This window comes from Clostridium sp. AF36-4, assembly GCF_003435975.1.
Classification (GTDB): domain Bacteria; phylum Bacillota; class Clostridia; order Lachnospirales; family Lachnospiraceae; genus Eubacterium_F.
The window spans coordinates 1-57,671 of the sequence record NZ_QTVH01000016.1; the positions used below are offsets into that span (position 1 = coordinate 1).

Here is a 57,671-nt window from a genome sequence, read left to right on the forward strand (position 1 = left end):
AGCAGCCATCAAACTGCTACGCCTAAAAAGTCTAACATTTGGGGGTCACATCAGAAATAAGATTAGCGTTGTGTGTGTGCATTATTGCAGTTTCTATAACTGGTTCCAGCAATTTTTTATCTCATCGGACGTATAGAAATTTTCACGAAAAGATTTCTTTTTTTAATCTACAAAAATCAATTTATCAACTTTGTCTGGTGTATTACAATGAATAATGTCAATAGTAACAGTATAGTTTGGCATTTGAATAAAAAACAGTATGGTTTTGAAAATAAGATATGTAGTAACAAGGAATAAAAGAATTTATTCAATGATTGTTGTTTGGGAGGACGTGTGCTATAATATATTTGCCAAAAGTACCCATGACAGGGTGGTAGACTCCTAAGTTTATGTACACCGGCTTGCTGGAATACATAGCACGGACCGTAGCAGGGCGAAGACGGTGGCGCTTATGACAGCTTTTGAAATCATTTCAATTTTCATCGGTATACTAACATTGTTATGTGCCTTTGGTAGTCTTGTTATAGCGTTGCTTTGCCTTTCTCAACAAGAGAAAGACAAAGCGAAAATAAAAATGCCTATCCTGCCTGACCCACAGGATGGGTGGTGTCCGTAAGGGCATTTAACCTTTGTGGGAGCATCCACTTTGGAGTGGGTGCTTTCCAATATAGTTATAATATCACTGGTAAGGAAATATATCAAGTATTTTTTTGATAGAACATATAATTTCACATAAAAGAGAATTGTGATGTGTGACAATGGATAATTTTAGAAAGTGGTGTGCTATATGAAAAATGAAACAAGTAAACGGCTGCAAGACAATTTTGATAAAGACAATAAGCTGAAAAGCGAATTAAATTATGGTATTGCGGACATGGAGGCTGGGAGAGAACTTCCATTGGATGAAGCCATGGAAAAAATAACTGAGTTAAGAAATGTTTTTAGGGGGCTGGAGAAAATAGAGAAACTTGACGAAGCCACGTTAGAATTATATTCTTTACTTGGTCAGGGATATACGGCGATGCAAGAAGGTCGAGAAAGTTCCATCGATGAAGTGAAGGCACAAATTCGGAAAAGGAGAGAACAACGTGTCCATCGTTAAGTTTGCAAAACAACGCTTTTTACCAAATTGTCTAAAAGAGGTTGCAATTTTAGCTTGTTTTACAGCTTTTTTGTGGTAAATCAATGTGTCTAAACAACTCTTTTCGGTATGCTAGGGCTTTAACGTTGCATTTGGACGCGAAAGATTAAGAAGGAATGCAACGCTTTTGGCTTGGAAATATGATTAGCGTTGCATGGGTGCATTATTGCAGTTTCTATAACTGGTTCCAGAAATTTTTTGTCTCATCGGACGTATAGGGATTTTCGCAAAAACATTCATTTCCTAATCTGCAAAAATTGGTTTATCAATTTTGTCTGCTATATTACAACGAATACTGTCAATAGTAACAGTATAGCTTGGTATTTGAATTAAAAAACAGAATGGTTTTGGAAATAAGATATGTAGTAACAAGGAATAAAAGAAGTTATTTAATAGTTGTTATTCAACTTGACACGTGTTAAAATATATTTACGGAAAGTACCCATGACAGGGTGGTAGCCTCCCAAGTTTATGTACACCGGCTTGCCTTTCTCGATAAGAGAAATAGGAACAAGCAAAAATAAAAATGCCTATCCTGTCTGACCCACAGGATAGGCAGTGTCCATAAGGACAATATTGCTATAAACTTGGAGCATCCACTTTGGAATGGGTGCTTTCTTTGTATAATCATAATAACACTCTTGTAGAAAGAATGCAAGTGGGGTTTGATAAAAAATATTCTGCAAATTCAGTCTAAATTATTAACATTTTTCGAATTAGTCTTCTTACATTTTGGACATGCATATCTTCCCCGAACACGTTGATTTATCCCTGCCAACCATGAGCAATTGCAATGATTACATTTCCGTCCATGATTTCGTTTTGTTATAGATGCTTTATACAGATGTTCTTTTGGGCAAATCCAATTTGCCTTTTTTGAACTGTTTGGACTGATTTTACTAGGCTTAATGTCGTTAAGTTCAAAATCCCATTCAATCATTAAATCTGGTCGTTTAGTTGCTATAACCTTATTCGTGATTTTCTCACATGATAACTCATTATCTGTTGCATCCAGCATGGCTCCTGCACCTAAAAGAAATGTTAATAATTCTTTATTCACAGATGCGTTCATTTTTGCTTTCTACCTTCCGTCATCGCCTGACACATCTTCATAAGTTCAGCCACACACTCGCTCTCTGTCATTGTTTTCACATTAAACCCATATGCTTGCATGACAACTCTGTCATTATTCCAAAATCATACAAGGTAGCATTCGGCATAAGAAGATTTGAATCTCCACAAATCACATCTGGTGACATAAATCCTAAAGGTATGTATCTGCGATTCTGCGATGAATGTCTTGGAATAATGATATATGTATCCTCCGGTTGTCGAACTTCCCCAAATAGCATCGGATATTCAGCAAGTTTTTTAGTAGCTTCACGATTACTATTTTCACGAAGCAATTTCACTTTCAAGACCGCATCCATAACTGGTGGAACTTTTTTGACTTCGTTAGGTGAAATATCCTTTAACCAAAGACAATACCTTTCTTTATTATGTAAGAATTCTTTTGCTCCAATAAATGGTTTAAACATGCTTCTTGCAAGAGGATATTTCTTAACTATTTCTTCTTTGTTTTCAAAAGTAAAATTCCTCCATCATTCGGCATACTCCCAAAAACTACATTCGAAACACTACTAATGGTTTTTTTCTATTTTCGATAAAAATATCGGGTGCTTCTATCAAATATGCGTTAATATTGTCTACAAAGGTACTGAAAAGAGGTAACAGAAGAAGAAAAGGCGAAGGACGGAAGTTCTTCAACCACAGGAATGTTACCTGTGGATTTTTTTTGTTATAAAGGAAAACAGATACTAGAAAATTCAATTTAAGTACCAAATATATCATAGAATAATCTTACAGATAGGGCTATAATTAAAATATTATTTTAGTCAATTTACAATTTAGAAGGAGGTAATTATGCAAATAGCAAGTAGAAAAGTAATCGCAGGCCTTATGGTTTTGGCTCTTTGTATCACAACACTATCCAGCGCCGGAAGTGATGTAGAAGCAAAGGCTAAGGCTTCTCTTAAGACCAAGAAGATTTTTGTTAAGGTTGGAAAGAAAAAGAGTATATTGATCAAGAATAAAACTAAGAAATATTCTTATTCTTTTACCAGCAGTAACAAACAAGTGGCAAAAGTAACATCAAAAGGGAAGGTTACCGGAATAAAAGCTGGAAAAGCGACTATAACAGTAAAAGAAGTTTTGAAAAAAGGTAAAAAGAAAAAAGGTAAAAAGAAGAAAAGAACATTGGGAAAGGTTAAAGTTACGGTAACTGGCATGAAAAAGAAGAATGTAGCAACGCCAACACCGGAAACGGTAAACAAGGCAACACCTACAGCAACACCTACAGCGACACCGTCTGCAACAGCACCGGTTGAGCCGACAGCATCAGCAACGCCAGCCGCATCGGAGCCGGCAACACCAACACCGATCGTAACGAGATCTCCTGCACCACGTCCAACATTGGCGCCTGGTATGCCGGAATTAGATAAGAACAATCTTACTGTAGCGGACTATCCGGGTATTGCATCCGATGTGCCGGATCTGGATATAATTCGTGTTGGTCAGAGCTACTACATGGTAAGTACAACGATGAACCTTGTTCCTGGTGTCCCTGTTATGAAGTCGACAGATCTTGTTCATTGGGAAATTGTAAACTATGCATGTAACCGTTTCCCGAACAGGGATTTATTTAATCTTGAGAACGGACAGCAGACATATAAGAATGGTTCCTGGGCAGCATCATTAAAATACAATGAAAAAACAAAACTTTTCTATGTAATCTACAATGTTAACAATGATGGTTTTTATTGTTACACGACACCGGATATCGAGAATGGTACGTGGAAAGCATATTACATACAGACAAGTTTCCATGACCCGGCATTGATCTTTGACGGTGACGGAATGTATGTTATCTACAATGGAAATAACATTCAGAAGATTTCTTTAAAAGAATCATCGGCAGAAGGTGGAATTGGAAAAGTTGTAAAAGAAGGCGGTTCAAGAGCACTGTTTAATAAGACATTGGGCGGATTCAAGTGGTCTTTATGGGAAGGTGCTCATGCTTATAAGATTGGTGATTACTATTACCTTATGATCATTGGTTCTTATGGAAGCTGGTTCCGTAGAGAAGTATGCTATAGAAGTAAAAAATTGTATGATAGTAAGGCGTCAGACTGGGAAGCTCAATTGATCTTTGAAGGCTCTACATATGAGTATGGAACCGGTATCGCACAGGGTGGTATTGTGGACACGATCTATGGTGACTGGTATGGATTCCTTTTCCAGGATCATGATGGTCTTGGTCGTGTTCCGTCTATACTTGCTGTAAACTGGGATTATGTTGATACAAAGAATAACAAGTATTATCCAGACTGGCCGATGATGGGTTACTATGATGATAAAGGAAACTTTGTAAATTGTCTTGGAACAAGCCAGAAGGTTAAGAATCCACTTACTATCCAGTTGAATAAGAGTGATAAGGAAAATTACATTGTTGGTGATGATGATTTCTCCTATCCGGATTTTAAGGAAGGTGACAGCCTAAAGAAAGTATGGCAGTGGAACCATAATCCGGATGACGCCAACTGGTCAGTAACAGAAAATCCTGGTTATTATCGAATTAAAAACGGTAAGGTAGCAGGGAATATCTGGTTTGCAAGAAACTCTCTGACACAAAGAACGGTAGGGCCTAACTTTACATCAGAGACATGCGTTTTGACAGAAAATATGAAACCGGGTGATTATGCAGGTCTTGCTGCAATCAGTGCACACTATGGAATGGTTGGTGTAAAATGCGATGAAAATGGTAACCGTTACGTATTCCAGGGCTGCAATAGTGATACGAATAGTGGTGCAAAGGCGAAGAAAGAGGATAAGATAAAAGAAAATGCTGTTTCTAAAGAAAAGATCGAAGGAAACGCACCAGTATATCTTAAGATTGAGTATGCCTTTAATACAGGCAAGACAAGAGCAGATAGAGCAAACTTCTTCTATAGTTTAGATGGAGAGAATTGGAAGAGCATAGGCGAAACATTCTCACTTGGATTTGATACTGCGACAACATTTATGGGAACAAGAAGCTGGCTTGTAAATTATGCAACAAAAGAAGCTGGTGGATATGTTGATTTTGATTATTACAAAGTAAAATAAAATGATACCATTTCTGCCGGCAAGATTGTCTTGCCGGCAGTTTTTTTATTGTGCGCCTTGCGGCGCACGTTTCTAATGGGTGAAAGTCCCTAATCCGCCCTAGTAGTGGGAAGGATACAGCCAAAGACAAGGGTGTCCATCGTGAGGTGGAATCTGAAGGAAGTCGGATGGCAAATCTCTGGTCTGACGAACAGAAATCACATCAGGCTATAGTTAAGGATAAGGTTGCAATACAAACTAAAGTCCAATAGCTACTCGGAATTAACTATGGTAAATGTGGCAGATAGGTGGAGAGAAAGAAACGTGTGGTGCCAAGGCAGATTCATTTGAATTTCCACCTTTCCAGAAAGCAGAAATCAGATAGATTTATACGAGAATCGTAAAAAATGAAAATTTGTTAGAATTTTGGTTAGAACAAACGGAATTTTTGCAGTTTTTCAGAAAGAAAAAGGCTGAAAAACACTCATAAAATAGAATGTTTTCAGCCTTTGAAGCGAAGTGCATACAAGCGTTTCTCTGAAACGCTTGTCCCACGGCTATCGCCGTATATACGCGGATTGTGATGCGTCTGCCTGCGAGCAAGCTCGCGTCAGCCGCCCACACCCCGCTATGCACTTCTCTTAGCTATCGTGCGGATAACAGGACTTGAACCTGCACGGGATTCCCCACTAGAACCTAAATCTAGCGCGTCTGCCAATTCCGCCATATCCGCAAACAAGTGAAATTATAACAGACAGGAGGTAGACTTGTCAAATTTATTCGTGCAAAATGGGAAAGATAGTGTTATACTTATTACAAATGATGTTGGAAATAAAGAGAGAAAGGACGATGAGAGTATGGGAGCATTAGTAGCACTTGGTGTATTTACGGCGATTGCCATTGTAGCAGTGATTGTTGTGGTTGCTGCGGTAGCTGCGATTGTGGCAGGCGTTACGGATTCGACCAAAGAAGAAGAGGTATAAAGGATGGAACAGTCAAAGAAAACTTCATTTGATTTTTATATGCTGCCACTGGTTCTTGCCGTGGCAGTTGTTCCCTTATTGACAATGATGACTTCGTATTCATCGGGAATTGGGAAATATACATGGGCGTCCGGCGGTTCATTTGTTGATTTTTTTCTTGGCTTTAAGCGGGGGGCACTGATTCTTTTAGGAGCTGTGATTATTATTTTGTTTTGTGCTGCGCAGTGGATGCGGGTGCAGGCAAAAGCGGTGTGGACGACTAAAAATCAGAAAATTGTTTTGATTTTACTGGCAGTATTTTGGGGTGTTACCGCAATATCGGCATTGCTTGCGGATGAAAAAATAGATGCGTTATTCGGTGGATTTGAGCAAATGGAAGGGATACTTGTGGTGACTGCTTATGTTGCTCTTTTTTGTCTTGCTTATTTTCTTTTATCGAGTGAAAATAAAATTCAAGTGATTGTACATGCGCTATTAATTGGGTCGCTGATTCTTTCTGTTTTAGGGGCGTTACAGGCTTTTGGTGTGGATTATCTGGCAAATGATGTCACAACGCCTTTTTTTACCATGTTTATGCATGCGCTGCCTAAGAAGTTTAATGGAATTACGGCAAGTTTTGGAAAAGGGGTTTCTTATGCAACACTTTACAATCCTAATTATGTTGGGTCCTATGTGGCACTTGTGCTTCCGCTTACCATTTATGAGGCGGTACAGGATGAAAAAAACAGATATAAAATTGTGGCGGCGGCATCCGCTGTGTGCCAGCTTATTATGCTAAAGGGTTCCGGTTCGCTTGCCGGGATGGTTGGTGTAGGTGCGGCAGTATGCGTGGCGGTGTTGTTTTTGTTTTCGGATATCCATAAAAATAGGAAGATTCTTTGTGGCGTATTTGTTGTGGCAGTCGGACTTGTAGCTTTGTTTTTGTGGAAAAATCCGACATTCTTTCGCTCTGTCATAAAGGGAAATGGAGAGCCGTGCAGCAGCCATATTTCTTCTATGATTTCAGATGGCACGAGTGTGAAAATTACATTGCATTCAGGGAAAATGATTACGCTTCGGTGGGATGCCGATGCAACGGTTTACGAATTTGAGGCTTTGAATGAGAATGGAAAAAAGATTGAAATGACAGGCGATTCCTTCAGTGGTGTTAAGTTAAAAGGGGATGCGTATCAGGGACTTTTGTTTGAGGCGACTAAGCGTCAAATTACGTATCAGGAGCAGAAAACTTATTTTGATGTATTGCGTCTTACGGTGGATGATAAATATTCGTGGGATTTTGCTATGCTTGGTGTGGGGCTGCGTTACATTAACGGAGTTGGGAAGCCGGATATGCTTCACTATGTGGAATCTTTTGGTATGGAAGGACATTATGATTTTGCGTCAAACCGTGGCTATATCTGGTCGCGCACATTTCCGCTGTTGAAGCGTGCATTACTTCTTGGTGTAGGTCAGGATAATTTTGCGTATGCATTTCCGAATGATGATTATGTAGGAAAAGTGAATTGTGGTTTCAATGAACAGATTGTTACAAAGCCACATAATATGTACTTGCAGATTTGGGTTCAGGATGGACTGCCTGCGCTGCTTGCATTTTTAGCGTTGTATCTGCTGCTTTTTGGCAGAACCATCCGTAAATGTTTCAAAAAAGGAAAATGGAATCATAGTCACAAAATTTCTTTGGCATTTCTGTGTGGAGTTAGCGGATATTTTGTGGCGGGGCTTGCCAATGACTCATCCATCTGCGTGGCACCGGTATTTTGGGTTTTGTTTGGGGTGGCGTTTGCTGTTTTACGCAGCGAATAAAAATTTTTGAAAAAAATTAGCACTCATCTCTTGACAGTGCTAACAGCGAGTGCTATATTATAACTGTGTTATAGATATGATAGAACATACAAGAGATTGTATTTCACTGAAACTGAAGGGAGTGAACGACATGAACATTAGTAAATTTACACAGAAATCAATGGAGATTGTAAATAATCTTGAAAAGACGGCATACGATTTTGGAAATCAGGAGCTGGCGCAGGAGCATTTGTTATACAATATGCTGACGGTCGATGACAGCTTGATTGTCAGTCTGTTAAAGAAGATGGACATTGACCCGGTCGTTTTCCAGGCGCAGGTGGAAGGCTTGATTAATAAACGGCCAAAAGTAGAAGGCGGTCAGATTTACGTTGGCAATGATTTGAATAAAGTTCTGATTTATGCCGAAAACGAAGCAAAGGCAATGGGTGATGAATACATTTCCGTGGAGCATTTGTTCTTAAGCATGCTTCGTAAAGCATCACCGGAGATAAAGAAGTTATTTAAGGAATTTAACATTGACAGGGAAAGATTTTTGCAGGCTCTTTCTCAGGTGCGTGGCAATCAGAAAGTGACAACGGATAATCCGGAGGCAGTTTACGAGAGTTTGTCTAAGTATGGAACGGATTTGGTGGAGCAGGCAAAGGATCAGAAATTAGACCCGGTAATTGGACGAGATGAAGAAATCCGTAACATGATTCGTATTTTGTCGCGAAAGACGAAAAATAATCCCGTTCTGATTGGTGAACCGGGTGTTGGTAAAACTGCCGTAGTTGAGGGATTAGCACAGCGTATTGTGCGCGGCGATGTGCCGGAAGGTTTGAAAAATAAACAGGTATTTGCACTGGATATGGGTGCTTTGGTAGCCGGTGCGAAGTACCGCGGTGAGTTTGAGGAACGTCTGAAGGCAGTGCTTGAGGAAGTGAAGGAAAGCGATGGACAGATTATTTTGTTTATCGACGAACTTCATACAATTGTCGGTGCCGGAAAGACAGATGGTGCAATGGATGCCGGCAACTTGTTAAAGCCAATGCTGGCACGTGGTGAACTGCACTGTATCGGTGCGACAACATTGGATGAGTACCGTATGTATATTGAAAAAGATGCAGCTTTGGAACGTCGTTTCCAGCCGGTAATGGTGGAAGAACCGACGGTAGAAGATACGATTTCAATTTTGCGTGGATTGAAAGACCGCTATGAAATTTTCCATGGAGTAAAAATTACCGATGGCGCACTTGTGACAGCGGCAACACTGGCAGACCGTTACATCACGGACCGTTTCCTGCCGGATAAGGCGATTGATTTGGTGGATGAGGCGTGTGCACTGATTAAGACAGAACTTGACTCGCTGCCGACGGAACTCGATGAGACCCAGCGAAAGATTATGCAGTTGCAGATTGAGGAAGCGGCGCTGAAAAAAGAAACTGATAACTTGAGTAAGGGACGTCTTACTGAACTGCAGAAAGAGTTAAGTGAACTACAGGAAGACTTTTCGGTTAAAAAGGCACGCTGGGACAATGAGAAAGCAGCCGTTGATAAAATTCATCAATTGAAAACGGAGATAGAAAATACGAATAATCAGATTGAGATGGCGAAAAACAGCGGTGATTTGGAGCGTGCATCGGAACTTGAATATGGCGAGCTGCCACGTTTGCAGCAATTGATGGACGAAGCGGAAAATGCGGCTAAAACAAGTGACCAGCAAATGGTACACGAAAGCGTTTCGGACGAAGAAATTGCTCAGATTATTTCCCGCTGGACAGGAATCCCGGTTGCTAAATTAACAGAGTCGGAGAGAAATAAGACACTGCATCTGGATGATGAACTTCATAAGAGAGTGATTGGACAGGATGATGGTGTGACAAAAGTGGCAGATGCGATTATTCGTTCTAAAGCAGGCATTAAAGACCCGACTAAGCCGATTGGTTCATTTCTCTTTATGGGACCTACCGGTGTTGGTAAAACCGAGCTGGCAAAGAGCCTTGCCGAGTGTTTGTTTGACAATGAAGCCAATATGGTTCGTATCGACATGAGTGAATATATGGAGAAATATTCCGTGTCCCGTCTGATTGGAGCGCCTCCGGGATATGTTGGTTATGAAGAGGGCGGACAGTTGACCGAGGCCGTGCGCCGCAGACCATATTCGGTTGTCCTTTTTGATGAAATTGAAAAGGCACATCCGGATGTGTTTAATGTTTTGCTGCAAGTGCTGGATGATGGTCGAATCACGGATTCACAGGGCCGTACGGTGGATTTCAAAAATACCATTTTGATTATGACGTCAAACCTTGGTGCAGAATTTTTGCTGGATGGCATTGATGAGAATGGAAACATTTCTTCTGAGGCAGAGGAACTTGTGATGTCGCAGTTGAAAAATCATTTCCGACCGGAGTTTTTGAACCGTCTGGATGAGATTGTTATGTTTAAGCCACTTTCAAAAAGCGATATCCGAGGCATCATTGATTTGCTTGTCAAGGATATTAACCGCAGAATTGAGGATAAAGAAATCTCTCTTACCGTTACAGATAAGGCGCTTGGTTATATTGTGGAAAAAGCATACGATCCGGTTTATGGTGCGAGACCGTTGAAGCGGTATTTGCAGAAAAATGTCGAAACTCTGCTGGCGAAGAAGATGCTTGCGGATGAAGTGGCAGTAGGAGATGTGCTTTCTCTGGATGTGGAAAACGATGCTTTAGTAATTCGTAAGGCGGGTTAAAACAAAATAATACTTCTTTTGGAAAAACTATGAGGAGATAGGGATATAATAAGTTCTTATTGAATTATAGTTTTTTCTTGTGTATATTCTTATTCGTGGGGAAAAATTGAATATTTAAATTTTTTTTCAAAAATATAAAACTTTTTTCAAACTTCACTTGTCTTATAGGTAAAAGACACAGAAAGGAAGGATGAAAATGAAAACGAAAATGAGAGGTTTTGTGGCTTTACTAATGGCTGCGATGATTATGGTGGGGATGATTCCGACGCGCAGCGAGGCAAAGAAGGTTACCTATTATAGGACTAAAAAGGTTTTCCTTCAGACAAAGGAAACCAAAATAGTAAAGACGACAAAGAAAATCAAAAAGGTTGTAGGCGTGAATCAGACACTGAAAGGTGTGGCAAAAGGAAAGAAAATTTCCAGTAAAAAAATCAAGTTTACGCCCGGAAAGGCCAGTGGCAATACGGGACTTGATGAAGAGGATATTATGGTAACGTATACGAATGGCAAAAAGCAGAAATTTATTGTAAAAACCGTAAATCAATATTTGGAGAAGATTGCCAAAAAACTTCGTCCGCTTGTGAAGAACCCGGATGAAGGACTTCGGATTATTGCCCATGAATATGAACAGTGTTATCAAACAGGAAAAAAGGATTATTTTGAAAATTTAAAAAGCAATCCGCGCGCATATAAGAACATGCTGAAGCGTACGGCAAATAAGAAATATACTTATGAATGGACTGCGTCAGAAAACTTTGGTGGCGAGTGTACCGTGGATGACATTATTAAAAAGGCGACGAAGTCACAGAAAATTGCCCTTATTTTGGAAACGTACTGCGACATGAACATGAAGTATAATAAAGATTCAAAGGGCAGACCGGTTCATGGCGAAAGCGGTGTGAAAAACCGATATAAGGCAATTTATCAGGGAACTTATAAAGGGGTCTGCGGGGAATCGTCCGAACGCTTGTATGAAATTTGCGAAGTGATTGGCGTTAAAGCAGGATTGGCGAGCAATCCAAAGGAGAACCATGAATGGCTTTGCATCGCCGCTGTTGACAAAAACGGCAAAAAATACTGGCAGGGGGTTCCGGCAAGCTCTTACGCAAGATGTTTATTGTGGAAAACAAAAGTGGGAACCGATGGATTTGATTGGGAAGTAAGCCCAAAAAGTTATGGAAAAGATATCTTTAATGTAGTAATTCGAAGAACATATGCAGAAGAGTAAGGAGGAAATGAGAAAAATGGAACAGTATGCAGAAGCGGTGGCAAGTGCGCTGGCAGGAAATCAGGAAGGATATGACTTTTTATATCAGAGTACCTATCAGAAAAAGTTTTTCATTGCGAAAAAATATATGGGAAATGACATGGATGCGCAGGATGTTTTACAGGATGCCTATGTGCAGGCATTTACAAAATTAAATACCTTGCAGGACTATCAGAAATTTCCGAATTGGTTTGGAATGATTGTTGCAAATACGGCGAAAAATGCGCTTCAGAAAAAGAAAATGCTGTTCTTCTCCGACCTAGAAGGTGTAAATGAAGAAGGTGAAGCAATGGAATTAAATATTATGGATACCGATGCGAGCCGCCAGCCGGAAATTGCTTACACAGAAAAAGAAACGCAGGAAATGGTTCATGAAATGTTAGATACACTGCCGGATGACCAGAGAATGTGTATTTTGATGTTTCATTTTGAGGGTGCGAGTATTCGTGAAATTGCGGAGGCAATGGAATGTTCGGAAAATACCGTGAAATCCCGTTTGAATTATGGGCGCAAGGCAATTAAAAAGAAATCCGAGGAATTGCAGAAAAAAGGCTGCAAACTCTACAGTATGGCACCACTTCCGCTTCTTCTTTTCCTGCTTCGCAAAGAAGAGGAGGCATTTTTACAAAACGCTGGCTTTGTGATTCCATCGGCTGCGTCGGTAATGAATCAGGGAGCAAAGATTGCAAAACAAGCTTCCAAAGGTTTTTTAAAGACTGTTGCAGGAAAAGTTACGATGACAGTTGCCGGTTTGGCTGCAATTGGTAGTATAGGAACCGGTATTTTTCTTGGAGCCAATGCGCGGCAGGAAAAACGGACGGCACCGACGCCAGCTCCGGAGCAGCAAGTCCAAGCAACTGCCACAGAGACTCCGACAGCGACACCGGAACCGACACAGACGCCGGTTCCGATAGCGGATAGATGGCGGGATGCCTATCGGAAAATACTAAGTAAGAAATTGAAAGTGAAGGGCTATACCGAAAACGGAAAAACAGGATATGTATCCGATTACAGCTATTTTCTTTATGATGTAAATGGTGACAACATTCCGGAACTGATTGTAACGTGTTTAGGAATTGATTTTGGAACCGGAAAGTATGGCTATCTTGCCCGTTTTTATTCTTACTCCGAAGAAAAGGGTGCATATGTGGCGGGGGAGGTAGACGAGTTGACGGCACGGACTGAATTTTATTACCGGCCGGGAAAAAAAGGTTTGATTATCGAAAGCGGTATTGTGAATATGGGTGAAATACCGGCACAATATGAGGGCGATATGACTGCCTGTGCGATAAAAAACGGTAAGCTTGTCACAAAAGAAAAATCGTACACGTGTGATGCGGAGGAGACAAATAAAGATAAGTACCGTCCAAAAGGAATAAAGACGATTTCATCGGATTCGATAAAAAACAGAAACGATTTATCCGGACTTAAGGTGGCTTATGAAAAATATAAGGAGGCATAAAGATGAAAGAATAAAGGTGCTATTTATCAGTACCAATATGCAACCAGCAAAAAGTTCAAAAAGGCAAAATCCATCCGCAGTTCTTATTCGACTGCTACTACGATGAACAGGCTGGCGAAGAAAAAGAAATATTATGTAAGAGTTCGCGGGTATGTAACCAATAATGGTAAAAATTATTATGGTGCATGGAGCAAGGTAAAAACTATCCACACTGAAAACAAGAAGAGAAGGGCAGTTCACGAGTATGTGAGCTGCCCTTTTAGAAAAATGCAGGAATTTATTTGCAGAACTGTTTGTCGAAATCCGGGTTGTACGCATAGAAGTTTTTCTTGTTCAAATCATCCTGCAGCAGACGAAGGCTTTCACCAAAGCGCTGGTAGTGCACCAGTTCGCGTTCACGCAGGAAGCGAATCGGATCGCAGACATCCGGGTCTTTTACAAGACGCAGAATGTTGTCATAGGTCAGTCGAGCCTTCTGCTCTGCCGCCATATCTTCATGCATATCGGCAAGTGGGTCACCGGTTGACTGAATGCTGGTTGCGCTCCAAGGCTCACCGGATGCAGCCTGTGGCCAGATGCCGATGGTGTGGTCGATATAATAAGGGGCAAATCCCTGTTCTTCCAATTCTTTTGCGTTTAAGTTTTTCGTGAGCTGGTGAACAATGGCACAAATCATTTCCATGTGAGCGAGTTCTTCGGTGCCGATATCCGTAAGCACACCGGCTACTTTTCGGTTTGTGTTGGAATAGCGCTGGGAAAGGTAACGCATGGCAGCGCCTAATTCTCCATCGGGTCCACCGTATAGCTGAGAGTTATAAATGGTTAAATGTGGAATATAATATAAAGAATTAAATTGCACGATAATGCTTCATATGATATAATATCATACAGTTGTAAGACCGAGCTGTGATAGGTAGAATATATCAGGTGTTTGCAAGTATGGATAAAATGTCATATAGTTTTTGAACGATAGGAGATGCAAAATTGAAAAAGATGCTAAGTACAGATGAACTTATCTGTCATATGAAAGAAAAGGGAATACAGTTCAATATAGTAGATGAATCAGCTGCAAAAGACTTTCTGACATACAATAATTATTATATGAAACTGGCTGCGTTTAGAACAAATTATGAAAAAGTGGACAATAAATATTTAAACCTCGAATTTGCATATCTTCAGGAGTTATCGACAATTGATATGAGGTTAAGATATATAATTATAAATATGTGTTTGGATATAGAACATTATATTAAAGTTACGTTATTAAACAAAGTAAAAGATAAAGAGGATGGCTATCAATTGGTCAGGAAATTCGTTACGAAAAATGAAAGGGTTTTAAGAAATATATACAGACATAAGGCAAGTGAGTATTCTCACGGATTGATTGAGAATTATTATCCCTTTTTTCCTATATGGGTGTTTGTAGAATTGATATCGTTTGGGGACTTGACATATTTATGCGAATTTTATAAAAAAATGTATGGTGAAGAAATCATTGACAATAAATTTATGAATCAAGTGCGGGATTTGAGAAACGCATCGGCTCATAGTAATTGTTTAACAAATAAATTGCAGGAAAAAATTACTGGTGCGCCAGATAAGAGAATTTTAGACTTTGTTAAACAACTTGATTGCGTAGGAAGATCATCTCTTTTAAATAACATGTCAAGGAGTTTTATGTATAATTTTGTGGTCCTTTTGTATGTATATGATAGAGCTGTTACTAGCGATGGAGTAAAGAAAAATAGATATAGAGAGCTAAATGAGTTGGTGAATGTTAGGATGCTGAAAAACAAGACATACTTTGAAAAAAATAATGTAATTAAAACACAGTACAAATTCATAAAAAAAGTTGTTGACAAATTATAAAAAAATGCATATACTATTAGTATCATTGAAAAGCAGATGGCTTTTATAAGGAGTGTCCATAGCAATATGGCACTCCTTAATTTTCGTTTTTTTATTCTTCAAACTTATAATAAAAACTATATTCATCCTTCTCCTTATCATATTCCATATAGTCTAAAATGGCTGCAAGTGCGGTATGCTTTTCCAACGTACTGAGCGTATCGTCCTTTAGTTTCAAGATGATTTCCCTAATATCCACGTGGAACTCTTCGGTTGTCGTGATAACGGCAGCAGTTTCAAGTGTCGCAAGTTTTTCCTTGATGGACTTTACTTCGGCATCTATCAGTTCCCGGTTTTCCCGGTATTCCTCTTTGGTATCGATACCGTCAAGGTATGCTTCTTTTGCACGTTGTTTCCGGATGGCAAGTTTATCAAGCAACTGTTCATATTGTGCAGCATCGTTACCAGACGGTTCTTCGACCTTTTCCACTGTGTAGGTAATGTCGCTGTGGCCGTGGTCGACAAACTCCTGCAGGGAATTTAGCAAAGCCTCCTCTGTTTTTGGTGCGCTTGCATTTACGTTTTCGGGGTGGATGCCTTTGGCGTACTTCCAGCAGCAAAAGTAAGGATAGGCACGGGGTAATTTCTTGCTGACACCTCTTTGGTAGCACATGGACGCTCCGCAGATTGGGCACCGAAATAATCCACCGGATAAATAATGCGGTAAAAGGGTTTTGCTTCGTCTGCGTCCGGTAGAACCGGGTGTGTATTTTTTTATCCGTTTGCTTATGATGTCCCATTCTTCGTTGGTGCAGAGTGGTTCGTGCTGGCCATCTGATACAATGACATCCTCGGGTGAATTTTCGTAATATCCACCGTGGCTTGAACGGTTCCAGCGGATTTTCCCGATGTAAAATGGGTTCCTTAAAATATAAATGACAACTCGTGCTTCAAAACGATTCCCCTGACGGGTGCGGTAGCCTTGGTCGTTAAGCGTACGTGCTATCGTTGTAGGATTGTATTCGTCCTGGATAAAATACTTTTTGATAAGACGATATATCTTTGCTTCTGGTTCGTATATTACGGGAACGGTATCGCCCTTTTCGCGCCGGTACCCTAGAGGCGGAGCACTTTGGTAGCCTCCCTTTTTTGCTTTTTCCTTCATGCCACGCTTTACTTCCCCGGACAATCGAATCGAGTAGTATTCATCCATCCATTCGATGATGCGCTCAATTAAGGGCGCAAATGGTCCATCTGGCAAAGGCTCACTGATTGATACTACCTGCACATTATTTTTGCGGAGGAGCGATTTGTAAACAATGCTTTCTTCTTGATTCCTAGCAAATCGAGAGAACTTCCATGCAAGGATGTAGTCCGGATGATCCTTTTCTTTTGCGAGGGCAATCATATTCTGAAAGGCGGTTCGGTTTTCTGCTTTCTTTCCGGAAATGCCGTTATCCTGAAACCATTGTGTAATCAGAATATTGTGCTGCTTCGCCCATTTTTGGAGTTCGTGTTTTTGTGCTTCCGGGGAAATTTCCTCTTGCATGTGAGTAGAAACTCGTATGTATCCGAACGCTGTTTTCAAAGATTCATTTTGGTTCATAGAATCACCCTTTCTTAAAAAAGGGTATAAAAATACCCTGGTATTTGCAATTTACTACCAGAGCTGATATAATATGATTGCTTTTGTGGTTATATCAGCAATGGTATATCCATTTCCCTCCTGTTGGCGCAGGGGGGATTTTTTATATTTTTACAAAAAAAGCCCCACAAATGTGAGGCTTTTAATGAATACTGCTCGTAAAGAGCTTTGTCTCTTATAGTGCCGGTAAACGGCTTTGTTTGTATTCATTGTATCCTCGGTATATGCAAATGTCAAATAATTTGTACGGTTTTACAAAATTATGCATATAAAAATAGTTATTTAGTATATTGTCAAGTAGTTTCAATATATATAATTATAAAAGAGGAACCAGCGAACTGATTCCTCTTAAAATACGTCCTTGGACCCGTAGGTTACCAAGGAACTATCAACTATAGTATATGCTAATTAATGATTAATTAGTATATACATACTAACAGACATAGTAGTGTCTGTCAAGAGAAATCTTTTTGCAAATTTATTGTGTAAATTTTTTTACAAATCCTTTAGTCGTCGCCAGTTTTGAGGTAACCCCATACAGTTTCGTACTTTCGATAGCGGAATAGTGTGGAGTTGTTTTGCTAAATGTTCGTATAGGCAACTAAAAGCGTCAAAAAAGCATGTATAATCTTTTTTGGGCAATAATGCTTTAAGAGTAACCATAACGGAAAAGTAATTGTTGCGGTTGGAGTTAATGCAATTATATCTAAAGTAATTAAAATAACAATTATTATAAAGATGTGTATATGATAAGTAATTATATAATAATTCATCATGTGCACATCGATTTCTAATGGAAGAAAGGAAAAAAAGGTAGTTTGCAAGTTCCTGTGGGCGTACTCCATACTTCACTCTCTTTGCAATTTCGTTTTGGTCTTTTTGTTTTAAATTGCTGAAAAATTTACTTGTATCAGCAAATGACATTGTATTTACCAATACCCAAAGAGGAATGTATTTTTTGTCATGCACATAATGTGAAATGGAATCCTCTTTATCAATGTTTGAATAAATTTTCCCATATAAACTTTTGAGTAAAGATGTTGTTTGCTTAAATGCAGTAGCATTATTACATTCAAAATTTTTATAGCATAAATAGTCCTTGTGACCGTGTTTTTTTGAAAAACAGTATGCAGTTTTTGTCTTTATGCTTTTTTCAATAATCAATATGTATTCAAGCGTTAGTATTCTGAGTTTACGGTCAAATTCTGAAAGAGCATATAACTCTTCAAAACAAGTACCGTGCAAAAAATGTTCTGCACTACTGTTGGTATCTAAAAACAGATTTTTGTAGCCATTAATTAAGTTGTAATAATTTGTATCAAGCAACACCTTTTTGGCAAAGCGTCTGTTTTTGATTATCACACCTCTTCCTCGTAATATACCAATTTGTGTGCGAATAGAACTAAAATTCTTTTCTTCCATTATCAGTATCCTTTCTTGATTATATCTCAGTACTTCTGTCTGTTTTCAATTACCTTACCGATTACTTTGACCGGCTTTTCCAATATTTCATCATTCGTAAAATATAACGGCTCGTAAGCTGGATTAGTTGGCATAAGTCGAATTCCATCTTCGTATTTTAATAATCGTTTGATAGTTGCATTATCGCCATTGACCATAACAATGGCAATTTCACCACTTTCTACATCGTCTTGTTTCCTGACAATTACAATATCACCTTCGCGAATACGTGGTTCCATTGATGAGCCTTTTACTTGTAGAGCAAAGTATTCACCTTTGGCAGCAGTGGCGGCATCTATTTCTTCGTAATCTATAATATCCTGTATTGCTTCAATTGGAATACCGGCAGGGACGGAACCGAGAACGGGAATGGTTGCTGGTTTTATTTTCGATTCTGATTTGTCCTCTATCAAATCGGAACGGCGTATTCCAAAATATTTAGTTAGAGCGTCTACCTTATCCATTCGGGGGAGTCTTGTTCCGTTGCACCAAGTAGAAACAGCTGACTTATTAAAACCAAGGTCATTGATGAGGTCTACTTGTGTCTTGTTATTTAAACTCATGTATTTTCTGAGATTTTTGGAAAAGATTCTTTTGTATTCATCTTCTGCCATATTATCACCTCCTAGGTTATCTTGTTAATAGAATATCACCTCATATGAGCGTAAACCTCAATCATATCAGCGGAAGCACAATTATCAAAATCGTGTTCTTCAATATGTTGTAGTGCATGAGCATAGGCTTCTAGATGTGTCTCGTGCGAATGGTTTACATTCAATACGATAGTATAAGACATATCTGGATTCATAGTAACAAATTCTTTGATATGATTTGGCAGTTTTAAGAAAAGTACCTGCACATCGTCCCGCATTTTAATAATATCATCTCCCATTATTTTCTAAACTTATCTAACATTTTTGCAACAAATTCGATATCCTCTTTACTAATATTGCGTGAAGCGTCAAACAAAACTTTGTATTCAGGATTTTTGTGAAGAAAGTCAGCAGCTTCTCTTGCGTCTTCGTCGAGGTAGTAGGTTGGCTGCTTTTCGTCTTCATGATTTTCAACAAGATCGGATTTTGAAATGCCAAAATAGTTTGCCATTAGTTCTATTTTATCAATTCTAGGATATGTTTTTGCATTAACCCAATCACAAAAAGTCGTATATTTTACGCCAAGTGCTTTACACATATCTGAACGAGATTTATTGTAACGTGTCATGTAGTATTTTATATTTCTTGACATAATCTCCTTATTACCCAATTCTGTCATAGTAATCACCTCACTAATATAAAATTATCCAGGACTCCTCCCGCTGCGCGGGTCCCTCCTCATAATAAAATGTATGGTAATTATACGATATAACCGTAATAAAATCAAGTATTATGTAAAAAAATACGGTAAAATCATTTGACATCAGGTAATTAGTCATATATACTTTAAAATGATGAAGGGAGATTGAAATTATGACAAAATCATTTATTAATGGGGTAATGACTGTTGTTTTGGTATTATTTTCAATAGTAAAAGGTCTTTTACCAATAATTACGGTCTTTGACTATTTCATTGATTCTATAGTTTTATTTGGAGTAGTAGTTGTTGTTTATTATATATTGTCTGAGATGTTCCCGGTTATATTTGGAACAATAGGGTTAGTGTTATGGATTGATGGTGCGGTTATTTGTGTTATGAATTATAATTTGTGGTACAATATTGTATATTTTTTGTTTTTTGTATTGACGGCATATCAGTTTGTTAATGCTTTGCGACAACGTGATTAAAAAAAGACAATTGTAAACGAGTATTATAGGTAAGCAGGCCTTGTGGGTCTGTTTTTTTTGTAAAAAAATGAAAAAATTACGGATAAACCGTTGACAATACGGTTTATCCGTAGTATAGTAAACGCAAGGAGGTGATAAAAGATGGAAGAAATGATGTCAAAATACACTTTGAAAACAGCAAGAGAATTAAATGGTTTAAAACAGAAAGATGCGGCAAAGTTGCTTGGAATAAGCGTAGATACATTAAGAAATTATGAAAGAGGAAAATCATATCCAGATATTCCTATATTAAAGAAAATTGAAAAATTGTACAAACTTCCGTATTCAAGAATTATTTTTTTGCCATTAGATTACGACAAAACCGTAAATATTATATAACTATTATTGCGCGGTAAGAAAGGAGACTCCAATGAAAAGAAAATCGAATGAAAGAGAAATAAAAATACCAGTAAATACCATGGCAGATGAAGTGATAAGTCATTTAGGATTTGTGCGAACTTCAAAAAGAGTAATGCCTGAGCCAACAAAAGAGGAAGCAGACAAAATGGCAGAGGTGCTACATTGGTTCTATCGAAATCACAGGGAGGAGATAGATATAATGGTAAGGATGCAAACGGCAAAAGAGAATAAAAGAGATATGGTTCTGGCAGTAGTTGTTTTGGGACTTATATGTGTTGCAATCATTGCGTTAGCTATATATCTTAGATTTTTTATATAAGTTTCCCAAAACAACAGAGGTAATACTCTAGGGTCCAAAATAAAGAAGCCTGCTGCAGTTCGTGAATATGGCTGAGTACCATCTGCATTTCGTTGGACCCTAAAGTATTACCTCGGCAGAACGATGATAACACAAAATAAATAAGAAGCATACATTAAATTGAGGTGATGAGGTCAATGAAAATAAATAATTATGTGAAAATCCGTGGTACTTATGTGCCTACATCGAGCCTTACGAAAGAGGAGTGGCTGGAGGTATCCGGTACCATATTGGACCGTTTCGCCGGGAAACTGGGATATAAACGGGAGGAAAAAGTGGGCGCTGATTTGGTAGGAAGCTAATCCGGTTCGAGCCCGGCAGTGCCATTTCGCCCATTCGGCGGGCGAACTCAAGACAAGTGACCTTTCCGGTGATTAGGTGGTCCGTAAATGTGAAATCTGCCGGAGTAGCGGACAAGCTGTCACGTACCCAGCACCGCTACTAAGGAATGTTAGCTCAATGGTCAGAGCACCCGGCTCATAACCGGACGGTTCAGGGTTCAAGTCCCTGACATTCCACTAATGCGCATTACAAAGATGGAGGTGAGAAAGGTGAAAAAACAAAAGAGCATTATATGCTTCATTACAATTATCGCCCTGGTTATATGTATTATGACTGCGTGTGCGGTAAGAGATTTACATATACAGGAAACCGTATTGTTTTTGGTTTCTGCTGTATGGGTAGCATTGTTTACGGTTGCTAATTGGAAGAAATTATGGAAGTGAGGAATTTGAGTATGTTTGAAAATCTTTTACAAAAAGTGATGGAACTGAATGAAATGCCGGGAGTGGATGTTTACTTATGTGTCAATGGAGAGACACAGGTAATGGCATTGTCGGTAATGCAAAATAAGACTCTTGTATATCAAAACAGATTCTTTTTTTCGAGACTGGATAACAAGGTAAAGGAAGTAACGGAGCATTTGGAAAAAATGCTGGAGGTAGCAGGATGTGGAAAGAATATTACACCGACGGTGTGACGAAGCGGACGGATTCGCTTTATATATGTTCCTGTTCTTGTGGTAAGTGTTATTGGAGCTGCACTTATCAAAAACAGTGCTCTGAATGTGGACGGGACCTAATATCATGTGAACCGGCAAGTAAAAAAAGAACGGCCAAATAAATGACCGCTCAAAGTTGTACAGATACAACTAAAACACACTATTTAGTATATCATGTATGGCTTTGAAAAGCAAGAAAAACGGACAAGGAAGCCGTTTTTTCTAACTCGATAAGGGTATTATTTCTAGCGTAAAGGAAGATTGTTTATGCCATACATAGAGAAAGTGACAAGAGCAGGACGAACTGTTTTGTACGAGAGGAGTTACTCTTCACATATACATCCACCTGGTGCTACCCGGTCGGAAAAGATGAAGGACACCAAGGAATCACAGAAAAAAATAAATTTAAGAAAAGCCATTACGGAATTAACAATTCTAATGAATGCCAATTTCGTGCCTGGTGATTATCACATAACGCTGACTTATGAAAGAGATAAACGAGCAGAGACGGTGGAAGAGGCGAAGAGGGACAGAAAGATATTTCTTGACCGTTTGCGTCGGCGTATGAAAAAAGAAAAAGAGATATGCAAATACATAGTGGTAACGGAAGTTGGAGTTCGTGGTGCACTGCATCATCATATGGTGATGAATCAGGTGCCGGTAGAGTGGATTCGGCAAGCGTGGAAACATGGACGTATTGATATACGACCATTAGATGATACGGGGCAGTATTCGAAATTGGCAGAGTATTTTGCCAAATATACCATTCGCTTCAGAGAACTTGGAGGGAAAGGTCGAGCCTGGACAAGAAGCAAAAATCTTTTTCGGCCGGAGACAAAAAAGAAAATAGTAAAAAACAGAGGATATTTTCGGGAGGAGCCGGGTACAAGAAAAGGTTATTGGCTAGATAAGCGAACAGTGTGTTCGGGTATATCAGAACTGACCGGCTGGAACTTCCTACGATATATTCTGGTTAAGAATGATGGAAGGAGGGGGTCGCCATCATGAGAGTAGATATTTATATAACATCCCAGTTTACCGGGAGAGTAACGAGAGGACATGGAGTTTATGGAATTGTTCTTGTTACGGAAATAAATGGAAAAAAATATGCGAAAGCTCATATGGCAGGATGGAATGATATTTCATACCAAAAATTGAGTGCAAGGGCAGTAGTGGATGCCATACAGTGTATGAACACGTCCGCACAGGTAGTAATTCATTTGGACAATGCGTATGCCGAACATATGGCAAAAAAAGGAAGTGCTGATGGAAACGCATACAGTGAACTTTGGTCAACATTTTATAAAAAATCAAAAGAGATGGAACAAGTCAAAGTAGAACGGTGTTCAAAACATGAGTATACGGAGTATTTGCATCAGAGAATGAGAGAAAGACAGTATACAGTAATGGAGGACCGATAAGGAGGAATAAAGATGGCAAAGTCAATTATGCAGATGGATTGGGACACATGTTACTTGTGTGGAAGAAATCGGATAGCGGATCCATGTGGTTTGGAAGAACATCATGTGTTTGGTGGAGCAAATCGAAAGTTCTCGGAAAAGTATGGACTTAAAATTCATATTTGTGGAGAGCGTTGCCACAGAAACGGAAAGGATGCCGTTCATAAAAATAAAACGGTTGATATGGCAATCAAGGCAGCAGGGCAAAAGATATTTGAATCGGAATGTGGGTCCCATGATGATTTCATGAGGATTTTCGGAAAAAACTATATATGACACCTCTGGTTTGTTAAATATCACGGACAAGCAAGCCATGTTAAAACCTCCCGGTTATAAGCCGGGAGGATAAAGGAGAGCATGAATGAAAGAAGATATAAAAAGGGCAGTTATTGAGTTATTAAAAGATTTGATTCGATGGATAGGAGATGATTAAGTGAAGACGAATCACAAGGAACGCAAACAAAAAGAAGGAGTGCTTTTTCAACGCAATTTGCAACCACAACGTATGAATTTAACGGAAGGTGATGTGGTGTATGTGTATAAGCCGGCACCTTTGGGAGAAAGAGAAGATGGACGGGAAAAAAGAGTGCCGGTCCGAATCTTAAAGCTATATAGAAATCATGCCCTGTGCAAAGTTGGAAGTGTGCGTGAATCCTTCACGTATGCAGAAATTGCACAAGGAATGTTGGGAAAAAGTAATTAGTGGAAAGGATGAGACAATGCAGAACAGGAAAGAAATTGTAATGATAAACGTAGCTAACATTTACCCGCATCCGGATAATCCGAGAAAAGATGTCGGGGATGTAACGGAACTTGCAGAATCAATCAAGAAGCAGGGCGTTATGCAGAATTTGACCGTAATTCCTCTGCCAGCTTTGACAGAAGAACCGGAGGAACAGCCGGACGCTGATACAGAATCTTTATCCAGTGATTTTCATGTAATAATCGGACATAGACGATTGGCAGCAGCCAAACTGGCAGGTATTGAGAAGGTTCCTTGTAAGATTGTTAGCAAGATATCCAAAAAAGAGCAGGTTTCTATCATGCTGGAAGAAAATATGCAGCGTGAAGACCTGACGGTGTGGGAGCAGGCGCAGGGATTTCAGATGATGATCGATTTGGGCGAGACGGAAGATACTATTGCAGATAAAACTGGCTTTAGCAAAACGACAATTAAACACCGATTGAACATTGCCAAACTGGACCAGGACGAGCTGAAAAACAAAGAGCAGGATAAGAATTTTCAACTGTCCCTGAAAGACCTCTATGAACTGGAACGTATTAAGGATGTGGAAGAACGGAATAAGATTCTCCGTGAAGCAACAGACAATCGTAATTTAGTTGCCAAAGTTCAGTCGTACATACGGGAAAAAGAGAGACAGAAGAAAATTGATGCCATAGTTAAAATGCTGAAAGAATTGGGCGTGGTTGAAGCTCCGAAACAGTATGCAAGGGAACAATACGGAAATAAATGGGAGAAGGTAAAGAGTTTCCGAATGAATGACGAGGTGCCGGAGAGTATCCGGTTAAAAAATAAGAAGGATGAAAAACTTTATTATTACGATGTCGGCTATGAAGTTAGGATTGTTAGGAAGAAAAAGGCAGTGAAGAAAAAACTGACACCGGCAGAACAGAAGGAAAAAGAGAAAAAAGAAAATAGGAAATACATGAAAGATGTTCTGAAAAAGTTAGATGAACGCCGCAGGCTCTTTGTGATGGATATTGTTGAGGGAAGAATTGCTCCGATAAAGGATGAGGAAAAGGTGAAGGATGCATTGTGGAGTGCGCTTGTGTTGAATCAGTCGTGTCTTTATCCGTCACGGCTTAGCTACTTCTTTGCCAGGAAACCGCTTTATGAATGCACAGAGGAGGAAAGAAAGAAAGTATCCGAAAAAGCGGCTAAATTGAGCATACTCCATCAGATGTTAGTGCTTCTCAACGCAGCGATGGATGGAACTGAGTTGATTAAATATGACGGAACCTATAAAAAAGAAAACGGTCAAGCTCTAATGGATGGCTATAAGGTACTTCGGTTGTATGGCTGGTCGTTTGAGGATGAGGAGGAAGAAAAGGTGGTTGACGGAAGTCACGAGTTTTATGAGGAGGAAAGCGGCACATGAAAGAATCATGGAAGGACATTCCCGGTTATGATGGAAAGTATCAAGCGGATACAGAGGGAAATATTCGGCGTGTGTATCCATCAGGAAAAACACGCTTGCTAAGACCATATCACAAGCATATGAGTGGAAGCCAAAGGATGATTGTTAAATTAACCAGGGATGGAAAGAGCAGAGAAGAAATTGTGATGCAGTTGATTGCGAAAACATTTCTAGGAGTTCCGCCGCCGGGACATGTGGCATACCACAAAAACGGATGTCAATATGAAAACCATATACAGAATATTTCATACATAAGCAAACGTGAACTGGGAAAACGCACGGGGGCAAAGAGCCGCCGACAACCAGTTGCAAAAATAGATTGTAATGGTGAAGTGGTAGAAGTGTACTTGTCAGCGCGGGAAGCGGCAAGAAAGAATTACATGAGTTATCAAACGATTATAGACCGCTGTAATCGAAAATGTAAGAGTACATTTGCTCCAGATGGCTATGCGTATGCATGGGATGATAAAGAAATAAGCATGCGATATGCATTGCGAAAAATTGAGATTGAGGATGGCTATATGCCAAAGGCACCTGATGTGGAACCGGAGTGGTAAAGTAAAAGGTTACACGATAACGAATTTTGTTCGTTACCGTGTAACCTAATAAAGAAATTACGGAAGATTAATAACTAAAGTTAAAACCCATTGAATTTGGATATCAACAAATGGATTTGTAGTAGCTAATGCGTATAAAAAATATGTAATGCATTCAATTGTTGGATTTTTTACATATTTTCGTATATGCAAAAAATAAAAATCTTCCGATTTTGTAAGCCAAGTTTTTATTGCTTGTTTCATGGCTTCACACCTCCTCATGTTAAAATTCATTTTTAATATGTCTGTTAGAGTAATTGCGCAAAAAAAACATGGGTTATTAACTTACTTCTGGAAGATTTAAGAAAGGATGGTAAAATGCAGAATGAATTTGTAAAATTATACAAAAAGTACATCAAAAGAAGAGGGGCAGATAAACTTTTAAGTTATCTTGTCAACAATGGATTCTTAGAAGCCCCGGCAAGTACAAAGTATCACGGAAGTTACGAAGGTGGTTTGGTGGAACACTCGGTAAATGTCATGAATCGCCTGATGAGAAGAGAGATACTACGAGATTATACGAAAGAAACACTTGCTATTGCCGGATTGCTTCATGATGTATGTAAACTAGACAACTACATAAAGCAGGAAACAGATGGAAAAGAAACATATGAGTATAACAAAAATGCTTTCCCAGCAGGGCATGGCGAAAAATCTATTTTCCTCATTCAGCGTTTTATGAATTTGACCGATGAAGAAATCCTTGCCATCCGGTGGCATATGGGAGCATTCGACGATGCCGTCAGAGGTGGAAGCCGGGATATAAACGCGGCATACGAACGGTCAAAATTGGCTGTATATTTGCATCTTGCCGACATGGCGGCAACCTATATCGATGAATAAAGGAGGTTATGAATTATGTTTATCAAAACGAGTATATTTAAGAAACTTTTAAAGGAAGCCTATAAAAATGACAATTTGAGTGTCGGACACAGTGAAAAAGCAAAAGTGTATTACATTGTTGGGGGCTATTGGTTTGTGGCCGTTCAAGAACAATTTTTCCCCAATGCTGAAAAAGCGGCTCTTGTTGAACTTATTGGAGATTTGCCACGGGATGAATATGTTCGAATACATAAAAATGAATCACGGCAGCAGTTGGTACCAGACGAGATGAAGATTCTTTTAGCCGAAAAAGAACCGGACGAATATCTGGAAGAAACGAATCTTCTTATTGAGGAACCGAAGTTTGGGGTAATTAGCAGACTTCTAACAAATGGCTCTGAATTGACACCAATCAATGAAGGATTGTACAACATGATAGATGAAAGTGCGAAAACATCAGATGACATGGAGGTTGAAGGACCATATAGGATAGAGGAGTCTGGAAAAATACTATTATGGCGAAACAATACATCGTTAATCGGATTATTTCCAAGAGGCTGGGATAAGGACGAAGATTTGATGGAACAGAAAACAATATTGGAAAGAACATTTCAAGGTAAATGGTAAAAGAAGTCTCCCTCTTGCTTTTGCAGGAGGGAGATAAAACAGAATAAGGGCAGCAGGACAGGAGTGAGTGAATGGCAGGATACTATGGTCCGGGAATATACCGGACAGAGTGCGCGTACTATATCCGGGAAAGTGAAAAGATGATAACGTGTGAGGGATTAGAAGAACATACTATATGCGGCACACGATTCCGGACGGAGCAGGATAAATTCGATTTTCAAGAAAAGCATTGCTATAAAAATTGTGAAAGGTGCAAGCATGGTAAGATGCTGGATGAAAGTTATGGGAACTAGGGGAGAAATCAGAAGGAATGATTGATATGCTTAAAAGAAAAAGGAGTTGAGAAGATGAGAACGATAAGTTTTGAAGTAACTGGTCAGCATATTGAATGCACAGAAGCAATTTCGGATTTAGTTGGAAATACGAGAGAGTATGTGCAGGCAAAGTTTTCCCTGCCAACAGAATGGGATGGATTGATTCAAATAGCGGTATTTACGGCAAATGGAAAAAATTATCCGGTTCTGATTGAAGATGGCAAATGTGAAGTGCCATACAAAGTGATGATGCAGGAATATTTTACTGTTGGATGCTATGCGGGAGCTAAGACAGACAGGATAACAACAGATATTTGCGTGGTTCGTGTTGAGGAATCCGTAAGGTACCAAGGCGGTTCGGATTATCTTTCGATTTATCAGAAAATGCAGGATACATTGAAAGAGATGGTGGCTAAGGTGAATGAATACGAGGCAGCAGTTGAAAACTACAAAGAAATTGTAAATGACACCATGCATGAGCATTGTTTGCATGAAACACATTCCGGTGACGGGGCACATGGATTGCGTATACATGATGGACTGTTCCAGTATTATGACGGACAAGGCTGGGTAGATACAAAAGTGGGGGCTTTTGAAGGACAAAGCAGTACATGGAAAAATCAAGTGGTATTGCAGTTTGCCGGCACCATGCGCGTGGAAAAAGTTTTAGAAAGCAGCTATTTCAAAATTCAAGAAAAAGGAGATACCCGTTCAAGCTCATTAGCACCATTTATTGATAGCAGTTATCCGTATCAAGGAGTACAATATGCCATATATGCAACGACAAATCAGAAAGTTTATGTATGGCATGTGCAGAAAGATGTCAACGAAGATTATGGTGTATCCGTAGAGCGGTTGTATCCGGTGGATAATGCGGAGAATGATGTTATATTAAGAGTTGAATCAGGAAAAGGAATGCCTGTATTGATATGTGAGAGCAATGCGGAAGACGTAGTTGAAGTAGTGCATATGGAATACATAGAGAGCGACTTATCTACTAATCGTCGTATAACGGCATTGGAAGAATTAGAACAGAGGGGAACGTGGACGCCGGTTCTATATGTTACACCTAGTACAGTTGCACCAACCAATACAGTATTAGCTCAATATGGTTCTTATATCCGGCATGGTGATTATGTGTGGATTGAGGGAATGATAATAACATCAAGTAATTATGCTTGTTATAAAATAGGCGGACTGCCATTTGCACCGAATTCAGATAGACCAACCATGTTATGTCCGGTAGCAGTAATAAATGGGGAGAATTTTAAGGTATCTTCGTTAAACAAAATAAGTGAAAGTGGTACAGAAAATGAGCTGTATAATAACGATTATAAAGCTGGAACAACCCCAGCTTCGTGGTACATTAGTGGATTTTACAAAATAAAATAATGGAAGAGAGAGGCATCTGTCAATGGCAGGTGCCTTTTTGTATGGGAACTAGGGGGGAAAGATAGCAAAGATTTTGTTATTCTGACCAAAAGGGGGTATCAGATATGGCAAAAAGTCAATATAGCGTAAAAGTTGAACCCTATTTGGAATTGATTGAGGGATGGACAAGAGACGGTCTTGTAATGTCGCAAATAGCCGAAAAACTGGGGATTAGCAAAACAACATTATACAAATACATGCAAGAACATTCTGAACTTTCTGAACGCCTAAAAAAAGGGAGGGAAGTTTCAGACGCACAAGTAGAGAATGAATTGTTCAAAAAAGCGGTTGGTTTTACTAGGATTGAGAAAAAGCCGTTTAAGGTGAAAAAAGTGGATTATGAAAACGGAAAACGTAAGTGTGAGCGCGAAGAGGTAGTGATGGTAGACCAGGAAGTTTATTATCCGCCGGAACTGGGAGCACAAGTGTTTTGGCTGAAAAACCGTAAACCGGACAAGTGGCGTGAAAAGGTTGAGAATAAGATTGAGACCGAAGAGGATGGTGTAGGTGTAATGATACTTACTCCGGTTAAGGAGGCAGAGGATGAGTAAAATTGTTTGGTCGCCACAGCCACGCCAGAGTGCATTTATGAGTCGTCCGGAGTACGAATGTCTGTATGGCGGGGCAGCAGGAGGTGGAAAGTCAGATGCTATGTTGTGTGAAGCAATGCGACAGATTAAGGTGCCAAACTATAAAGGTATCATCTTTCGTAAGACATATCCTCAACTTCAAGAGTTGATATTGCGTTCCAACGAATTGTATAAAGCGGTGGTGCCGCAGGCAAAATACAATGTCACGGATAAGAAGTGGACATTTCCATCTGGGGCGAAAATCTTTTTTGGTACCATGCAGCACACAAAAGACCGCTTGAATTATCAGGGACTTGCGTATGATTTCATTGGCTTTGATGAATTAACACATTTTACGTGGGAAGAGTACTCCTATATGTTCTCACGTAATCGTCCAAGTGGACCAGGAACACGTGTGTACATGAGAGCAACTGCCAATCCGGGCGGTGTTGGCCATGCATGGGTGAAAGACCGGTTTATTACAGCGGCACCGCCGGAAACGCCAATCACGGAAGAACGGACAATTCTTGATCCGGACGGAAAAAAGATTCAGGTGAAACGAAAGAGAATCTTTATCCCATCATCGGTATTTGATAACAAGAAATTGCTGGAAAACGACCCCTATTATCTGGACAATCTTGCCATGTTGCCGGAGGCAGAGCGTAAGGCGTTGTTATACGGCTCATGGGATAGCTTTTCCGGTCAGGTATTCAAAGAGTGGAGAAATGACCCGGAACACTATAAGGACAGAAAGTGGACTCACGTTATAGAGCCGTTCAGAATACCATCCTATTGGCGTATATGGCGTGGATATGATTATGGGTTCGCCAAACCTTTTAGCGTTGGATGGTATGCGGCAGATGAAAACGGAAAGATTTATCGAATCCGCGAGTATTATGGGTGCACCGGTGAACCCAATGTGGGACTGGAGTTAGACCCAACCCAGCAGGCAAAACACATTAGGGAAATTGAAAATGAGGACCCAAACCTCAAAGGCAGAAAGATAATAGGTATCGCAGACCCGTCCATATGGGATTGCTCACGTGGTGAATCCATTGCAGAAATGATGGAGAAACACCCAAACAACATTCTCTTTAGTCCGGGCGATAATGCAAGACTTGCCGGAAAGATGCAATATCATTACCGGATGGCATTTGACGAAGAGGGAGATACGATGTTTCAAGTGTTTAACACATGCAAGCATTTTATCCGGACCATACCTGCATTAGTGTACAGTGAAAGTGATGTTGAGGATATTGATACAACCCAGGAAGACCATATTTATGACGAGTGTCGTTATGTGCTCATGGATAATCCGATATCACCGCGTAAAAATGTGCTAGAACGTGACCATATTGGTGATGATCCATTGAATCAGAGATGTAAGCAGCAAAGTGAAGATGCCAAGAGATTTGAATTTTATATGATTTAGGAGGACAAGAATGAAATTACAGTTATTTGCCTATCAAAAGAAAAAGCAGGATGTAGAAGAACCAAGAAAAGAGAAACAAGGGCAGCAGGAGGAACCTATTTCAGAAACCCATGAAAGTGTCGAAAAATCGACACCGCAGATGGAATTAGATGGGAGTGCCGGGGAACCAAATACACAAGAGGAGAGAAAACAGTATGAGAAAGAGAAACTCACAAATTTAACCGAGGACGATGTGAGAAAAGCTGTTGAAACGCTAAAGAAATACAAAGAGGGAAAAGACTTGCTTGACCGAAAAATTAGAGCCAATGAAGAATGGTGGAAATTACGACATTGGCGAATTATTGAATCCGAGGAGAAGAAAAAGTCTAAGGGGATGACAGAGCCGGTATCCGCATGGCTACACAACTCGATTAATAACAAGCATGCGGATATGATGGACAACTTCCCGGAACCTACTGTGTTGGCACGTGAATCATCGGATGAACAAACGGCAAGAACACTGACGTCTATATTGCCGGTAGTGCTTGAATATAACCGGTATGAAGAAACATATAACGATTGTGCATGGTACAAGTTGAAGCAGGGAGCAAGTGTAAAGAAGATTGTGTGGGATTCGCGTAAGAATAATGGCGTTGGTGATATTAACATTGCCAAAATAGATATACTGAATTTGTTTTGGGAACCGGGTATTAACAAGATTCAGGAATCTGCAAACCTTTTCCATGTGGAATTGATGGATAACGAAATTTTAAAACAGCGTTATCCGGATATTGATTTGACGGGAAGTGACATCGTACTAACTAAATATATCAACGCGGAAAATGTCGACACTTCGGAGAAATCGTATGTTGTAGATTGGTACTACAAAAAAGACAATGGAACAAAGGATATACTGCATTACTGCAAATTCGTAAATGACAAGATTCTGTATGCATCCGAAAATGACCCGGAGTATGTAGAAAGAGGATATTATGACCATGGGATGTATCCGTATGTGTTTGATGTTATGTTCCCGGAAGAGGGGACACCAGTGGGATTTGGTTACATAGATATCATGAAAGACCCACAGCTTTATATTGACAAATTAGACCAGGTAATATTGGATTCTGCTATCAAGGCAAGCAAAGCCAGATACCTTTCAAAAGACACGGGAGGAATCAATGAGGATGAATTTAACGACTGGACTAAGGAAGTTGTACACTACACCGGAAATCCGGATGATATTCAACCAATGCAATCAGTAGTTCCGCCAACACAGTGTATCAACGTAAAAGAGGAAAAGATAAACGAATTGAAAGAAACATCAGGTAACCGTGACTTCTCGCAGGGAAGTACACAAAGTGGTGTTACTGCTGCTACGGCAATTGCCGCCTTGCAGGAGGCAGGAAGTAAGTTGTCGCGTGATATGATTCGAGGAACCTATCGGGCATATATGGAAGAATGTTACATGGTTATTGAACTGATACGTCAGTTTTATGATGAACCACGTAAATTTCGCATACTGGGCGAAAAAGGAGAACAGCAATTTGCGACCTTTGATAATGGTGGCATGATTCCGCAGGAAGGTGGAGAAGAGATGGGCGTTGAAGTAGGAGAGAGACTGCCTATCTTTGACGTTACTGTATCGGCGGCCAAGAAATCAACTTACTCACGAATGGCGCAGAACGAACTCGCTCTCCAGTTTTATGATAAAGGCTTTTTCGCTCCCGGCAATGCGGATGCATCGTTGGCATGCCTTGATATGATGGAGTTTGAGGGCAAAGAAAAAATTATTATGAAAATACAGGATAATGGAACCATGTACCAGCAGTTGATGGCACTGCAGCAGCAGGTACAGCAATTGATGCAGATGACTGGAATGCAGGGTCAGGAGGTCGTAAATGGTGGTGACCCAAATCCTCCGGGGCAGGATTCTAAACAGACAATGAAAAATGATTCCTTAGGTGGAGCCATGACAAAGAGTGAGCGTTTGGATGGAGCAAAAGAGCAGGCAAGCAGTATGGCGAGTGTATAGGAGTATTAGTATGTTAAGTATACAAATTGAGTGGTCAAAAGAAAAATTTGAATTGAATGTAGTGGGACATGCAGGATACGCGGAACATGGAAAGGATATTGTATGTGCTGCAGTATCCGTAATTGTTGGTATGCTGGCAAACGAAATTGAAAATCATGAAGAAATGTATCCGGGGCAGCAGGTAGAAGTCAAGAGTGGACTTGCTATGATTCACACGGCGTACAGAAGTAAGTTACGAGCGAACATTGTGTTTGGTATGGTTGTAGATGCTTTGCTTGCTCTGGAGGAACAGTATCCGGAGTACATAAAAATTTTAATTTCAAAAACCATGGGAGTTTGGGGGTAAACGAAATTTAAACCGTGATATGGTAGTGATGTGAAAACCACTGGCACTTCGGAAAGACGATGGAAACGACACTTCGGAAAGACGATGATAGCGACACTTCGGAAAGACGATGGAGGAATGAAACCTATGAAAAACAAAATTTATTTGCAGTTGTTTGCAGAGGGCACAGGAGAAGCAGGAGGCGCAGAAGTTGAGACTGGCTTAGAGGGTCAGAACGACCAGCAGACTGTCCAGGTACAGACAGACACCGGTGAGGAAAGTACAGAGGACAGAGGAACCAAGTGGAAGAACATGATTAAAGGGGAGTTCAAAGATGAATATAACCAGAGTGTTCAGAAGGTGATTAACGACAGATTTAAGCAGACCAAGGAAATGGAAGAGCGGTTATCATCATCGCAGAAAGTCCTTGATTTTGTGGCACAGCGCTATGGATTGGACAAGACCGCAGATGCGGATGACATGTTAAGGGCATTGGAAGAGGATGATTCCATGTTCGAAGAGCGTGCCATGGCAAAGGGAATGTCCACGGAACAGTATCGTGAATTCTATCGTTTGGAAAAACAGAATGAAGAATTCAGACGAGCGGCTGAGGAAACGCAGAGAATTCGTCAGGCAGATGAAACGTATAGCAAGTGGATGTCAGAGGCAGACGCATTAAAGGAAATTTATCCGAATTTTAGCTTTGATGAGGAGGTTGAGAATAAAGACTTCCTACAGTTGCTGCAGAATGGCATTGATGTAAGAACGGCGTACGAAGTTGCGCATCACGATGAAATCATGCGAGGAGCTATGCAGATGGCATCAGCTAAAACAGCGGAGCGCGTGACGGATGGTATTCGCGCGAAAGGCTTGCGTCCGGCTGAGAATGGAACAAATACTTCTTCAAAGCCCGTAGAGCAGAAAATTGACATAAGCAAGTTGACAGCAAAAGATATCGATGAGTTATCAAAAAGAGCCGCACGCGGTGAGAAAATTACATTCTGACCGATGTGCAGAATGGAGGTAAGTAAAATGAACAAAGCAAGAAAATTGGAAAAACGAATGTCTTTACAGATGTTTGCAGGGAATTTAAATCCAAATACAACAGGCGACTCGGGAATGACTGCCGAGATGAAAGAGTTTTATGAAAAATCTCTGATTACGATGGCAGAGCCAAAATTGGTGTTTGACCAGTTTGGTGATAAATATCCAATTCCGAAAAACGGTGGTAAGGTAATCGAATTTAGAAAGTATGATTCGTTACCGAAGAACACGAAACCTTTGCAGGAAGGCGTGACACCGGATGGTAGTAAGATGAAGGTGACCACGGTTAAATCCGAGGTACAGCAGTACGGTGATTATATCACTCTTACGGATGTGCTGGAACTCACAGCAATTGATAACAATGTGGTGCAGGCTACAAAGTTAAGTGGTTCGCAGGCTGGACGTACATTAGATACCATTACGCGTGATGTAATTAGCGGTGGCACCAATGTAATGTATGCACCTAAATCGGACGGCACAGAGGTCCTTACAAGAAAGACATTGGATGGAACCTGCAAATTGAATGTAGATATCTTTTTGCAGGCAGCAGCCTATCTTGGAAGTGTAAACGCGGAAACAATAGAGGATGCCTTTGTATGTGTTATTCATCCGAACGCTGCTTATGATGTGAAAACATCAAAGGGATTTGAGGAATGGAATAAGTACACGACACCGGATAAGATGTGGAAGGGTGAAATCGGACGCATTGGAAATATTCGTTTCGTAGAAAATTCAGAAGCCAAAATTCTGAAAGACGAAACCTGTCCGGAAGGTTTGGCGGTTTACTGCACAATGGTAATTGCAGCACACGCCTACGGTGTAACTGAAGTAGAAGGTGGCGGATTACAGCATATTGTCAAACAGCTGGGTTCGGGAGAAGACCCGTTGAATCAGCGTTCAACGGTTGGCTGGAAAGCTATTAAGACGGCAGAGCGTCTGGTGGAACAGTACATGATTCGTATTGAGTCGTGTGGTTTTAAAGCCGGCACAGTAACAGCAAACTAAGAGGATGGGTTCTCTTTTCGAGGGGAACCCATTTGAAAAAGGAGGAAGAATCATGGCAACAGCAAAAAAGGACGATATTACGCGTTTGGTTAAGATTAAATTGTTTAAAGACAAGGATAAATATTCGGAAGACGTTACCGTAGTTGTAAATGGAACTACATTCCGCATTCAGCGCGGAGTGGAAGTTGAGGTGCCATATTATGTGGCTGAGGTATTGCGTAATTCTGAAAAAGCAGACGAGGAGACAGAAACAAAGATTTCTGAGTTAGTAGCCAAAAATGAAAGCAATTAATTCCCCTGATAAGAGGAAAGTTGCGGGGAAGCAGTGACCTTCCCCGCTTTTTTTAGGTTGAGGTGAGAAAGTTGAGAGTGCAGGAAGCAATTGAAAAAGCAGACCGGTTAAGACCAAACCGATTTTCGGACATGGAAAAAATTGAATGGTTATCGATGCTTGATGGACAAGTTTATGATGAGGTAATTAGCAGGTATGAAGAAAATGTGGACGTTGTATTTGATGGATATGATGAAGAACATATGAATGAAGACCTATTAATACCGGATACCTACGCGAAAGTGTACGTTGATTATTTGATGGCTCAAATCGATTTTTATAACCGTGATATGGGAATGTACAATAACCAGATTGCGGTATTCAGTAATGGGTATCAGGATTTTAAGAACTGGTATATTCGGAATCATATGCCAATGCAGCCAAAAAGAACGGGGGTGTAACCTTGACAATAACACCAGCTACAGAAATGGAAACAACAAGGGATATGATATCTGCTTTTGGCGGGTACAACCATACCATGAATTGTGGGGAAAATGAATTTTATATGGAGAAGAACATGACATCCGATTATTACCCGGCACTGGCACCCAGAAGAAAGAGGAAAATGTTGTTTCGTACCGGAGAAATCTATGGAATGTATGCGAAAAACGGAATTTTGCTTGTGGAGGATGGCAACTTATTATATACAGACAAAGAAATGAACGATTGGCAGATTATTGGTCAGCTTGCGAAAAATCCCAAAGTAATGTGTGGTATGGGGGCGTATGTGGCTATTTGGCCGGACAAAAAGATATTTAATACAAATGACAAGACGCTTAAAGATATGGAGGCATCAAAGGCAACGGCAGGAACGGTAACATTTTCCATGTGTACGCTGGATGGGGCAGATATTACCCCTATTACAAAGGCACCGTCTATTGGAACAGTGGCACCTCAATCACCGAAGGCAGACGATTTGTGGCTGGATACATCATCGACACCGCATGTGATTAAAAAGTATACGACTACCTGGACAAAGATAACTACATGCTCTAATGGTGCCATTTACTGGATGGATACGGGGACAACACCAAATGCATTGAAGTTGTGGAGTGAATCTGAAAACCAGTGGACGGCAGTGGCTACAAGCTATACTAAAATATCAAACCCCGGCATAGGAAAGCCGTTTGAAAAATATGACGTAGTGAAGATTGAGGGTGTGACGGGAAGCATTTCTGATACGTTTAATCAGGATATGGCAATCTGGGATAAAAAGGATGATTTCATCATTGTAACGGCTCTGCTTACCAATAATACAACACAAACTGGGGTAATTACATTGAAGCGTAGTGTTCCGGATATGGATTATGTGTGTGAAAGTGATAACCGTATATGGGGGTGTTCTTCGGAGAAACATGAAATTTACTGCTGTAAGCAGGGAGATATGACAAATTGGTATTCTTATCTGGGTACTGCGGCAGATTCATATGCGGCAACGGTCGGCAGTGATGGAGAATTTACCGGATGTACAGCATACGGCGGACAAGTTTTGTTTTTCAAAGAGGATTGCATTCATAAGGTATACGGTTCTTATCCGGCAAATTATCAGATTAATACGCAGCGATGCCGTGGTGTGCAAAAGGGATGTTCGGAAAGTCTGGTACTTGTGAATGAAATATTGTATTACAAATCACGCGAGGATGTGTGTGCGTATGACGGAAGTACTCCGGTATCAATTAGTGCAGCATTAGGTGGAGAACGCTACGAAAAGGTAAGGGCAGGTGCACTGGGGGCAAAATACTATATGCACGGGAAAAATATACGCACGACTCGTTACGAGACACTTGTGTATGATTCGAGCAAAGGAATGTGGCACAAAGAGGATGAGAAATCTTTATGCAGTATGGATAAATTCGTAAACCTGGATGGGTCTTTGCTTTATATGAATGATAGAAAAGTAATGGAGATTACATCAAGGGATTACACGACAGAGGAAGGACTGGAAACAATACTTGAGTGGAGTGCGGAAACCGGCTTGATAGGGATAAGCTATCCCAATAACAAGTATATATCAAAAATATGTTTGAGGTTGTCTTTGCCGTTAGATTCAGAATTAGATGTAGATGTAATGTATGATTCTTGTGGAGTATGGGAGGAGGCTGCACATATGGAGTCTAAATATGAAGAGAGTCGTAGAGACACACCTTCTTTTGTAACGATGCGAAGTTTTGAGGTGCCGATATTCCCGATTCGATGCGACCATATGAGGATACGGTTAAGAGGTAAGGGAGATGCAAGAATTTATAGCATTTCTAAAGTTTTAGAACAGGGGGGATACTAATGGCTACGTTACAGTTTGATCCAATACAACTGGATGGAATTGACGAAAAAAACATTCAGAAATTAAATTCCTGGATCATTCGTTTGATAGAAAATCTAAGTTATGTATTGAACAATATAGAGACCGATAATATGACATCGGAGACAGAAAAGAAATTTAGTCAAGTGCAGGAAACTGTAAAGATGGCAAAGGAAGCAAAAGAGATTGCAGACAATATGGTAAAGAAATTAAATAGCGGAGAGTTAAAGGGGGAGCCGGGGGAAGATGGCGAGAATGGAATTACGCCGACGATAGGTGATAATGGAAATTGGTATTTAGATACTTTGGATACTGGAAAACCATCTCGTGGTGAGAAAGGCGACCAAGGTGAAAAGGGAGAAAAAGGTGATGCCGGAATGAGTTATGAAGAAGGACAGTGGACGCCTAGATTATTTAACACAACAAGTAATGAGATTAGAACGTCAATTGCAGCGGCTATGGGAAATTATTATAGAGTTGGAAATATTGTTTTCGTTGAGGCTATGATACTGACAACCAGCAGTTATGCCTGTCACCATATCAGTGGACTGCCATATGAACCTAATCATAATCGGCCATCTCAGGGTTATCCGATTGGTGTTGTTTCAGGTAGTAGTGGAACAAATGCTCCATTTAATGAAATTAGTGGCAGCAGTTCATATTATGTTAAAAACGGGGCATACGCTTCCGGAAAAACATATGACAGTTGGTATGTATACGGTTGGTATAGAAAGGCTTAATGAGGAGGTATTGAAATGGAAATTAACGAAGAAAAAACGGTAGATATGTTGTCGACAGAGAGTGTGAGCATCTTAACAAGAAAGGTACTAATTGATGGAGAAGTGAAATCTCAGGTTGGAGAGAATCATAGACGAACCTATCTCAATTCCGTATCCGGAAGAGAAGAATTGTTGAAGGAGCAGACAGAAAATGTGGTAAATGCCGTGTTTGCAATATGGGGTTCGGAACCGGTGGTAGAGGAACCCATCATAGAAGAGGAGGATGAGGATTATGGCGAAAAAGAAGAGCAGTAGCAGTAAAATAACAATCACCAAAGCAACAACTGTCAAGACACCGACAATAAAGTCTTATACGCCATCGAAAGCAGTAAACGCCGCAAAGAGTACGTTGCAAAAGACGGAGAAGGCAAGGCCGGCAGCTTATACCAGTAAGTATGGAACACAGATAACCGGATTGGCGGATGCGATTGCAAATCGCAAAGGTTTTTCCTATGACTATACAAAGGATGCTTTGTATCAGAATTATAAGGACCAGTATCAGAGGCAGGCACAGTTAGGGATGCAGAATGCAACGGCGCAGGCGGCCGCGTTGTCCGGAGGATATGGAAACTCTTATGCGGCTACGGCCGGCAACCTTGCGTATCAGGAAAACATGTCAGCCTTGAATAATATAATTCCTAGTTTGTACGAGGCAGCGTACAACCGTTATCAGACGGATTTGGATAATCAGAGATCCGACTTGTCCATGTATCAGGGACTTGACGAAAGTGATTATGCGAAGTATCGGGACAAGGTTGGCGATTGGCAGGATGACAGAAACTATTATGCGAATCGATATGATGCGGCATATAATAACGATTTTAACAACTATACTGCGAATGTATCTAATCAGCAGTGGAAGTATGAACAGCAAAATGGCAACAGCCAGTGGAGACAGCAGCAGAACGCATCCAATTACTGGCAGAATAAGGATTACCAGTTATCAAAAAAAGCTAAGGCCGCTGCTGCATCCGCTAGTAAACGAAGTGCGTCGGGCAAAGGGGCATCTTCAACCGGTGGGATTAAGATTCCAACGGATATTAAGTCGAAGGTTAAGGAATTGGCTAAGAACAATGACACGCAGGGTATCGCAGAATATTTGAACAATATGGAAAAGAGTGGCGTGTTATCTGCTGACCAAAGCAATTATGTGTGGAGTGTTTTGTTGGGATATACAGCAAAGGATTTACCGACATATATAACCTCTGATGGAACTACTACGAGAGGATTAAGCAAATATCCAACCTATGACAGTGCAGTGGCGGCCGGAGCAGATGCGAAGACTACATTATCCTATGTTGATTTTATGCGAAATCTGCCTAGCAGCAGGGAGTTACAGACAGTAGGCTCTTACAATGACTATTTGGAAAAACAGGTGAATAAAAACAAAAAGAAACAGTCCTCAAAGAAAAGCAAAAAGAAAAAGTAAGGAGAATATATATTATGGCAAATAAGAAAAAGAAACAGAATACTCATGCATCCGGTTCCGGGAGTATTATATCAAATTATTTTGAGAGTCAGGACAAGTTGTATGAAAGAGATATGCAGGGACAAAAAATAGCAAGTGAGACCAGAGCAAAGGCTGATTCTTATTATGGTGAGGATAAAAAGTATTCGGATACCGACTATACGAATCAGTCAGAATCCCGTTATCGCCGATTGGCAGAGAAAGCAGTAGAAATTAAAGAAAGAACGCAAAAGAACAGTGAAAAGTATAAGAGAACCAATACTCTGATTCGCAATGCAGCAAAGGCAGAAAATAATATGTTGTCGGAAATTCCGAGGCGGGAACAAAGGGAAAAACAGGAACAGCAGAGAAGAAAGCAGAGAGAACTGGAGGAGAAGAAAGAAAAGGAATTAGAGAAAAGAAAAAATCAAAAATTTTATACTTCCACAGGCAATAAATATAAGGACCCATCCTTGATGGGATATGATGAACTACAGAGAACGCTTGCAAATGTAAAGGAAAATAAAGACTTGTTTAAGTCCAGAATCGCAGATAGTGGTTTGTTTAAACGGGGATTTTCGGGAGAATGGGAAAAAGTTCAGCCAAAAGATTTTGAGGAAAAGTTAGGAAAAAAAGGTGTATCGTGGGAAGATTACAAGGAATACACCAGTTTGTGGAATAAGTACCAGGATAATGTTGAGTATATGAAAGAACTGGAGAGTAATCAACCACGTGTAGAGCTGGAGCATGAATACGATAAGTTGGGGGATACCGATAAGCAGTTAGTAAAAAAGGCAGCAGATTATGTGTGGGTAGAGAAAAGAAAATACAGTGCAGATAAAAATCATTTAGTTCCGACGATACAGGACAAGCTGGAAGTAAGCAGTAATCCGGATTATTTGTCACAAGCATATGAGAAATTTCCTAAGTTGAAGGAATTAAAGGAAAAAGGAATTGATGTAGATTACATTATCGACAGCGAGAACATTAACACAGATAATAAAGAACAGGAGGCATGGGATGAAGGGACAAGAAAAATAGCAGACGAACATCCGGTAGTATCTAGTGCGTTAAGTGTGGGGTCAAACTTGCTTTCACCGTTGGAACTTGCAGAGGATGTAAATCATGCGGTTAAAAACCTGTCATCGGATAAGTCTTATCCCATTAATCATGCCAGCCATCCATACAGTTCTTATACGAATAATGTAAGACAGACCGTGTCAGAAGGCATCGATAATGATATCGGTAAATTTGTTTACAATGCTGGAATGTCCACGGTTGATTCTGCTGCGGATATTCTTGTGACGAAAGGGGTTAAGGGAACCAAGCTAGCAGGTGGGGCAGCTAGTGCGTTGATGGGAGCAAATGCGGCAAATCAATCGTACATGGACACCTATGAGAGAACAGGAAGTGCCGGACAGTCTTTGATTACCGGATTGGGAGCCGGTTTGGCAGAGTGGGCAAGCGAAAAGTTTTCACTGGATAGTTTTGAGGCGTTAAAAACAACAAATCCAAAACAGTTTCGCGATTTTGCAAAGAATCTTGTAAAACAGGGGGCGGTAGAAGGATCAGAAGAACTTGCTTCGGACTTTGCAAATGCATTTGTCGACCGTGCAGTTAATGGAAGTAAAAGTGAGTATAATGAAAATGTTAAAAATTATATCCAGCAGGGAATGTCAAAGGATGAGGCAAAGAAAAATGCACGGAAAGACTTCTTGATACAAGTAGCAGAGGACACGGCAGCAGGGGCTTTTTCAGGTGGTCTTTTTGGTACCTATGCAAATGTGTATTCGAAAGCACAGTATGAGTCATTAGTGAAAAAGAATGGGACATCGATTACAGAGGGAAATGAAGGCACAGATTTACTTGCATATGCTGCAAAAAGAGGTATGGACACTTACGAGAAGGCAAAAGATGATACGGAAAAATACGGTAAAATTTCAGTAGACATCATGGAAAATGCTGAAAATAATTTTACAGAAGCAAGAACGAGCGGAGAACTTGCAAGGGCGTATGAAGATGCCATTCGTGGTGTGCCGGATAGTCTGGGAGTAGAAATCGACCAGATGGCACGCGAGAAAGCACAGGAGTTAGCTAAAAAGAGTAAATATGCAAAATTCGAATCCGAGCGGCAGGCATTGTATGACATTATGGATGCCTCTGTTTCAAATGCAATGAAAAGGACAGTATCTCTGAATCAGAAAAGCGAGATGATGCAGAAGGAGTCTGTGTCGAAGCAGGAGGAAGATGCTACTGCTAATATAGATACTACATTCGATCGTGTGAATCTTGACGAGGGAATGGAACGGAATCAGCGACCGGTTGAGGTACAAGAACTACAGCCGGAAAAGACAAAGCAGAATGATGCACCGTCAGAAAATGTTACGAATGCTAATTTTAGAAAGACAGAGAATGCGGCATTTACGGCATCTGACGAACAAGTAAAGGTAAAAGGATTTCGGGAAATTGGGAAAGAATCGGCTACAGTAGAGACTACGGATGGTGAGGTAGTAAATCTTGCAGACTTGTCTTTTCAGGATGAAGGTACACAGAATTTGTTTAACATTGCATCAAAGATGGATAATGCGGCTGCGGCAACGGCACTTGTGGATTATTACAATGGTAAGGATAATGCCGGTGTTTATGCAAATAATTTCCGTATGGCATATCGTATGGGAAGATTGGGAAGTATCAGTTTTGATAAAATGATGCAGGCGTCTAAGTCATTTCGTATAATGAGTGACAAGGGAGCAATGCGTCTTGCGTATGAATTAGGAAAGGTACATGGAGAAAACGCAAAGGCAGCAGAGGCAGAAAACAAAGTTGCACCGGCGCAAAAAAAAGGAAAAGGTGAATATGAAGATTACCGCTATGCTTCGGAGGATAAGGATAGCTTTGTTCGCATGAAAAAAGAATTGGCAAAGAAAACCGGATTGGATGTATTGGATTTAAATACCCTCACAGATAAAGATGCAGATACGGTAAATGGTTTATTGAATATGGATAGAGGACAGATGGCATTTGCGGAAGATGCAGAAAATAAATTTGGTGTAGTGATACATGAATCTTTGGAATTTGCATCGGTAATGTCGGAAAAAGAGTATCAGAAATTAATGGGAGTGATGCTTAATTACCTGGTAGAGAAACATGGAGCAGAGGATATCCACGCCTTAATTGAATCTTATCAAAGAGCCTATGAGCAGGTGGAAGGTGAAAAAAGTTATGAGGATGCTGCAGGAGAGTTAATCAACGATGCTGTCAGTGGTGTGTTTTATGATGAAGCCGGGGCAAAAAACTTTATTGACTGGGTAATGAAAGATGCGAAGCTGGATGTGAATGCAAAGAAAAATGTATTTCAGAAAATCGCAGATTTGGTAAAGCATGTATTTGAAAAGATAAAAAAATATATTGATGATACTCCTATGACAAAAGCGGCCAGACTGGCAGCAGAACTCAACGTGGAACAGAAGGAAAAGATTCAGCAGATGTTCATGGATGCCGTGGATAAAGCGGGGGAGAACTACAAGAAATTGGATAGTAATAATAAGGGTGAAGAAAAAGAGAAAAGAGGGAAGTATTCGGTCAAGGTAATTCCGGATACAATACAAGATGATATTAAAACGAACCTAAAAGATGTTGCAAATATGCCGACGGTGAGTAATGTGAAAGAAACGGAATTTTCAAAGGGGAAAATAAAACTTGTTGACCAAGTTGCAGAATTTTTCGATGATATCGGCAATAATGTTTATAATGAAATGTTAGGGGATGTTGAGTTAAGCCGCAAAGGAGTAAAAGATGATATATCACATGGGATTGGTCGTGCGAAGGCAATTTCCTTTAAAGCAATTCCTGATATTATTAAGAACGGGAAAATAGTGAATTATAGCAGTAACTATAAAGGAAAAGGTCATGCGAGAGTTGTAATTGCGGCACCAATAGAAATTGTTGGAAGTCAGGAAAAAATATGTGGCAAATATATAATGGCTGTTGTATTGCGTAGGGAAAATGCGAAGCAAAGATTTTATATGCATGAAGTAGCAACCATAAAAAGAGATGAATTGTTGTTCAAGACTAGGACCTATAACAAAGTTATAAGCAACCCTAGCAACAATCCATCTCTTGAAGAAATTCTAACCAACATTGTGGGGAATGTCAAGAACAAAGATAGTAAAATGACAAATGAAAAACCAACAAAGGAAAACAAGGACATTCGCTACTCTATTAGTGTTGATCTGGATAAGCAGATAGATGATGTGCTAAATGACACCGTACCAAAAGATTATACGCATGTTTATTTGGGGGAAACAACGAAAGCATTGAAAGAATTAGGCTGGAATGACCTTCCGATGCTTATGACGAACCAACATGTGTATAGTGTGATTAACGAGAAGAAAGATAAGGGTGCAAGATATAAGAAAATAAGAAATTATCATAATTTAGGCAAAGAAAAGTTTATGCAAGTGTTGGAAGACATTGAAAGACCATGGATGATAATTAAATCCAATAACAAAGAAAATAATGCAGATTTGGTAATGGTATCTTCTGTTGTTGATAAGAATGGAAATGTTGTCATTGCAGCAGTTAAGCCAAATGGGGTAGGAAGAAAGAAAACAGCAACGCTAGATGCTAATATTATGTTAAGCATGTATGGAAAAGAAGCTCTTCATAATTATGTCGAAAAAGCTGGAAAGGAGAACCGTATCATAAAAGTAAATCCTGATAAAGCAGTGGGTCCAACGGTCCAATTCCGAGGGAACGTACTCCATCAGGATTATAAGGACAATCTAGCACGATACAAAAAGATTGTCAAGAACATTATATCCGGTGAAGGCGAAAAATATTCCCTTCATGTATCAGAGCGTGCAGAAAATAGTAGAGAAGCCAATAGTGGAGAAAACAAGGACAGTCGCTACTCTATTAGTGTTGACCTAGATAAGCAGATAGATGATGTGCTAAATGATACCGTACCAAAAGATTACACGCATGTTTATCTGGGAGAAACAACAAAAGCGTTGAAGGAACTAGGCTGGAATGATCTTCCAATGCTTATGACGAACCAACATGTGTATTCGACAATAAAAACGCAAGAAGAGGCAAAAAAAGAAAATCGTTTTAAACCAAAAACAAATTATCATGGTTTGGGAAAAGGATTATTTACAAAACTACAGAAGCAATTAGAAACACCAGCAATGATTATAAAATCAAATACAAATGAAAATAATGCGGATGTAATTTTGGTAACAAATGTAAAGGACAATCAGGGAAATGTTGTTATTGCAGCAATTAAACCCAATGGTAGTGGACGTGTTAAAGGTGAACATACGATTGCTAATGTTATGCTCAGTTTGTATGGGAAGAAATCAATACAGAATTATGTTGAAAGTGCTCGTAAAGAAAACCGGATAATAAAAGTAAATCCTGATGAAGCAGTGTGGCCCATGGGCCAATCCCATGGGGGCTTACTTCATCAGGATTATAGTAACAATCTAGCACGATACAAAGAGATTGTCAAGAACATTATATCCGGTGAAGGCGAAAAATATTCCCTTCATGTATCAGAGCGTGCAGAAAAACTGCGTCATTCATTGGCAGAAACTATGACAACAGAGGAAAGTTTGGTAGAAGAAAATGAGCAATTAAAGAAAGTTGTGGAGATGCTTCAGAGTGAATTTAAGCCGGGAAAGAAAACCATTCCGGAACCGGCACGTGTAGAGGCAGTATGCAAAAAAATATTGAAAAAATATCATTCGTCCTTTGATGCAGAAACATTTCGGGATAACCTGACAAAACTGTATGCTTATATGAATGAAGAGGGTGCGGATTATAAAGAGGCATTAAAGATTACTTCTGAGATTGCACGAGGTGTCCTTGAAAAAAGCACAGCAAAAGATATGACATTGTATAACGAGTACAAAGATTTACGAGAGTATTTCCGTAAAACAAAACTTGCGTTGTCGGAAGCCCAGAAAAGTGAAGTAAATTACATGTATGGAAGTATGGGAGAGTTTCGCAAGAGTAATTTCGGACGGCTTAGAATTGTTTCGGAGGGGACGACTCTTGATCAGGTTTGGGGAGAGTTAAGCGAGAAGTATCCGGAGTTATTTAAGGCGGATACCAATGACGGTGATATGATAGCAGAGGTAATGACTGTATTAGATGGATTGCGGCCAACATATCGTAATGCATACGGAGAGGATATTGAGCAGGCATCTTATGACCTTGCCTTAAATATTTACAAGGAAATGAGTATGATACCACAGAGACAAACGTTTAAGGATAAGGCAGATGCCGCCGTAGAGCGTGAGTGGAAGGAAGCAAACCGAGTGTATCTTACCATGCTCCAGGATTATCGCAAGGAATGTGAAAAGCAATTCCTTGAAGGATTAAAGGTGAGTATGAATGACCAGATAAAAAACAAGAATCAGAGAATCCGTGAGGCGTATGCTAAGATACATGATTATGCAAATGTGATTGAGACGACACAGAATGGAGAATTGATTCGTAAGTATCAGCATGAGATTGAAAAGCAAAAAAGGTACATCGAGAGATTAAAAAAAGGACAGGATAAAAAGATTGCGGAAATGAAGATTGAGAATCGTCAGTACCGTAAGAATTTATCTGAGCAGAAAAAACAGACAGAAGCAAAGAATAAGATTCGACGGTTACATAAACAGATGCGTCAGATGCTGATGAAACCAAAAGAGGGGATGTATGTGCCACAAGATTTGGTTCGGTCTGTAATTGATGTGTGCGAGGCTGTCAATTTGGGTGCGAAAGAAGGAACTCAATTATATAATGCGTTAGATGATGCGAGACAGTATTTTGAGAAAATGAAAAATGATCCGGATTACAATTTTGCATCGGAATATGATGAGGATATTGACTATGAATTACAGCGTATTGCAAATAAGTTTAAGAATAATGGAAACAGCATTTATGATTTATCATCTGCGGATTTGGATGAAGTATATGATGCGATGAAAATGGTGTATAAAACGATTCGAAGGGCAACTGAGCTGATTCGTAAAGAAGGGGAAACAAATGCCAGAAAGGCAGCAGAACGAGTCATTCATGAGGTGCGTTCGGCAAAAGGTGTAAGTTCATTTATGAGTACACATAAAGTCATAAGAAAATTTCCGGAGTTTACTTTGAAATCTTTAAACTCTTATCGGGCATTCCGTCGGATTACCGGATATGCGGATGGAGAGTTTATGCAGGAATGGCGTGAGTTAAATGAAGGACAGCGTAAAATGCTGAAAATCCAGCAAGATGGTGAAGCTATTCTTGCGGATGTGATGGAGGACGAAAATGTCGTAAAATTGATGAAAACTTTTGATAAGAAGCAGGGGATGGTTGACACCGGTCTTGTTTATGAGGATGGCAAGAAGGTACAAGTGACGAAAGGAATGCGTATGGCTCTTGTCATGCATGGTATGAATAAGGACAATTTGCGACATATGGTTTATGGTGGTGTCACTATGCCAAATATGGACTTATATTTGAAGGGGGATAAAAAAGGGGCTTATAATACAACTAAAAAGGCTGTAGGAGTAACTTCGGCAAAAATTCAGGCGATGGAGGATGCCATGTCCCCGGAAGAGAAAAAGGTTCTTCGTGCTTTTAAAAAGTTGTTCCACGAGTACACCGGTAGTGTGATTAATGAGACCTCAATGGAATTGTACGGATTTAAAAAAGCAAATGAGAAAAATTATTATCCGATTTCTGTTGATGAAAATTATATAGCAACGGATATTACCGGTTTGAAAATGGATAAAACTTTGGAAGGTGCCGGCTTTTTGAAGGAGCGTGTACAATCGACAAAACCATTGGTATTGGAAAGTATCATTGATACAGCACAGAGGTCATTGAAGATTACCTCAGAGTTTGGTGGTCTTGCCATTCCAATCAGGAATTTTAACAAGGTATATAATGGGTCTACGTGGAAGGTAACAGATGTAGACAGTGAAGATGTATCCGCTAAATCGGTATTAGTACAAGACGATACGGTTCATAAGGCAATGCAGGATGTGTGGGGCAGGATGGCGTCTAATTATATTGATAACCTGATTTCGGATTTGCAAAATGCGAGAACCGGGGAATCAACGGTCTTTGATATGCTCCGTGGAAATTTTGCGGGGTCTGTTCTGACCGGGAACTGGTCGGTTATTATGAAACAGGCGGCATCTTATCCGACAGCAGTTGCCACCCTTGGCTGGGAGCCGGTGATGAAAGCTCTTGCAAAGGGAGGTAAACACGGACTTCCGATTAGTAGTGCCGACCGAGAACTGATTGCAAAATATACGCCACTTTTATGGTATCGAAATAAAGGAAATTCCACACAGGAAATGGCTGATATTGATAATTTGAATAGTCTTACCAATCGTATGCCGGTGGTAAAAGAAGTAAAGAACATGATACAAAAGGTTGATGTTGCTACGGTTGGAAGAATTTGGTATGCGTCACAATATTATGTGGACGCAAATTATAAGTCCTTGAAAAAGGGAACCGATGCGTATTATCGACAAGTGGCAGAAGTGTTTAATCGATGCGTAGAAGATACACAGCCAAATTATACAGTTATGCAGCGACCGGATTATTTGCGTGATCCAAGTAAAATTAAAAAAGTCATGTTTATGTTTATGACACAGCGTATGCAAAATGGCGGTATTTTATATGATGCAGCATGCAATCTGCATGCGAAAAACCAAAATGGAACCAAGGAGCAGAAGAAACAGGCAAGAAAGGAATTCGCTTGGGCAGTATCCAGTCAGCTGGTATCGGCAGCAGTGCTTTCTACGATGACATTTTTGGCAAGAGGTCTTTTGCATAAGGTAAATCCTTATCGTGATGATGAAAATGAACTAACAACGGAGAGTGTTATGTCTGAGTGGATGAATGGGGTGTTGGGTTCGTTGTCCGGTAGTTTTATAGGCGGTAATGAATTGTATAACCTTGTCTATTCGGCAATTACAAAGGAAAAGTATTATGGAATTGAAGTATCCCTGTTTAGTGAGATATCTTCTTTATGTGAATCAATCGTGAAAATGGGGAATGGAGTAATTGATGCATTCAGCGATTCAGACGAGGAGGCTGAGAATGGAAAGGATGCGATAAAGAATGCATTTTTTGATGCGGCTGGAGTAGTGGCAAAAATGTGCGGTATTCCGGTTGACAACGTAAAAAATGTAGCGGTTGGTATTTGGAAGAATGTTGAGGATGTGACATCCGGGGAAGGCTTGTTTTCGTTTTCGACGGACAAAGAGGAGCCGAAAGCGAATGTGTATGGAAAGAAAATTTATGATGCGCTTATGGATGGTGACAAAAAGACGGCTGCTCAATACCGTGAGAAGATGAAACAAAATGGTAAGAAAGGTGAAGGTGATGTGGAAACAGCGGTAAAGGACCAGCTGGCAAGTCGAAATGATTTAGTAAAGCAAGCGGCACAGTATCGTCTTGACAAAAATCATGATGGCTATATGGAATGTTACAACAAACTTATAAAAATGGGATTTAATCATTATGAAGTTGTAGCTGCAACTAATAGTGTATTAAATAAGATGCAGGACAAAACGGAATCCGGTGCAAAGGATGCACATGATTATCTTTCTTTTTACAAGAGCGATGATTTGGTTGCTGCCATTGAGGAGGGAAAAGGTTACGAAGAAATATTACAACAGATGTACGAGGAAGCAATGACAAAAATTGAAAAGGATGATGAAAAGCATGAACTTAGTGCAAGTAAGAAAGAGAAGAAAGCATTTGCGTCCATTCGTTCGAAATTATCTTCTGAGTATAAAGACAGGTTTCAGAGTGCTAAAAATACTCATGAGAAACAACTCATTATGCAGAAACTGTATAAACTTAAAATAAAAGGTAAATGCATCTATACAAGCGATACGTTTAAAAAATGGAATGAGGAATAGGTGGTTCGCATGGGAACTAGGGGGTAAAACTTCTAGTTCCTTTGCTATACTGAGAAAAAAACAAAGGGGGACTTATAGAATGAAACAGATGATTTGTACGATTTGCGGACTGGTTGGAAGTACCGTGGCGTCTTTTTTTGGAGGATGGACTTCCGGAATGACAACGCTTCTTATCTTTATGTGCATAGATTATGTTACCGGTCTTATGGTTGCTGGAATTTTTAAAAAGAGCAAAAAAACAGAGAGTGGTGCGCTGGAATCTCATGCTGGATGGAAAGGATTATGCCGGAAAGGTGTTACCCTGCTTATTGTATTGGTGGCTTGTCGGTTGGATATGACAATTGGAACTACATTTATAAAAGATGCTACTGTGATTGGTTTTATTGTTAATGAGACGATTAGTCTGATCGAAAACGCTGGTCTGATGGGAATTCCCATTCCAAAAGCAATTGAAAAGGGGATTGATGTGTTGAAGAATAAAGAGGAGGTTGATGAGTAATGGAATTTAAGAAAGCATATGAGGCACTTAAACAGGGAGCATTGATAAAGTGTCCAGAATGGAGAGGATATTGGAAATGGGAAGATAATTCCATTAAGATGCATTGTAAAGATGGGAAAACTCTTGATATTCGGGAGACAAAAAATGTTGGATATACTCTTGATTTTATTCTTCGTGATGATTGGGAGATTGTTGACGAGGCAGATGTAAAGGATTTAGATGTTCAAACATTTACATTTGGTGAAGCAATTCGAAGATTAAAAATTGGACAGAAAGTTGCCCGTAAGGGGTGGAATGGTAAAAAACAATATATTCAGCTTGCAACAGGCATTTCATATGTGTCAACAGGTGGAGAAATTGTAAATTGCGAGCATGATGCAATTGGTAACAAGGCAATTGCATTTGTTGGTACTTCCGGTGTTCAAATGGGATGGCTTGCATCGCAGGCAGATATGCTTGCTGAGGACTGGATTACAGCAGATAAGGAAGGTGAAACGAATGGAGATTAAAAAAAGAAGAGCAAAATCAATCAGTTATGGAGGCAAAAGGAGTTTAAAGGACATAAAGTACATTGTCATACATTTTACCGGTAACAAAGGAGATACGGCGAAGAACAATGCTGATTTCTACGCTACTGGCAACACGCGAGAAGCGGGTGCGCATTTCTTTGTGGATAAAAAATCTGAGATTTGGGAGTCCGTGCCAATGGAATATACTGCCTGGGCGGTTGGCCACTTCTACACCCGTGAGAAGGGGGCTGCATCGTATTATAAAAAGTGTACGAATGATAACAGTGTGTCCATCGAATTATGTGATTGCAAAAAAGGTGTAAGCTGGGAACAGATGCTTGCGGTACGACAATTAGTACAGTATATTCAGAAACGTTGTCCGAATGCAAAGACTATCATCAGACATTGGGACGTCAACGGCAAAGCGTGTCCAGAGCCGATGATCGGTAAAGGCAACTTGAAATGGAAGCATCTTTACAACAAGATTATGTATAATTATCAGTACAGAGCCAAAGTAACAAAGGCAGCAGCCATCCGCTCATCTAAGGGTGTAAAACCTACAAATAAAATTGGCAGCATAAATCCGGGAGAGGTTGTTAAGATTTCTAAGGTGGTTGGTGCCTGGGGGCGTTTGTTGAACAAAAAGAATGACAAATGGCAATGGATTAGTTTGAAAAAGGTGAAAGAAATTTAAAAGCCTGAAATCCCTTTACTTTCAGTGAATTCTATGTTATTTTAAGGACAATCTAAAGTGAAAAAATCTTTTTATAACTCTCAGCACTACGGTCCACCCAGCTGACTGATTATTACTTTTGCCAATTTCGCATTCGGCGTTTTGATATTGACTGGGTATTCCAGTCGTCGTTCATACGTCCACATCAGCTGCACCCCCCTTCCCATGGCCACGGTTCATCGGTCCAGGTCCAGCCATCGTTTGTATCAATACCGGTTAAAAATAACGGTCCGCAGTGTTTTTCGTAATCGCAGACGGCTTCTTTGTACATCTGCTGGTAACGGTTGAAATAATCCATTGCCTTGCCATCGCAAGGATGAGTATCCAGATACATACCGGCGTCAATCATGCAGAATCCGGTCTCACGTACAGCGGTCATTTTCTGATGCTTTGAATGTCTGTTTTGATTCATCAATAAACACCTCGCCTTCCACAGGAGTTGTTTTGCATATAGGGCTGTCGGTTATGGCAGCCACAAGAACCGGAATGGGAGTGGTTTTGACTGCGGTCTGCCTGGCAGGCAGCCTGTGCACCAACAAACGGAAAAACTAAATCTTCGAAAATGGTGCCGTGTCTTAAGGCACATTCGCCCTCCATGACATTTTCAAAAGTCTGCCATGGGACATATGCCATTGCTAATGGTTTCTTTGAAAGATTCATAGAAACTCCTTTTTTGTTTTTACTATATATTATGTAGAAAAATGTCGAATGTGAAAAAAATAAAATTTATTGAGAAAAAGTATTGACAAGCAAAGATAAATGATATATAGTGATAACAGTAACAGTTACTATTATCAAAAAGGAGCGTGAGATATGGCTGGACTCAAGTATAGCAGGCAGCGGGAAGCTGTGTTAGTCTATCTGCGTTCAACAAAGTCTCATCCGACTGCGGAGCAGGTATATCAGAAAATTAGAGAAGAATTTCCTAAGATAAGTTTAGGAACGGTATACCGAAATTTAAACTTATTAGCAGACTGTGGTGAGATTTTGCGATTGAACTGTGGTGACGGGGTAGAGCATTTTGATGCAACGACCACCCCACACAATCACTTTATTTGTCGTCGTTGCAGACAGGTAATCGATTTGGAAGCCGACTGGGATTTTGAATTGGATACCAAGATGGATGACGAGTTTCCCGGAAAAATAGAAGGACATGAAATCTATTTTTACGGCATCTGTAAAAAATGTTTATAAATCACAAAAGTGGTTAAACTAATTTATCAAAAGGAGAGTGTATTAGTATGAAGAGATTTGTATGCAGCGTATGTGGATATGTTCACGAAGGAGACAGTGCACCGGAGCAGTGCCCGGTTTGCAAGGCACCGGCAGAAAAATTCAAAGAGCAGACTGGCGAAAGAGAATGGGCAGCAGAACATGTAGTAGGAGTTGCTAAGGGTGTCAGCGAAGACATCGTAGCTGATCTTCGTGCAAACTTTGAAGGAGAATGTTCAGAAGTAGGAATGTATCTTGCTATGGCAAGAGTAGCACACCGTGAAGGCTATCCCGAAGTAGGCCTTTACTATGAAAAAGCAGCTTGGGAAGAAGCAGAGCATGCGGCAAAATTTGCAGAACTTCTTGGTGAAGTAGTGACGGACTCTACAAAGAAAAACCTGCAGATGCGTGTTGACGCTGAAAATGGTGCAACAGCGGGTAAATTCGACCTTGCAAAACGTGCCAAAGCAGCAGACTTAGACGCTATCCATGACACTGTTCATGAAATGGCAAAAGACGAAGCAAGACATGGCAAAGCATTCGAGGGATTGTTAAAGAGATACTTTGGCTAAGCTCCAAGCCATGCATAAAAATAAAAACAGCCCTTCATTGTGAGTTCACTCACAAATGAAGGGCTGTTTTTATTTTTATATACGGCGCGAGCCGTCCATGAGCCCGTCAGGGCGAATGGAGCATGGCTTGGAGCAAAGAGAAGGGGGCGCGAGCCGTCCATGAGCCCGCTAGGGCGAATGGAGCAAGGCTTGGAGCAAAGAGAAGAGGGCGCGAGCCGTCCATGAGCCCGTCAGGGCGAATGGGTCAAGGCTTGGAGCTAAGGGAAGAGGGCGCGAGCCGCTTTTGTTTTATACTTGAAGAACCAATTGTTTTGTGATATAATCTAATCTCGAGCAGTGCTCGATAAGGGGGATTTTTACAGTAAGAGACCCTGGTAAGGATTTATAGTAAAGGAGATAAGTAACATGAACAGTAAAGTAAAGGGCGTTTTACAGGTCTTACTGGTTCTTGTGCTGATTGCAGCGTTTGCGTTTGTAGCAGCAAGGGGAATTGGTGGCGCACACAGAGGAAGCGCAAAGAACATTCGTCTTGGATTGGATTTGGAAGGTGGCGTGAGTGTCACATATCAGGCTTACAAGACTGATAGTACCGGTAAGAGAACCGGTGAACAGCCAACCGATAAAGACATGGCAGACACGATTTACAAGATGCAGAAACGTGTGGAAACATTAGAGAGCACGGAAGCCGCTGTATATCAGGAAGGCAGTGACCGTGTCACAATCGATATTCCGGGTGCCAGTGATTCAGAAGAGGTTTTGAAGGAACTTGGTAAAGCTGGAGCGCTTTATTTCATTTTGTATTCAGATCTGAAGACTGAAAAAGGCGGCACACCAAACGAAGGTGATAAAGTCGTTTACGACAAATCGAAAGTCCTTTTGACCGGTGACATGATTGGTGAGGCAACTTCCGGCAGCAGACAGCAGGAAGGCACCGGAAAGACTGAATATGGTGTTTCTATTAAGTTTGCAGGCAAAGGAATTAAGAAATTTGCTAAGATTACCGGAGAGCATGTTGGTGAGCAGCTTGCCATCGTATATGATGAGAAGTTAGTTTCTGCACCAAACCTGAAAGAAGAGATTTCCGGCGGTGAGTGCTGGATTTCGGGAAGTTTTACTTCTGAGTCCGCAGAGCAGCTTGCTTCTACCGTACGTATCGGTGCTCTTCCGTTGGAACTTGAAAATATTCATGGTAACGTAGTAGGAGCAACACTGGGAAGTCAGGCATTGAAATCCAGTTTGTTTGCCGGCGTTGTTGGTTTGATTCTCGTAATCATTTTCATGATTGTTATGTACCGCATCTCCGGTGTGGCAGCCAGCATTGCATTGATTTTCTATGTAGGTGCTATGCTGCTTGCACTGAATGGTTTGAATGTAACATTGACCCTGCCCGGTATTGCGGGTATTATCCTGAGTATTGGTATGGCGGTGGATGCAAACTGTATTATATTTACACGTATCCGCGAGGAATTGGCAACCGGCAAGACGGTAGCGTCTGCGATTGATAATGGATTTTCCAAAGCAATGTCCGCCATTGTCGATGGTAACGTGACAACTTTGATTGCTGCTTTGGTACTGTATCTCAAGGGTTCCGGTACGGTAAAAGGTTTTGCGATGACACTTGGTATTGGTATTGTGTTGTCTATGTTTACTGCTTTGTTTATTACAAAACTTTTGATGAAAGCATTCTGTGCACTGGGTATGACAAATACTTCAATGTATGGTATTCAGAAAGAGCGTAAGACAATTAACTTTATTGGTAACTGGAAGAAATATGTTGTTATTTCCGGAGCTGTTGTTGTAATCTGTGTGGCAGGACTTGTTGTCCGTGCTGCTTCCGGTGGTCCATTATTTAACTATAGTTTAGATTTTGCCGGTGGTAACTCAACATCTGTTGACTTATCTAAGACTGTAACCGATGAAGATAAACAGAAAGCAGAAGATACTGCAAAATCTGTTATTGGAAGCGGTAAGAGTGTTGAAATTTCGGTTGCTGATAATACAAAGATTGTTGTTCGTACTGAGGAACTCAGTGAGCAGAAGTCGGAAGAATTGAAAGCAACGATGGCGAAAACATTTGGCGTGGATGAATCTACCAAAATTGAGTCCGAGTTCATCAGTGGTTCTGTCAGTGATGAAATGAAAGTGGATGCAGCTGTAGCAACTCTGATTGCGACACTTTGTATGTTGCTTTATATCTGGATTCGCTTCCGTAAACTTTCAACCGGTATCAGTGCTGTTTTGGCACTTGTTCATGATGTAATTGCTGTGCTGACTGTTTATGTAGTGGCAAGCGCATTTATTCCGGTAGGAAGTACCTTTATTGCATGTATGCTTACGATTGTCGGATACTCCATCAACGATACCATCGTAGTATTTGACCGTATTCGTGAGAATAAAGCTAAGGCTACGTCAAGAACAAGCCTTGCGGAAATTATTAACAAGAGTATTACAGAGACATTGTCTCGTTCCATTAATACTTCGGTAACTACCTTTATCATGGTATTTGTATTGGCAGTATTCGGTGTAGATTCCGTACGCCAGTTTGCAATTCCGTTGATTGTAGGTATTATTTCCGGATGTTATTCATCAGTATGTGTAGCATCACCATTGTGGTATGTTCTTTCCGGAAAAGGAGAAAAAGAGCAGAAAGCAGTCACTTATTCAAAGAAGAAAAAATAATTCTTTGTGAATAAATATTGGAACAAGAAAAGAAGAAACTACAAATCGGGAAACAGTAATGTTCATGCGAATGATAGTTTCTTCTTTTTCGTATGAGGAACAAAAGATGTCAAAAAGTTGATAATTAGACACAATCTATGTTATACTACCAATACAGTCCGCATAAGAGACAAAGGAGGATTCCAGTGCATGGCAAAGGGAGATAAGAAGAAAAAGAAAAAAGAGGTCATTGAACTGACGCCGGCGGAACGGTTTGTCCAGTTAAAGACGTTAAAGAGAGCGACAAGATGCCTTTTAGTAGATGAAGATGTTTATCGTATCTACGTGCGTCTTACAAAAGATTTCGCACAGATGGATGAGTTAGGTAAAGAGACTCCGTTTGAAGGATGTGAAGAGTGTGCTGCGTTAAGTGAAGAATGTGCTGCTCTTGCAAAAGAATGGGAAAAGAAATTGCCGGCGGAGAGAGAAGTGATTTCACGAACTGTTACGACAACAGTGAAGAAACAGGAAGAAGACGACAACAAGAAAAAAGGAATTGCAAAATGGGTTGTGCTTGTGGTTATTGTTGCAATGATTGTCTGCTATAATGTTCCGGCAACCCGTTATCAGTTGGCCGGACTTTCTGCAAAAGTTGGTTTTGATAAATGGGCATCGTCCACATACGAAAAACTGGGCGATTATAAAGATTGTAAAAATCAGATTGTTTTGCTTGAGAAAAAAGCCATCGAAAAAGTGAAAATTGGTGGTGTTGTGAAGTTTGGAACTTGTGACTGGATGGTTTTGGAGCGTACAGATGGTAAAGCTCTGCTTACAAAATATATGGCAGATAATAAACATCCCTACCATGATAAATCAGAAAAGGTTACATGGGAGAGTTGTGCGC

General features: G+C 40.2%; 53 protein-coding genes, 2 tRNA genes and 2 pseudogenes (1 of these 57 running past the window's edge). 45 read left to right on the top strand and 12 right to left on the bottom strand.

Annotation, left to right across the window (positions count from 1 at the left end; translation table 11 throughout):
* Nucleotides 1-787: 787 nt before the first annotated feature.
* Nucleotides 788-1,102, top strand: a complete 315-nt coding sequence (locus DW005_RS14210) for a hypothetical protein (RefSeq protein ID WP_242989410.1) — start codon at nucleotides 788-790, stop codon at nucleotides 1,100-1,102.
* A gap of 727 nt (nucleotides 1,103-1,829) precedes the next feature.
* Here the strand turns inward: DW005_RS14210 and DW005_RS09215 are convergent.
* Both DW005_RS09215 and DW005_RS09220 read right to left on the bottom strand, forming a co-directional pair.
* Entirely contained in the window at nucleotides 1,830-2,213 is a 384-nt protein-coding gene (locus DW005_RS09215; RefSeq protein WP_117479068.1) for a zinc-ribbon domain-containing protein, read from the bottom strand.
* Between the two features lie 76 nt (nucleotides 2,214-2,289).
* Nucleotides 2,290-2,679, bottom strand: a complete 390-nt coding sequence (locus DW005_RS09220) for a type IIL restriction-modification enzyme MmeI (RefSeq protein WP_117479069.1) — start codon at nucleotides 2,677-2,679, stop codon at nucleotides 2,290-2,292.
* Nucleotides 2,680-3,064: 385 nt separating this feature from the next.
* Here DW005_RS09220 and DW005_RS09225 point away from each other — a divergent pair, with 385 nt between their 5' ends.
* Complete coding sequence (locus tag DW005_RS09225) at nucleotides 3,065-5,305, top strand: family 43 glycosylhydrolase (RefSeq protein ID WP_117479070.1); 2,241 nt, start codon at nucleotides 3,065-3,067, stop codon at nucleotides 5,303-5,305.
* Nucleotides 5,306-5,935: 630 nt separating this feature from the next.
* On the opposite strand, the gene DW005_RS09235 is transcribed toward DW005_RS09225, so the two are convergent.
* A tRNA-Leu gene (locus tag DW005_RS09235) sits at nucleotides 5,936-6,017 on the bottom strand.
* A gap of 34 nt (nucleotides 6,018-6,051) precedes the next feature.
* Between DW005_RS09235 and DW005_RS09240 the strand changes: the two genes are divergently transcribed.
* The 5 genes from DW005_RS09240 to DW005_RS09260 all read left to right on the top strand — a co-directional run bounded on the left by DW005_RS09240 (nucleotide 6,052) and on the right by DW005_RS09260 (nucleotide 13,515).
* A complete protein-coding gene (locus DW005_RS09240) occupies nucleotides 6,052-6,267 on the top strand; it encodes a hypothetical protein (RefSeq protein WP_022376629.1) in 216 nt (71 codons plus the stop codon).
* 3 nt (nucleotides 6,268-6,270) lie between these two features.
* Entirely contained in the window at nucleotides 6,271-8,070 is a 1,800-nt protein-coding gene (locus DW005_RS09245; protein WP_117479071.1) for an O-antigen ligase family protein, read from the top strand.
* A gap of 130 nt (nucleotides 8,071-8,200) precedes the next feature.
* Nucleotides 8,201-10,786, top strand: a complete 2,586-nt coding sequence (gene clpB / locus DW005_RS09250) for an ATP-dependent chaperone ClpB (RefSeq protein ID WP_117479072.1) — start codon at nucleotides 8,201-8,203, stop codon at nucleotides 10,784-10,786.
* A 196-nt stretch (nucleotides 10,787-10,982) separates the two neighbouring features.
* On the top strand, nucleotides 10,983-12,014 hold the full coding sequence (locus tag DW005_RS09255) for a hypothetical protein (protein ID WP_117479073.1): 1,032 nt from the start codon (nucleotides 10,983-10,985) through the stop codon (nucleotides 12,012-12,014).
* Nucleotides 12,015-12,030: 16 nt separating this feature from the next.
* Nucleotides 12,031-13,515, top strand: coding sequence for an RNA polymerase sigma factor (locus DW005_RS09260; protein ID WP_181975007.1), 1,485 nt, complete (start codon nucleotides 12,031-12,033; stop codon nucleotides 13,513-13,515).
* Nucleotides 13,516-13,792: 277 nt separating this feature from the next.
* Here the strand turns inward: DW005_RS09260 and DW005_RS09265 are convergent.
* Nucleotides 13,793-14,317, bottom strand: a pseudogene (locus tag DW005_RS09265) (manganese catalase family protein); the annotation flags it as partial.
* A gap of 191 nt (nucleotides 14,318-14,508) precedes the next feature.
* On the opposite strand from DW005_RS09265, the gene DW005_RS09270 reads away from it, so the two are divergent.
* The gene (locus DW005_RS09270; RefSeq protein WP_242989416.1) at nucleotides 14,509-15,384 is read left to right on the top strand and encodes an Abi family protein; all 876 of its coding nucleotides are present in this window, start codon (nucleotides 14,509-14,511) and stop codon (nucleotides 15,382-15,384) included.
* 91 nt (nucleotides 15,385-15,475) lie between these two features.
* Here the strand turns inward: DW005_RS09270 and DW005_RS09275 are convergent, their stop codons facing one another.
* From DW005_RS09275 to DW005_RS09295, 4 genes are all read right to left on the bottom strand, one after another.
* A complete protein-coding gene (locus DW005_RS09275; RefSeq protein WP_117479077.1) occupies nucleotides 15,476-16,969 on the bottom strand; it encodes a recombinase family protein in 1,494 nt (497 codons plus the stop codon).
* A 534-nt stretch (nucleotides 16,970-17,503) separates the two neighbouring features.
* Nucleotides 17,504-18,430, bottom strand: coding sequence for an Abi family protein (locus DW005_RS09280; RefSeq protein WP_117479078.1), 927 nt, complete (start codon nucleotides 18,428-18,430; stop codon nucleotides 17,504-17,506).
* Between the two features lie 26 nt (nucleotides 18,431-18,456).
* Nucleotides 18,457-19,083 (bottom strand): S24 family peptidase, encoded by a 627-nt coding sequence (locus DW005_RS09285; protein ID WP_117479079.1) that lies wholly within the window; start codon nucleotides 19,081-19,083, stop codon nucleotides 18,457-18,459.
* A gap of 277 nt (nucleotides 19,084-19,360) precedes the next feature.
* Entirely contained in the window at nucleotides 19,361-19,741 is a 381-nt protein-coding gene (locus DW005_RS09295; protein WP_117479081.1) for a helix-turn-helix transcriptional regulator, read from the bottom strand.
* A 194-nt stretch (nucleotides 19,742-19,935) separates the two neighbouring features.
* Between DW005_RS09295 and DW005_RS09300 the strand changes: the two genes are divergently transcribed.
* The 13 genes from DW005_RS09300 to DW005_RS09350 all read left to right on the top strand — a co-directional run bounded on the left by DW005_RS09300 (nucleotide 19,936) and on the right by DW005_RS09350 (nucleotide 26,183).
* On the top strand, nucleotides 19,936-20,250 hold the full coding sequence (locus DW005_RS09300; protein ID WP_117479082.1) for a hypothetical protein: 315 nt from the start codon (nucleotides 19,936-19,938) through the stop codon (nucleotides 20,248-20,250).
* Nucleotides 20,251-20,391: 141 nt separating this feature from the next.
* Nucleotides 20,392-20,628 carry a helix-turn-helix transcriptional regulator gene (locus DW005_RS09305; protein ID WP_242989412.1) on the top strand — a complete coding sequence of 79 codons (237 nt, stop codon included), beginning with the start codon at nucleotides 20,392-20,394 and terminating at the stop codon, nucleotides 20,626-20,628.
* A gap of 31 nt (nucleotides 20,629-20,659) precedes the next feature.
* A complete protein-coding gene (locus tag DW005_RS09310) occupies nucleotides 20,660-20,968 on the top strand; it encodes a hypothetical protein (RefSeq protein ID WP_117479083.1) in 309 nt (102 codons plus the stop codon).
* A 176-nt stretch (nucleotides 20,969-21,144) separates the two neighbouring features.
* Complete coding sequence (locus DW005_RS13830; RefSeq protein ID WP_181975008.1) at nucleotides 21,145-21,309, top strand: hypothetical protein; 165 nt, start codon at nucleotides 21,145-21,147, stop codon at nucleotides 21,307-21,309.
* 143 nt (nucleotides 21,310-21,452) lie between these two features.
* Nucleotides 21,453-21,525 (top strand) — tRNA-Ile (locus DW005_RS09315).
* A gap of 33 nt (nucleotides 21,526-21,558) precedes the next feature.
* A complete protein-coding gene (locus tag DW005_RS13835; RefSeq protein ID WP_181975009.1) occupies nucleotides 21,559-21,732 on the top strand; it encodes a hypothetical protein in 174 nt (57 codons plus the stop codon).
* Entirely contained in the window at nucleotides 21,723-21,986 is a 264-nt protein-coding gene (locus tag DW005_RS09320; protein WP_117479084.1) for a hypothetical protein, read from the top strand. The genes DW005_RS13835 and DW005_RS09320 overlap by 10 nt, the downstream gene beginning before the upstream one ends.
* Nucleotides 21,987-22,274: 288 nt before the next feature.
* Entirely contained in the window at nucleotides 22,275-23,015 is a 741-nt protein-coding gene (locus DW005_RS09325) for a hypothetical protein (RefSeq protein WP_022377208.1), read from the top strand.
* Complete coding sequence (locus DW005_RS09330) at nucleotides 23,012-23,428, top strand: hypothetical protein (RefSeq protein WP_022377209.1); 417 nt, start codon at nucleotides 23,012-23,014, stop codon at nucleotides 23,426-23,428. The genes DW005_RS09325 and DW005_RS09330 overlap by 4 nt, the downstream gene beginning before the upstream one ends.
* 12 nt (nucleotides 23,429-23,440) lie before the next feature.
* Nucleotides 23,441-23,743 carry a hypothetical protein gene (locus DW005_RS09335; protein ID WP_117479085.1) on the top strand — a complete coding sequence of 101 codons (303 nt, stop codon included), beginning with the start codon at nucleotides 23,441-23,443 and terminating at the stop codon, nucleotides 23,741-23,743.
* Between the two features lie 157 nt (nucleotides 23,744-23,900).
* A complete protein-coding gene (locus DW005_RS09340; protein ID WP_117479086.1) occupies nucleotides 23,901-24,170 on the top strand; it encodes a hypothetical protein in 270 nt (89 codons plus the stop codon).
* A 16-nt stretch (nucleotides 24,171-24,186) separates the two neighbouring features.
* Nucleotides 24,187-25,587 carry a ParB/RepB/Spo0J family partition protein gene (locus tag DW005_RS09345; protein WP_242989414.1) on the top strand — a complete coding sequence of 467 codons (1,401 nt, stop codon included), beginning with the start codon at nucleotides 24,187-24,189 and terminating at the stop codon, nucleotides 25,585-25,587.
* The gene (locus DW005_RS09350; protein WP_117479087.1) at nucleotides 25,584-26,183 is read left to right on the top strand and encodes an NUMOD4 domain-containing protein; all 600 of its coding nucleotides are present in this window, start codon (nucleotides 25,584-25,586) and stop codon (nucleotides 26,181-26,183) included. Before DW005_RS09345 ends, DW005_RS09350 begins: the two co-directional genes overlap by 4 nt.
* A gap of 57 nt (nucleotides 26,184-26,240) precedes the next feature.
* Here DW005_RS09350 and DW005_RS09355 read toward each other — a convergent pair whose 3' ends face one another.
* The gene (locus DW005_RS09355) at nucleotides 26,241-26,426 is read right to left on the bottom strand and encodes a hypothetical protein (protein WP_117479088.1); all 186 of its coding nucleotides are present in this window, start codon (nucleotides 26,424-26,426) and stop codon (nucleotides 26,241-26,243) included.
* Nucleotides 26,427-26,540: 114 nt separating this feature from the next.
* On the opposite strand from DW005_RS09355, the gene DW005_RS09360 reads away from it, so the two are divergent.
* From DW005_RS09360 to DW005_RS09455, 20 genes are all read left to right on the top strand, one after another.
* Nucleotides 26,541-27,065: an HD domain-containing protein gene (locus tag DW005_RS09360; RefSeq protein WP_117479089.1), complete on the top strand. Its 525-nt coding sequence runs from the start codon at nucleotides 26,541-26,543 to the stop codon at nucleotides 27,063-27,065.
* Nucleotides 27,066-27,080: 15 nt separating this feature from the next.
* Nucleotides 27,081-27,671, top strand: a complete 591-nt coding sequence (locus DW005_RS09365; RefSeq protein ID WP_117479090.1) for a hypothetical protein — start codon at nucleotides 27,081-27,083, stop codon at nucleotides 27,669-27,671.
* 71 nt (nucleotides 27,672-27,742) lie between these two features.
* Nucleotides 27,743-27,964: a hypothetical protein gene (locus DW005_RS09370; protein ID WP_022377403.1), complete on the top strand. Its 222-nt coding sequence runs from the start codon at nucleotides 27,743-27,745 to the stop codon at nucleotides 27,962-27,964.
* 54 nt (nucleotides 27,965-28,018) lie between these two features.
* Nucleotides 28,019-29,377 carry a hypothetical protein gene (locus tag DW005_RS09375; RefSeq protein ID WP_117479091.1) on the top strand — a complete coding sequence of 453 codons (1,359 nt, stop codon included), beginning with the start codon at nucleotides 28,019-28,021 and terminating at the stop codon, nucleotides 29,375-29,377.
* Nucleotides 29,378-29,481: 104 nt separating this feature from the next.
* On the top strand, nucleotides 29,482-29,967 hold the full coding sequence (locus tag DW005_RS09380; protein WP_117479092.1) for a transposase: 486 nt from the start codon (nucleotides 29,482-29,484) through the stop codon (nucleotides 29,965-29,967).
* The gene (locus DW005_RS09385) at nucleotides 29,960-31,417 is read left to right on the top strand and encodes a terminase family protein (protein ID WP_117479093.1); all 1,458 of its coding nucleotides are present in this window, start codon (nucleotides 29,960-29,962) and stop codon (nucleotides 31,415-31,417) included. The genes DW005_RS09380 and DW005_RS09385 overlap by 8 nt, the downstream gene beginning before the upstream one ends.
* 10 nt (nucleotides 31,418-31,427) lie before the next feature.
* Complete coding sequence (locus tag DW005_RS09390; RefSeq protein WP_181975010.1) at nucleotides 31,428-33,431, top strand: hypothetical protein; 2,004 nt, start codon at nucleotides 31,428-31,430, stop codon at nucleotides 33,429-33,431.
* 10 nt (nucleotides 33,432-33,441) lie between these two features.
* Nucleotides 33,442-33,777 carry a ribosomal-processing cysteine protease Prp gene (locus DW005_RS09395; protein WP_022377600.1) on the top strand — a complete coding sequence of 112 codons (336 nt, stop codon included), beginning with the start codon at nucleotides 33,442-33,444 and terminating at the stop codon, nucleotides 33,775-33,777.
* A 126-nt stretch (nucleotides 33,778-33,903) separates the two neighbouring features.
* Entirely contained in the window at nucleotides 33,904-34,761 is an 858-nt protein-coding gene (locus tag DW005_RS09400) for a hypothetical protein (protein ID WP_117479095.1), read from the top strand.
* Nucleotides 34,762-34,788: 27 nt separating this feature from the next.
* Nucleotides 34,789-35,805 carry a N4-gp56 family major capsid protein gene (locus DW005_RS09405; protein WP_117479096.1) on the top strand — a complete coding sequence of 339 codons (1,017 nt, stop codon included), beginning with the start codon at nucleotides 34,789-34,791 and terminating at the stop codon, nucleotides 35,803-35,805.
* 52 nt (nucleotides 35,806-35,857) lie between these two features.
* Nucleotides 35,858-36,097: a hypothetical protein gene (locus tag DW005_RS09410; protein ID WP_117479097.1), complete on the top strand. Its 240-nt coding sequence runs from the start codon at nucleotides 35,858-35,860 to the stop codon at nucleotides 36,095-36,097.
* Between the two features lie 71 nt (nucleotides 36,098-36,168).
* Complete coding sequence (locus DW005_RS09415; protein ID WP_022376326.1) at nucleotides 36,169-36,537, top strand: hypothetical protein; 369 nt, start codon at nucleotides 36,169-36,171, stop codon at nucleotides 36,535-36,537.
* 2 nt (nucleotides 36,538-36,539) lie between these two features.
* Nucleotides 36,540-38,417 (top strand): hypothetical protein, encoded by a 1,878-nt coding sequence (locus DW005_RS09420; protein WP_117479099.1) that lies wholly within the window; start codon nucleotides 36,540-36,542, stop codon nucleotides 38,415-38,417.
* The gene (locus tag DW005_RS09425; protein ID WP_117479100.1) at nucleotides 38,417-39,175 is read left to right on the top strand and encodes a hypothetical protein; all 759 of its coding nucleotides are present in this window, start codon (nucleotides 38,417-38,419) and stop codon (nucleotides 39,173-39,175) included. Before DW005_RS09420 ends, DW005_RS09425 begins: the two co-directional genes overlap by 1 nt.
* Before the next feature lie 15 nt (nucleotides 39,176-39,190).
* A complete protein-coding gene (locus DW005_RS09430) occupies nucleotides 39,191-39,469 on the top strand; it encodes a hypothetical protein (RefSeq protein WP_022375925.1) in 279 nt (92 codons plus the stop codon).
* Complete coding sequence (locus DW005_RS09435) at nucleotides 39,447-40,643, top strand: hypothetical protein (RefSeq protein WP_117479101.1); 1,197 nt, start codon at nucleotides 39,447-39,449, stop codon at nucleotides 40,641-40,643. Before DW005_RS09430 ends, DW005_RS09435 begins: the two co-directional genes overlap by 23 nt.
* A gap of 14 nt (nucleotides 40,644-40,657) precedes the next feature.
* Nucleotides 40,658-50,584, top strand: coding sequence for a hypothetical protein (locus DW005_RS09440; RefSeq protein WP_117479102.1), 9,927 nt, complete (start codon nucleotides 40,658-40,660; stop codon nucleotides 50,582-50,584).
* Nucleotides 50,585-50,663: 79 nt separating this feature from the next.
* Complete coding sequence (locus tag DW005_RS09445; RefSeq protein ID WP_022377216.1) at nucleotides 50,664-51,083, top strand: phage holin family protein; 420 nt, start codon at nucleotides 50,664-50,666, stop codon at nucleotides 51,081-51,083.
* Complete coding sequence (locus DW005_RS09450) at nucleotides 51,083-51,592, top strand: DUF2829 domain-containing protein (protein WP_117479103.1); 510 nt, start codon at nucleotides 51,083-51,085, stop codon at nucleotides 51,590-51,592. The genes DW005_RS09445 and DW005_RS09450 overlap by 1 nt, the downstream gene beginning before the upstream one ends.
* Nucleotides 51,582-52,286, top strand: coding sequence for a peptidoglycan recognition family protein (locus tag DW005_RS09455; RefSeq protein WP_181975011.1), 705 nt, complete (start codon nucleotides 51,582-51,584; stop codon nucleotides 52,284-52,286). The genes DW005_RS09450 and DW005_RS09455 overlap by 11 nt, the downstream gene beginning before the upstream one ends.
* An 89-nt stretch (nucleotides 52,287-52,375) precedes the next feature.
* Here DW005_RS09455 and DW005_RS09460 read toward each other — a convergent pair.
* The 3 genes and pseudogenes from DW005_RS09460 to DW005_RS09470 form a co-directional block, all read right to left on the bottom strand.
* Nucleotides 52,376-52,471: pseudogene (locus DW005_RS09460) on the bottom strand (manganese catalase family protein); the annotation flags it as partial.
* On the bottom strand, nucleotides 52,471-52,737 hold the full coding sequence (locus DW005_RS09465; RefSeq protein WP_117479106.1) for a spore coat protein CotJB: 267 nt from the start codon (nucleotides 52,735-52,737) through the stop codon (nucleotides 52,471-52,473). The pseudogene DW005_RS09460 and the gene DW005_RS09465, both read right to left, overlap by 1 nt.
* Nucleotides 52,737-52,985, bottom strand: a complete 249-nt coding sequence (locus DW005_RS09470) for a spore coat associated protein CotJA (RefSeq protein ID WP_117479107.1) — start codon at nucleotides 52,983-52,985, stop codon at nucleotides 52,737-52,739. Before DW005_RS09470 ends, DW005_RS09465 begins: the two co-directional genes overlap by 1 nt.
* 153 nt (nucleotides 52,986-53,138) lie before the next feature.
* Here DW005_RS09470 and DW005_RS09475 point away from each other — a divergent pair, with 153 nt between their 5' ends.
* The 4 genes from DW005_RS09475 to DW005_RS09495 all read left to right on the top strand — a co-directional run.
* Nucleotides 53,139-53,519 carry a transcriptional repressor gene (locus DW005_RS09475; RefSeq protein WP_117479108.1) on the top strand — a complete coding sequence of 127 codons (381 nt, stop codon included), beginning with the start codon at nucleotides 53,139-53,141 and terminating at the stop codon, nucleotides 53,517-53,519.
* Between the two features lie 47 nt (nucleotides 53,520-53,566).
* On the top strand, nucleotides 53,567-54,109 hold the full coding sequence (locus tag DW005_RS09480; RefSeq protein ID WP_117479109.1) for an NADH peroxidase: 543 nt from the start codon (nucleotides 53,567-53,569) through the stop codon (nucleotides 54,107-54,109).
* Nucleotides 54,110-54,514: 405 nt separating this feature from the next.
* Complete coding sequence (gene secD, locus DW005_RS09490) at nucleotides 54,515-56,788, top strand: protein translocase subunit SecD (protein ID WP_117479111.1); 2,274 nt, start codon at nucleotides 54,515-54,517, stop codon at nucleotides 56,786-56,788.
* Nucleotides 56,789-56,977: 189 nt separating this feature from the next.
* Nucleotides 56,978-57,671 carry the 5' portion of a DUF6273 domain-containing protein gene (locus tag DW005_RS09495; protein ID WP_117479112.1) on the top strand. The gene runs 344 nt beyond the window's last position, so only the first 694 of its 1,038 coding nucleotides appear in the window; it begins with the start codon at nucleotides 56,978-56,980; its stop codon lies off the right edge, out of view.

What these genes read in the sequence shown, in the direction of transcription:
- DW005_RS09270 (WP_242989416.1), top strand. Translation starts at nt 14,509, where the DNA reads ATGCTAAGTACAGATGAACTTATCTGTCATATGAAAGAAAAGGGAATA.
- DW005_RS09480 (WP_117479109.1), top strand. Translation starts at nt 53,567, where the DNA reads ATGAAGAGATTTGTATGCAGCGTATGTGGATATGTTCACGAAGGAGAC.
- DW005_RS09275 (WP_117479077.1), bottom strand. Translation starts at nt 16,969, where the DNA reads ATGAACCAAAATGAATCTTTGAAAACAGCGTTCGGATACATACGAGTT.
- DW005_RS09425 (WP_117479100.1), top strand. Translation starts at nt 38,417, where the DNA reads ATGGCTACGTTACAGTTTGATCCAATACAACTGGATGGAATTGACGAA.
- DW005_RS09430 (WP_022375925.1), top strand. Translation starts at nt 39,191, where the DNA reads ATGGAAATTAACGAAGAAAAAACGGTAGATATGTTGTCGACAGAGAGT.
- DW005_RS09305 (WP_242989412.1), top strand. Translation starts at nt 20,392, where the DNA reads ATGGAAGAAATGATGTCAAAATACACTTTGAAAACAGCAAGAGAATTA.
- DW005_RS09260 (WP_181975007.1), top strand. Translation starts at nt 12,031, where the DNA reads ATGGAACAGTATGCAGAAGCGGTGGCAAGTGCGCTGGCAGGAAATCAG.
- DW005_RS09295 (WP_117479081.1), bottom strand. Translation starts at nt 19,741, where the DNA reads ATGACAGAATTGGGTAATAAGGAGATTATGTCAAGAAATATAAAATAC.
- DW005_RS09400 (WP_117479095.1), top strand. Translation starts at nt 33,904, where the DNA reads ATGAAAAACAAAATTTATTTGCAGTTGTTTGCAGAGGGCACAGGAGAA.
- DW005_RS09440 (WP_117479102.1), top strand. Translation starts at nt 40,658, where the DNA reads ATGGCAAATAAGAAAAAGAAACAGAATACTCATGCATCCGGTTCCGGG.
- DW005_RS09385 (WP_117479093.1), top strand. Translation starts at nt 29,960, where the DNA reads ATGAGTAAAATTGTTTGGTCGCCACAGCCACGCCAGAGTGCATTTATG.
- DW005_RS09310 (WP_117479083.1), top strand. Translation starts at nt 20,660, where the DNA reads ATGAAAAGAAAATCGAATGAAAGAGAAATAAAAATACCAGTAAATACC.
- DW005_RS09405 (WP_117479096.1), top strand. Translation starts at nt 34,789, where the DNA reads ATGAACAAAGCAAGAAAATTGGAAAAACGAATGTCTTTACAGATGTTT.
- DW005_RS09390 (WP_181975010.1), top strand. Translation starts at nt 31,428, where the DNA reads ATGAAATTACAGTTATTTGCCTATCAAAAGAAAAAGCAGGATGTAGAA.
- DW005_RS09355 (WP_117479088.1), bottom strand. Translation starts at nt 26,426, where the DNA reads ATGAAACAAGCAATAAAAACTTGGCTTACAAAATCGGAAGATTTTTAT.
- DW005_RS09280 (WP_117479078.1), bottom strand. Translation starts at nt 18,430, where the DNA reads ATGGAAGAAAAGAATTTTAGTTCTATTCGCACACAAATTGGTATATTA.
- DW005_RS09450 (WP_117479103.1), top strand. Translation starts at nt 51,083, where the DNA reads ATGGAATTTAAGAAAGCATATGAGGCACTTAAACAGGGAGCATTGATA.
- DW005_RS09220 (WP_117479069.1), bottom strand. Translation starts at nt 2,679, where the DNA reads ATGTTTAAACCATTTATTGGAGCAAAAGAATTCTTACATAATAAAGAA.
- DW005_RS14210 (WP_242989410.1), top strand. Translation starts at nt 788, where the DNA reads ATGAAAAATGAAACAAGTAAACGGCTGCAAGACAATTTTGATAAAGAC.
- DW005_RS09360 (WP_117479089.1), top strand. Translation starts at nt 26,541, where the DNA reads ATGCAGAATGAATTTGTAAAATTATACAAAAAGTACATCAAAAGAAGA.
- DW005_RS09365 (WP_117479090.1), top strand. Translation starts at nt 27,081, where the DNA reads ATGTTTATCAAAACGAGTATATTTAAGAAACTTTTAAAGGAAGCCTAT.
- DW005_RS09320 (WP_117479084.1), top strand. Translation starts at nt 21,723, where the DNA reads ATGGAAGTGAGGAATTTGAGTATGTTTGAAAATCTTTTACAAAAAGTG.
- clpB (WP_117479072.1), top strand. Translation starts at nt 8,201, where the DNA reads ATGAACATTAGTAAATTTACACAGAAATCAATGGAGATTGTAAATAAT.
- DW005_RS09470 (WP_117479107.1), bottom strand. Translation starts at nt 52,985, where the DNA reads ATGAATCTTTCAAAGAAACCATTAGCAATGGCATATGTCCCATGGCAG.
- DW005_RS09335 (WP_117479085.1), top strand. Translation starts at nt 23,441, where the DNA reads ATGGCAAAGTCAATTATGCAGATGGATTGGGACACATGTTACTTGTGT.
- DW005_RS09375 (WP_117479091.1), top strand. Translation starts at nt 28,019, where the DNA reads ATGAGAACGATAAGTTTTGAAGTAACTGGTCAGCATATTGAATGCACA.
- DW005_RS09475 (WP_117479108.1), top strand. Translation starts at nt 53,139, where the DNA reads ATGGCTGGACTCAAGTATAGCAGGCAGCGGGAAGCTGTGTTAGTCTAT.
- DW005_RS09245 (WP_117479071.1), top strand. Translation starts at nt 6,271, where the DNA reads ATGGAACAGTCAAAGAAAACTTCATTTGATTTTTATATGCTGCCACTG.
- DW005_RS09380 (WP_117479092.1), top strand. Translation starts at nt 29,482, where the DNA reads ATGGCAAAAAGTCAATATAGCGTAAAAGTTGAACCCTATTTGGAATTG.
- DW005_RS09330 (WP_022377209.1), top strand. Translation starts at nt 23,012, where the DNA reads ATGAGAGTAGATATTTATATAACATCCCAGTTTACCGGGAGAGTAACG.
- DW005_RS09455 (WP_181975011.1), top strand. Translation starts at nt 51,582, where the DNA reads ATGGAGATTAAAAAAAGAAGAGCAAAATCAATCAGTTATGGAGGCAAA.
- DW005_RS09370 (WP_022377403.1), top strand. Translation starts at nt 27,743, where the DNA reads ATGGCAGGATACTATGGTCCGGGAATATACCGGACAGAGTGCGCGTAC.
- DW005_RS09410 (WP_117479097.1), top strand. Translation starts at nt 35,858, where the DNA reads ATGGCAACAGCAAAAAAGGACGATATTACGCGTTTGGTTAAGATTAAA.
- DW005_RS09345 (WP_242989414.1), top strand. Translation starts at nt 24,187, where the DNA reads ATGCAGAACAGGAAAGAAATTGTAATGATAAACGTAGCTAACATTTAC.
- DW005_RS09395 (WP_022377600.1), top strand. Translation starts at nt 33,442, where the DNA reads ATGTTAAGTATACAAATTGAGTGGTCAAAAGAAAAATTTGAATTGAAT.
- DW005_RS09465 (WP_117479106.1), bottom strand. Translation starts at nt 52,737, where the DNA reads ATGAATCAAAACAGACATTCAAAGCATCAGAAAATGACCGCTGTACGT.
- DW005_RS09350 (WP_117479087.1), top strand. Translation starts at nt 25,584, where the DNA reads ATGAAAGAATCATGGAAGGACATTCCCGGTTATGATGGAAAGTATCAA.
- DW005_RS09435 (WP_117479101.1), top strand. Translation starts at nt 39,447, where the DNA reads ATGGCGAAAAAGAAGAGCAGTAGCAGTAAAATAACAATCACCAAAGCA.
- DW005_RS09255 (WP_117479073.1), top strand. Translation starts at nt 10,983, where the DNA reads ATGAAAACGAAAATGAGAGGTTTTGTGGCTTTACTAATGGCTGCGATG.
- secD (WP_117479111.1), top strand. Translation starts at nt 54,515, where the DNA reads ATGAACAGTAAAGTAAAGGGCGTTTTACAGGTCTTACTGGTTCTTGTG.
- DW005_RS09215 (WP_117479068.1), bottom strand. Translation starts at nt 2,213, where the DNA reads ATGAACGCATCTGTGAATAAAGAATTATTAACATTTCTTTTAGGTGCA.
- DW005_RS09300 (WP_117479082.1), top strand. Translation starts at nt 19,936, where the DNA reads ATGACAAAATCATTTATTAATGGGGTAATGACTGTTGTTTTGGTATTA.
- DW005_RS09445 (WP_022377216.1), top strand. Translation starts at nt 50,664, where the DNA reads ATGAAACAGATGATTTGTACGATTTGCGGACTGGTTGGAAGTACCGTG.
- DW005_RS09325 (WP_022377208.1), top strand. Translation starts at nt 22,275, where the DNA reads ATGCCATACATAGAGAAAGTGACAAGAGCAGGACGAACTGTTTTGTAC.
- DW005_RS13830 (WP_181975008.1), top strand. Translation starts at nt 21,145, where the DNA reads ATGAAAATAAATAATTATGTGAAAATCCGTGGTACTTATGTGCCTACA.
- DW005_RS09285 (WP_117479079.1), bottom strand. Translation starts at nt 19,083, where the DNA reads ATGGCAGAAGATGAATACAAAAGAATCTTTTCCAAAAATCTCAGAAAA.
- DW005_RS09225 (WP_117479070.1), top strand. Translation starts at nt 3,065, where the DNA reads ATGCAAATAGCAAGTAGAAAAGTAATCGCAGGCCTTATGGTTTTGGCT.